The organism is Nocardiopsis sp. KDC1DS13DA1, assembly GCF_055632325.1.
In genome coordinates, this window is sequence record NZ_JBVMUY010000010.1 from 113911 (window position 1) to 171581 (window position 57671).

Annotated in this window: 47 protein-coding genes (2 of these 47 only partly in view); 23 read left to right on the forward strand and 24 right to left on the reverse strand. The window is 72.7% G+C overall.

Annotated elements, in window-relative coordinates; all coding sequences use genetic code 11:
• The 4 genes from ACTVAJ_RS07790 to ACTVAJ_RS07805 all read left to right on the forward strand — a co-directional run.
• Positions 1–1139 carry the 3' portion of an ATP-binding protein gene (locus tag ACTVAJ_RS07790; RefSeq protein WP_470387388.1) on the forward strand. Its footprint begins 940 nt before the window's first position, so 1139 of the gene's 2079 nt are visible here — the last part of the coding sequence; its start codon lies off the left edge, out of view; the stop codon is at positions 1137–1139.
• Positions 1136–2308, forward strand: a complete 1173-nt coding sequence (locus ACTVAJ_RS07795) for an acyl-CoA dehydrogenase family protein (protein ID WP_470387389.1) — start codon at positions 1136–1138, stop codon at positions 2306–2308. The genes ACTVAJ_RS07790 and ACTVAJ_RS07795 overlap by 4 nt, the downstream gene beginning before the upstream one ends.
• Positions 2309–2381: 73 nt before the next feature.
• On the forward strand, positions 2382–2996 hold the full coding sequence (locus tag ACTVAJ_RS07800; RefSeq protein WP_470387390.1) for a TetR/AcrR family transcriptional regulator: 615 nt from the start codon (positions 2382–2384) through the stop codon (positions 2994–2996).
• Positions 2997–3102: 106 nt separating this feature from the next.
• Positions 3103–3678, forward strand: coding sequence for a hypothetical protein (locus ACTVAJ_RS07805; protein WP_470387391.1), 576 nt, complete (start codon positions 3103–3105; stop codon positions 3676–3678).
• 147 nt (positions 3679–3825) lie between these two features.
• Here the strand turns inward: ACTVAJ_RS07805 and ACTVAJ_RS07810 are convergent, their stop codons facing one another.
• Positions 3826–5145 (reverse strand): GH1 family beta-glucosidase, encoded by a 1320-nt coding sequence (locus tag ACTVAJ_RS07810; protein ID WP_470387392.1) that lies wholly within the window; start codon positions 5143–5145, stop codon positions 3826–3828.
• A gap of 29 nt (positions 5146–5174) precedes the next feature.
• Positions 5175–6479 carry an MFS transporter gene (locus tag ACTVAJ_RS07815; protein ID WP_470387393.1) on the reverse strand — a complete coding sequence of 435 codons (1305 nt, stop codon included), beginning with the start codon at positions 6477–6479 and terminating at the stop codon, positions 5175–5177.
• A 330-nt stretch (positions 6480–6809) separates the two neighbouring features.
• Between ACTVAJ_RS07815 and ACTVAJ_RS07820 the strand changes: the two genes are divergently transcribed.
• Positions 6810–7538 (forward strand): VOC family protein, encoded by a 729-nt coding sequence (locus ACTVAJ_RS07820; protein WP_470387394.1) that lies wholly within the window; start codon positions 6810–6812, stop codon positions 7536–7538.
• Between the two features lie 223 nt (positions 7539–7761).
• Positions 7762–9738, forward strand: coding sequence for a WD40 repeat domain-containing serine/threonine protein kinase (locus ACTVAJ_RS07825; protein ID WP_470387395.1), 1977 nt, complete (start codon positions 7762–7764; stop codon positions 9736–9738).
• A gap of 44 nt (positions 9739–9782) precedes the next feature.
• Here the strand turns inward: ACTVAJ_RS07825 and ACTVAJ_RS07830 are convergent, their stop codons facing one another.
• The 10 genes from ACTVAJ_RS07830 to map all read right to left on the reverse strand — a co-directional run bounded on the left by ACTVAJ_RS07830 (position 9783) and on the right by map (position 19370).
• Complete coding sequence (locus ACTVAJ_RS07830; protein WP_470387396.1) at positions 9783–10382, reverse strand: PadR family transcriptional regulator; 600 nt, start codon at positions 10380–10382, stop codon at positions 9783–9785.
• Complete coding sequence (locus tag ACTVAJ_RS07835; RefSeq protein ID WP_470387397.1) at positions 10383–12335, reverse strand: acyl-CoA dehydrogenase family protein; 1953 nt, start codon at positions 12333–12335, stop codon at positions 10383–10385. It abuts the gene before it with no gap.
• A 144-nt stretch (positions 12336–12479) separates the two neighbouring features.
• Positions 12480–12755: a helix-turn-helix domain-containing protein gene (locus ACTVAJ_RS07840; RefSeq protein WP_470387398.1), complete on the reverse strand. Its 276-nt coding sequence runs from the start codon at positions 12753–12755 to the stop codon at positions 12480–12482.
• Positions 12756–13171: 416 nt separating this feature from the next.
• Positions 13172–14161, reverse strand: coding sequence for a S66 peptidase family protein (locus tag ACTVAJ_RS07845; protein WP_470387399.1), 990 nt, complete (start codon positions 14159–14161; stop codon positions 13172–13174).
• 88 nt (positions 14162–14249) lie between these two features.
• Positions 14250–15629, reverse strand: a complete 1380-nt coding sequence (locus tag ACTVAJ_RS07850; RefSeq protein ID WP_470387400.1) for a M20/M25/M40 family metallo-hydrolase — start codon at positions 15627–15629, stop codon at positions 14250–14252.
• Positions 15630–15741: 112 nt separating this feature from the next.
• Positions 15742–16575, reverse strand: a complete 834-nt coding sequence (locus tag ACTVAJ_RS07855) for a M55 family metallopeptidase (RefSeq protein ID WP_470387401.1) — start codon at positions 16573–16575, stop codon at positions 15742–15744.
• Positions 16576–16790: 215 nt separating this feature from the next.
• Positions 16791–17048, reverse strand: a complete 258-nt coding sequence (locus ACTVAJ_RS07860; RefSeq protein WP_470387402.1) for a hypothetical protein — start codon at positions 17046–17048, stop codon at positions 16791–16793.
• A gap of 382 nt (positions 17049–17430) precedes the next feature.
• Positions 17431–17688, reverse strand: coding sequence for a hypothetical protein (locus tag ACTVAJ_RS07865; RefSeq protein ID WP_470387403.1), 258 nt, complete (start codon positions 17686–17688; stop codon positions 17431–17433).
• 299 nt (positions 17689–17987) lie between these two features.
• On the reverse strand, positions 17988–18227 hold the full coding sequence (locus tag ACTVAJ_RS07870) for a hypothetical protein (protein ID WP_470387404.1): 240 nt from the start codon (positions 18225–18227) through the stop codon (positions 17988–17990).
• Positions 18228–18518: 291 nt separating this feature from the next.
• Positions 18519–19370: a type I methionyl aminopeptidase gene (gene map / locus ACTVAJ_RS07875; RefSeq protein WP_470387405.1), complete on the reverse strand. Its 852-nt coding sequence runs from the start codon at positions 19368–19370 to the stop codon at positions 18519–18521.
• A gap of 228 nt (positions 19371–19598) precedes the next feature.
• On the opposite strand from map, the gene ACTVAJ_RS07880 reads away from it, so the two are divergent.
• Both ACTVAJ_RS07880 and npdG read left to right on the forward strand, forming a co-directional pair.
• Positions 19599–19778, forward strand: coding sequence for a hypothetical protein (locus ACTVAJ_RS07880; RefSeq protein ID WP_470387406.1), 180 nt, complete (start codon positions 19599–19601; stop codon positions 19776–19778).
• 141 nt (positions 19779–19919) lie between these two features.
• Positions 19920–20615, forward strand: coding sequence for an NADPH-dependent F420 reductase (npdG, locus tag ACTVAJ_RS07885; protein WP_470387407.1), 696 nt, complete (start codon positions 19920–19922; stop codon positions 20613–20615).
• A 120-nt stretch (positions 20616–20735) separates the two neighbouring features.
• On the opposite strand, the gene ACTVAJ_RS07890 is transcribed toward npdG, so the two are convergent.
• Positions 20736–21776 carry an LLM class F420-dependent oxidoreductase gene (locus tag ACTVAJ_RS07890; protein WP_470387408.1) on the reverse strand — a complete coding sequence of 347 codons (1041 nt, stop codon included), beginning with the start codon at positions 21774–21776 and terminating at the stop codon, positions 20736–20738.
• Between the two features lie 189 nt (positions 21777–21965).
• Complete coding sequence (panB, locus tag ACTVAJ_RS07895; protein ID WP_470387409.1) at positions 21966–22820, reverse strand: 3-methyl-2-oxobutanoate hydroxymethyltransferase; 855 nt, start codon at positions 22818–22820, stop codon at positions 21966–21968.
• Between the two features lie 273 nt (positions 22821–23093).
• On the opposite strand from panB, the gene ACTVAJ_RS07900 reads away from it, so the two are divergent.
• From ACTVAJ_RS07900 to ACTVAJ_RS07915, 4 genes are all read left to right on the forward strand, one after another.
• Positions 23094–24704 (forward strand): MFS transporter, encoded by a 1611-nt coding sequence (locus ACTVAJ_RS07900; RefSeq protein WP_470387410.1) that lies wholly within the window; start codon positions 23094–23096, stop codon positions 24702–24704.
• A gap of 61 nt (positions 24705–24765) precedes the next feature.
• A complete protein-coding gene (locus ACTVAJ_RS07905) occupies positions 24766–25212 on the forward strand; it encodes an RrF2 family transcriptional regulator (protein ID WP_470387411.1) in 447 nt (148 codons plus the stop codon).
• Positions 25213–25330: 118 nt separating this feature from the next.
• Positions 25331–26518, forward strand: a complete 1188-nt coding sequence (locus ACTVAJ_RS07910; protein WP_470387412.1) for a globin domain-containing protein — start codon at positions 25331–25333, stop codon at positions 26516–26518.
• Between the two features lie 92 nt (positions 26519–26610).
• Positions 26611–29568 (forward strand): helix-turn-helix transcriptional regulator, encoded by a 2958-nt coding sequence (locus tag ACTVAJ_RS07915; RefSeq protein WP_470387413.1) that lies wholly within the window; start codon positions 26611–26613, stop codon positions 29566–29568.
• A gap of 34 nt (positions 29569–29602) precedes the next feature.
• Here ACTVAJ_RS07915 and ACTVAJ_RS07920 read toward each other — a convergent pair whose 3' ends face one another.
• Both ACTVAJ_RS07920 and glnA (ACTVAJ_RS07925) read right to left on the reverse strand, forming a co-directional pair.
• Entirely contained in the window at positions 29603–29854 is a 252-nt protein-coding gene (locus tag ACTVAJ_RS07920) for a metal-sensitive transcriptional regulator (protein WP_470387455.1), read from the reverse strand.
• A 162-nt stretch (positions 29855–30016) separates the two neighbouring features.
• Complete coding sequence (gene glnA, locus ACTVAJ_RS07925) at positions 30017–31378, reverse strand: type I glutamate--ammonia ligase (protein WP_470387414.1); 1362 nt, start codon at positions 31376–31378, stop codon at positions 30017–30019.
• Between the two features lie 226 nt (positions 31379–31604).
• On the opposite strand from glnA (ACTVAJ_RS07925), the gene ACTVAJ_RS07930 reads away from it, so the two are divergent.
• From ACTVAJ_RS07930 to ACTVAJ_RS07940, 3 genes are all read left to right on the forward strand, one after another.
• Positions 31605–33392: an NAD+ synthase gene (locus tag ACTVAJ_RS07930; RefSeq protein WP_470387415.1), complete on the forward strand. Its 1788-nt coding sequence runs from the start codon at positions 31605–31607 to the stop codon at positions 33390–33392.
• Between the two features lie 131 nt (positions 33393–33523).
• Positions 33524–34114, forward strand: coding sequence for an RNA polymerase sigma factor (locus ACTVAJ_RS07935; RefSeq protein WP_470387416.1), 591 nt, complete (start codon positions 33524–33526; stop codon positions 34112–34114).
• Positions 34114–35052, forward strand: a complete 939-nt coding sequence (locus tag ACTVAJ_RS07940) for a hypothetical protein (RefSeq protein WP_470387417.1) — start codon at positions 34114–34116, stop codon at positions 35050–35052. The genes ACTVAJ_RS07935 and ACTVAJ_RS07940 overlap by 1 nt, the downstream gene beginning before the upstream one ends.
• A 77-nt stretch (positions 35053–35129) precedes the next feature.
• Here ACTVAJ_RS07940 and ACTVAJ_RS07945 read toward each other — a convergent pair whose 3' ends face one another.
• The 3 genes from ACTVAJ_RS07945 to ACTVAJ_RS07955 form a co-directional block, all read right to left on the reverse strand.
• Positions 35130–38138 carry a helix-turn-helix transcriptional regulator gene (locus ACTVAJ_RS07945; RefSeq protein ID WP_470387418.1) on the reverse strand — a complete coding sequence of 1003 codons (3009 nt, stop codon included), beginning with the start codon at positions 38136–38138 and terminating at the stop codon, positions 35130–35132.
• A 211-nt stretch (positions 38139–38349) separates the two neighbouring features.
• Positions 38350–41415, reverse strand: a complete 3066-nt coding sequence (locus ACTVAJ_RS07950; protein WP_470387419.1) for an ATP-binding protein — start codon at positions 41413–41415, stop codon at positions 38350–38352.
• Between the two features lie 201 nt (positions 41416–41616).
• Positions 41617–41805: a hypothetical protein gene (locus ACTVAJ_RS07955; RefSeq protein ID WP_470387420.1), complete on the reverse strand. Its 189-nt coding sequence runs from the start codon at positions 41803–41805 to the stop codon at positions 41617–41619.
• A gap of 270 nt (positions 41806–42075) precedes the next feature.
• On the opposite strand from ACTVAJ_RS07955, the gene ACTVAJ_RS07960 reads away from it, so the two are divergent.
• The 3 genes from ACTVAJ_RS07960 (at position 42076) to ACTVAJ_RS07970 (ending at position 45420) form a co-directional block, all read left to right on the forward strand.
• Positions 42076–42702: a hypothetical protein gene (locus ACTVAJ_RS07960; protein ID WP_470387421.1), complete on the forward strand. Its 627-nt coding sequence runs from the start codon at positions 42076–42078 to the stop codon at positions 42700–42702.
• A 99-nt stretch (positions 42703–42801) separates the two neighbouring features.
• Positions 42802–43140, forward strand: a complete 339-nt coding sequence (locus ACTVAJ_RS07965) for a hypothetical protein (RefSeq protein WP_470387422.1) — start codon at positions 42802–42804, stop codon at positions 43138–43140.
• Between the two features lie 396 nt (positions 43141–43536).
• Positions 43537–45420, forward strand: a complete 1884-nt coding sequence (locus ACTVAJ_RS07970) for a carbohydrate-binding module family 20 domain-containing protein (protein ID WP_470387423.1) — start codon at positions 43537–43539, stop codon at positions 45418–45420.
• A gap of 85 nt (positions 45421–45505) precedes the next feature.
• On the opposite strand, the gene ACTVAJ_RS07975 is transcribed toward ACTVAJ_RS07970, so the two are convergent.
• Positions 45506–48559: a bifunctional [glutamine synthetase] adenylyltransferase/[glutamine synthetase]-adenylyl-L-tyrosine phosphorylase gene (locus tag ACTVAJ_RS07975; protein ID WP_470387456.1), complete on the reverse strand. Its 3054-nt coding sequence runs from the start codon at positions 48557–48559 to the stop codon at positions 45506–45508.
• Positions 48560–48698: 139 nt separating this feature from the next.
• Entirely contained in the window at positions 48699–50123 is a 1425-nt protein-coding gene (glnA, locus tag ACTVAJ_RS07980; protein ID WP_470387424.1) for a type I glutamate--ammonia ligase, read from the reverse strand.
• A gap of 331 nt (positions 50124–50454) precedes the next feature.
• On the opposite strand from glnA (ACTVAJ_RS07980), the gene ACTVAJ_RS07985 reads away from it, so the two are divergent.
• The 5 genes from ACTVAJ_RS07985 to ACTVAJ_RS08005 all read left to right on the forward strand — a co-directional run bounded on the left by ACTVAJ_RS07985 (position 50455) and on the right by ACTVAJ_RS08005 (position 55240).
• Positions 50455–50931 carry an RDD family protein gene (locus tag ACTVAJ_RS07985; protein ID WP_470387425.1) on the forward strand — a complete coding sequence of 159 codons (477 nt, stop codon included), beginning with the start codon at positions 50455–50457 and terminating at the stop codon, positions 50929–50931.
• Between the two features lie 271 nt (positions 50932–51202).
• Positions 51203–52639, forward strand: coding sequence for an LCP family protein (locus tag ACTVAJ_RS07990; RefSeq protein ID WP_470387426.1), 1437 nt, complete (start codon positions 51203–51205; stop codon positions 52637–52639).
• A gap of 195 nt (positions 52640–52834) precedes the next feature.
• Complete coding sequence (locus ACTVAJ_RS07995; RefSeq protein WP_470387427.1) at positions 52835–54211, forward strand: LCP family protein; 1377 nt, start codon at positions 52835–52837, stop codon at positions 54209–54211.
• A 151-nt stretch (positions 54212–54362) separates the two neighbouring features.
• Positions 54363–55016, forward strand: coding sequence for a DUF2975 domain-containing protein (locus ACTVAJ_RS08000; protein WP_470387428.1), 654 nt, complete (start codon positions 54363–54365; stop codon positions 55014–55016).
• Positions 55016–55240 (forward strand): helix-turn-helix domain-containing protein, encoded by a 225-nt coding sequence (locus ACTVAJ_RS08005; protein WP_470387429.1) that lies wholly within the window; start codon positions 55016–55018, stop codon positions 55238–55240. The genes ACTVAJ_RS08000 and ACTVAJ_RS08005 overlap by 1 nt, the downstream gene beginning before the upstream one ends.
• A gap of 310 nt (positions 55241–55550) precedes the next feature.
• Here ACTVAJ_RS08005 and ACTVAJ_RS08010 read toward each other — a convergent pair whose 3' ends face one another.
• The 3 genes from ACTVAJ_RS08010 to lipB all read right to left on the reverse strand — a co-directional run.
• Positions 55551–56273 carry a DUF4191 domain-containing protein gene (locus ACTVAJ_RS08010; RefSeq protein WP_470387430.1) on the reverse strand — a complete coding sequence of 241 codons (723 nt, stop codon included), beginning with the start codon at positions 56271–56273 and terminating at the stop codon, positions 55551–55553.
• 191 nt (positions 56274–56464) lie between these two features.
• Positions 56465–57442 (reverse strand): lipoyl synthase, encoded by a 978-nt coding sequence (lipA, locus tag ACTVAJ_RS08015; protein ID WP_470387431.1) that lies wholly within the window; start codon positions 57440–57442, stop codon positions 56465–56467.
• A gap of 103 nt (positions 57443–57545) precedes the next feature.
• Positions 57546–57671: the 3' portion of a lipoyl(octanoyl) transferase LipB gene (gene lipB, locus ACTVAJ_RS08020; protein WP_470387432.1), read on the reverse strand. The gene runs 573 nt beyond the window's last position; only the last 126 of its 699 coding nucleotides appear in the window; its start codon lies off the right edge, out of view; it ends in the stop codon at positions 57546–57548.

Consider the following 57671-nt stretch of genomic DNA (forward strand, 5'->3'; position numbering starts at 1 on the left):
GGCTCGACCTGGTCGAGTGGCAGATCCGCGTCGCCGAGGGCGAGGCACTGCCCGACACCGGTCCGCCCGCCCCGCGCGGCCACGCGGTCGAGGCCCGCCTGTACGCCGAGGACCCCCGCCGGGAATGGCGGCCCCGGACCGGTGTCCTGCGCGCCTTCGACGTCCCCGCCGCCACCGCCGCCTTCACCCCGCTCACCGAGCCCGGAGTGCGGCTGGACAGCGGCGTCCGGCCCGGCGACACCGTCGGCACCGACTTCGACCCCCTGCTCGCCAAGGTCATCGCCCTGGGCCGCGACCGCCGCGACGCCCTGCGCCGCCTGTCCTACGCCCTGGCCGCCGCGCGCGTGCACGGCGTGGGCACCAACCGGGACCTGCTCGTCCGCGCCCTGCGCCACCCCGCCTTCACCGACGCCGACCACCCCGACCCCGCCCGGAGGTCCCGCCTCACCACGGGTCACCTCACCGGCGACCGGCTCACCGCGCTCGCGCAGCCGCTCGCCGACCCCGCCACGACCCGCCTCGCCGCCCTGGCCGCCGCCCTGTCCGCGGCCGAGGCCGCCCGCGCCGCCACCCCCGTCCCCGCGGGCGTCCCCGCCAACTGGCGCAACCTCACGTCCCAGCCGCACCGCCGCGCGTACGTCCGCGCCGAAGACGGCGGGGCCCCGGTCACCGCCGCCTACCGGACCGCGCACGGCACCCCCGTCCCCGAGGAGCCGGGGGTCCGCGTCCTGTCCGCCGCCCCCGACCTCGTGGTGCTGGAGGTCGACGGCCTGCGCAGCCCCTTCACCGTCCACCGCGCCGACGGCGACCCCGACGTCCACGTCGACTCGCCCCGGGGATCGGTCACCCTCACCCCCGTCGACCCCCTGCCCGCACCCGAGGCCACCGTCGACCCGGGCGCCCTGCCCGCGCCCATGCCGGGCACGGTCACCGCCGTGGACGTGGCCGTGGGGGAGAAGGTGCGCGCGGGGCAGACCCTGCTGCGCCTGGAAGCCATGAAGATGGAGCACCGCGTCACCGCTCCCGCCGCCGGTGCCGTCCGGGACCTCCCGGTCGCGACGGGACAGCGGGTGCCCGCCGGGGCGCCCCTCGCCGTACTCGACTACGCCGAACAGGACCACGAAGGGACGAACACGTGACCGGGCCCATGACCTTCGACGAACCGTCCGAACGCCGCGAACTGCGCGCCGCGGCGGCCGCCCTCGCCGACAAGTACGGATCCGACTACTACAGATCCAGGGCCAGGGAGGGCGCCTACCTGACCGAGTTGTGGGAGGAGGCCGGGCGCCTCGGCTACCTGGGGGTCAACATCCCGGAGGAGTTCGGCGGAGGGGGCGGCGGCATCGGCGACCTCGCCGCCGTCCTGGAGGAGTTCAGCGCGGCCGGGTGCCCCACCCTGATGATGGTGGTCTCCCCGGCCATCTGCGGCACCGTCCTGTCCCGCTTCGGCACCCCCGACCAGCGCGGGCGCTGGCTGCCCGGCCTGGCCACCGGAGAGGCCATCATGGCCTTCGCCATCACCGAACCCGACGCCGGCTCCAACGCCCACCGCATCACCACCACCGCCCGCCGCGACGGCGACGGCTGGGTGCTCGACGGGCGCAAGACCTACATCTCCGGGGTGGACGTGGCCGACGCGGTGCTGGTCGTCGGCCGGATCGAGGACGAGGCGACGGGGCGCCTGAGCGCGGCGCTGTTCGTCGTGCCCACCGACACCCCCGGGTTCGAGGCGCGCCCGATCGAGATGGACCTGGTCAGCCCCGACCACCAGTTCCAGCTGTTCATGGACGACGTCCGCCTGCCCGGCGACGCCCTGGTCGGCGACCCCGAGGCGGGGCTGCTCCAGCTGTTCGCCGGGCTCAACCCCGAACGGATCATGGCCGCCTCGCTGGCCACCGGAAGCGCCCTGCACGCCCTGGGCAAGGCGGTGGCCTACGCCAGGGAGCGCACGGTGTGGCGGGACACGCCCATCGGTGCCCACCAGGGGCTGGCGCACCCGCTCGCGCAGGTCAAGATCGAGACGGAGCAGGCCCGGTTGATGACCCAGTACGCCGCGCTCCGCTACGATTCCGGCGACGACGCGGGCGCGGGGGAGGCGGCCAACATGGCCAAGTACGCCGCAGCCGAGGCGTGCGTGCGATCGGTCGACCAGGCGGTCCAGACCCTCGGCGGGAACGGCCTGGCCAGCGAGTACGGCCTGGGTGCGGCCGTGGTCGCCGCGCGCCTGGCCCGGATCGCCCCGGTCAGCCGGGAGATGGTGCTCAACTACGTGGCCCAGCAGTCCCTCGGCCTGCCCAAGTCGTACTGAACGGCCGACCGTGCGGGCGCCGCTCCCGAACCGGGTGCGGCGTGCCCGCACACCGCAGTTGAGAGGGCGCGACGTGGACACCGGACCCGACCGGGAGCCGAGACAGGAACGCAGCAGGGCCACCCGCGCCCGGTTGCTGGACGCGGCTGTGCGCTGCCTGGCCGAGCGCGGTGTGGCCGGGGCGACGGTCGGCGCGGTCGCCGAGGCGGCCGGGGTGTCGCGCGGCGCGGCCCAGCACCACTTCCCCACCCGCGACGAGCTGTTCCTCGCCGCGCTGGGACGGATGGTCGACAGCCGGGGCGAGGAACTCCGGCGCGGTGCCACCGCCGTCCCCGAGGGGCCCGGCCGCACCGAGGCGGTCGTCCAGATGGTCGTGGACGCGTTCGGCGGCCAGGACTTCCACGCCGCGCTCCAGCTGTGGGCGGGTGCCGCCAGCGACCCGACCCTGCGTGACCGGATCATCCCGATGGAGGAGCGGGTGGGACGCCAGATCCACCGGGCGGCGGTGGAGCTCCTGGGGGCGGACGAGTCGGTCCCGGGCGTGCGGGAGGCGGTACAGGCGACGCTGGACCTGGCGCGCGGGCTGGGCCTGGCCAACCTGCTCAGCGACGACAGCGCACGTCGGCGGGGGATCGTGCGCCAGTGGGCGCGGATGCTCGACCAGGCGCTGGGGCGGGGGAACGGGTGAGCGTCCGGCTCCGCGCGGTGTGTGCGGCCGCGCGGATGTCTATCATCGGAATCGGTCGGGTTCGGCCCGGCCGAGGAACATACGCGGACGAGACCGGACGGACGGTGTGACGGTGGGTGCGCAAACGGGTCGGGACCTGCCCGGCCTGGCCAGGCAGGCGGTGGACGCGTTCGCGGAGAGCGCCGAGCGGCGCAGGGATCGCGACGCCCTGATGGATGCCGCGTTCGCCGCCCTCTTCGAGCTGTACCGGGCCACCACGGCGGCCGAACGCGGCTCCCCCGCGGGGCGCAACTTCAACTCGAACCTGGCCGAGCTGCTGGTCAGCGGGAACAACCCCGACCGGCTCAGCCTGTACGTGGTGCGTACCCAGACCGCCGCGGAGAACGGGCGGTACGAGGGCTACCGGCCCGCCTGCTGGCGTCGGTCGATGCTCCAGATCCTCGGTGACGAGTTCGTCCCGTGGGACCGCTTCCTGCGCCCGGTGGACCTGGAGGCCGTCCCGCGCATCGACGACGCCCTGGTCGCGGTGGCGGCCGAGGCCAGCAGTCCGGGCAGCGGTGAGGAGGTGCCCGCCTGGGTGCCCGAGTCGCACTGGTGGTGGTGGGAACCGGGCCGCCAGGCCGAGGCGGAGGGCGCCGACCGGGCGGACAGTGGACCGCTCGACGCCGTCGGGAGCGAGTAGGCCGACCGCCTCCCGCGCCACCCGGCGGGACCCGCGCCACCCTCGGCCGGAACCGGTTCCGCGCGGCCCGCGCGGTCGGGTCCTCCGAGGGGGCTCCCGTCCGCGCCGGACCTGGTTCCCACGCGATCAGGCCGCACGGACGCGGTGTCAGCGGCGGTCCGCGATGAGGTCCCGGTACCAGTCGAACGAGTCCTTGGGCAGGCGCCGCTGGGTCGCGTGGTCCACGTGCACCAGACCGAACCGCTGGTGGTAGCCCTCCGCCCACTCGAAGTTGTCGGTCAGCGTCCACACGAAGTACCCGCGCACGTCCGCGCCGCGCTCCCGGGCCCGGTCCACCGCCGCTATGTGGTCGCGCAGGTAGGCGATCCGCCCGGGGTCGTGCACGCGGCCCCCAGGGGTGACCGCGTCCTCCTGCGAGCACCCGTTCTCCGTGACGTACAGCGGCGGCAGCACGTCACCGTACCGCTCGCCGAGCAGGAGGATCATCCGCTCCAGTCCCTCCGGTACCACCGGCCACCCGAACGCCGTGGTCGGCACCCCGGTGACCTCGGCGAGGTCGAACGGCAGCCCCGTCCCCTCGGCCGGCGCGGTGACCAGGGACGGGTTGTAGTAGTTCACGCCCAGACCGTCCGCGCTGCCCGCGATCAGGTCCAGGTCACCGTCGCGCACTCCGGGGACCCCGCCCACCCCGAACGCGGACAGGTCCGGATAGCCGCCGAGGAGGAGGGGATCGGTGAACAGCCGGTTGTGCAGTGCGTCGTAGGCGTCGGCCGCCGCGCGGTCGGCCGGGGAGTCCGAGGCGGGCTCGACGGGGGTGTGGTTGTTGGTGAGCAGCACCTCCAGGCCGCGGTCCCGCAGCTCCCGGGCCGCCAGCCCGTGCGCCAGCAGTTGGTGGTGGGCCACCGCCAGCACGTCCGGAACCTCCAGCACCCGGCCGGGCGCGTGGATGCCGAACGCGTGCCCGTAGGCCATGTGCACGACCGGCTCGTTGAGCGTGATCCAGCGCCGTACCCGGTCACCCAACGCGTCGGCGGTGGCGGCGGCGTACTCGGCGAACGCGTGCGCCGTGTCGCGCGCCGACCAGCCGCCCGCCTCCTCCAGCTCCACCGGCAGGTCCCAGTGGAACAGGGTCGGCACCGGTTCGACCCCCCGCTCCAGCAGTGCGTCCACCAGCCGGTCGTAGAAGGCGGCGCCGTGCTTGTTCACCGTCCCCCGGCCGCGGGGCACCACACGCGGCCAGGAGACCGAGAACCGGTAGGCGTTCACCCCCAGCCGGCCCAGGAGGTCCACGTCCTCGGCCCAGCGGTGGTAGTGGTCGCACGCCCCGGCCGGGCTGTGCCCGTCGCGGACGGCGCCGGGGCGCCGGTGGAAGTCGTCCCAGACCGACGGGGTGCGCCCGTCCTCGGTCAGGGCACCCTCGACCTGGAGCGCCGAGGAGGCGACACCCCACAGGAACGGTGACGGCACGGTGGTTTCCTTCCTCGTCGGGCGCGGCCTCACGCCACGCCCCGGATCTTCCAGACGAACGCGGCGCCCAGCAGGGTGAGCACGCCGCACACGGTGTAGAGCACCGGGTAGCCGCCCAGGTGGACGACGATCGGGCCGGCCAGCGCGGGGCCGATCACCTGGGGCCCGGCGCTGGCGATGTTGACGATGCCCAGGTCCTTGGCCCGCCCGTCGGCGCTCGGCAGGACCTGGGTGACCAGGGCGTTGTCCACGGCCAGGAACACCCCGAACCCCACCCCCAGCACCACCGCGCTCAACAGGCTCACCGGCCACGTGGGGAACGCGGCGAGCAGGAACGCGGGCAGGGCCATCACGCCGCCGGACAGCGCGACCATGCCCCGGCGGCGGCCGGTGCGGTCCGAGACCAGCCCCGCCAGCACGGTCGTGGCCACGACCGCCACCGTGTAGACGACGATGAGGAGCAGCAGTCCGTCCGTCGCCGAGGCGCCCGGGAAGAGCTCCTCGTAGCCGACCCCGTCGCGCAGGAAGTACAGCAGGTAGAGCGTGAACATGGCGTTGCCGGTCTGCATGAGGAACCGGGTCAGCCAGGCCCAGCCGAAGTCGGGGTGGCGGCGGGGTGAGATCCACAGGCTCCGGACGAGGTCACCCCAGGGCGGGCGCGCGGACCGGGGGAGCGGGGGATCGGGTGCCAGGAGGGCGAACGGCAGGGCGAAGGCCAGCAGGAGGGCACCGATCAGCGTGTACCCGGGTGCGGTTCCGCTGACCACCGTGGTCACCAGCAGCACCGAGACCACCACCCCGGCCGTCTGGGGGATACCGATCCACCCCGACACCGCGCCCCGCTGGCGCACCGGCACGTGGTCGGGGACGGCGGCGAGCAGGGTCGCGTTCAGGCAGGCCAGCGCGGCCTGGACGAACGACCAGCCGACGAGCACGCCCGTCGCGCTCTCCTGCCGTCCGAGCACGGCCAGCCCGGCCGCGCCGAGTACCGCGCCCGCGACGACCCACGGCCGACGCCGCCCGAACCGTCCGGTGGTGCGGTCCGACAGCGCCCCGGCCAGCGGGGTCGCGGCCATGGCGATCGCCGCGCCGACCCCGGTCACCCAGGCGAGCGCGGTCTCCTTGGCGTCGGGGGCGATGAGGGCGATCTGCTCGGGGAGCAGGACCTGGAGCGGGCCGAAGAAGCCCATCCACATGCCCAGGTTGGCCAGGCAGATACCGGCCACCCAGGGGGCGCGCACCGGTCGCGTGGGCTCGGCCAGCGCGGCGGGGGCGGGGGAGCCGCCGGGGGGCGTGGGGTCGGAGGAGGGGGATCGCGCGGGGGGTGTGCGCACGGACGACCTACCTAACATGAATTTCCCTCATGTTATGTGGGTCACATGCCCGGACGGAAGCCCCGGAGCGCGCGGACGTCACGGGCGTCGGCGGCGGGGTGCCGCCCGTGCGTCGGCTCGACTGGAGCGGTGGTGGGAGAACTGGGTAGTCAATATTGACTAGTGGCTGGGTCGGATTCTGGTCTCAACCAGTAGTCAAGTTTGATCAATCGACGGAGGGGCATGGCCGTGAGCGGTGGTGCGGCGGGACGCGATGGTGCGACGACCGGGAGGAGTTCCGGGGGGTCCGGCACCGCGACGGGGGACGCGCCCGTCCCTCCGCCGGCGGGCGTGCGGCCCAACGAGACGGTCGTTCCGGTGCTGCACTGCGCCGACCCGGAGGCGACGATCGGGTTCTTCCGCGCGCTCGGCTTCGAGGTCACCCACGACCAGCGCAGGCCCTACCACTACCTGGCCCTCCGCTGGAGCGGGTTCGACCTGCACTACGGCCGCCCGCCCGAGGGGCTGGACCCGTCGACGGAACACACCGGCGGGTGCCTGGTCGTGGTCGACGACGTCGCCGCCTACCACGCCGCCATCACCCGGGGCATGCGTCGGACCTACGGCAGGGTCCTCGGCCGCGGCCTGCCCCGGGCCACCCGCCACCGGCCGGGAGCGAGCCGCTTCACCCTCATGGATCCCTCGGGCAACGCGATCATCTTCATCCAGTGCGACGAGCCGGAGGAGCTGGAGTACGGCGGCTCCAGGGAGCTGCCGGCGTTCGCGCGCGCCCTGGACGGCGCCCGGATCCTGCGCGACTTCAAGACCGACGACCTGGCGGCGTCCCGGCAGCTCAGGTCCGCGCTGCGCAGGCACGCGGACCAGGCCACGGACGTCGAACGCGCCACGGCGCTGGCGATGCTGGTCGAGCTGTCCACCGCTCTGGGCGAACACGCGGACGCGGCGGACTGGCGCGACCGGCTGCGGGGGATCCACCTGACCGGGGAGGAGCGGAGCGCGGTCGAGGCGGAGCTGCGCAACGCCGCGGACCTGGGCCGCTGGCTGGGTGAGGACGCCTAGACACGGGGGGCCGCCGGGCGGGCGGACATCGCCGCCGGGGAGGCGGCCCGGTCCCGGTCCGGACCGGGATCCGTCGGCTCCGGGGTTGCTGGCATAATCCTCGGGCGACACGGATCGCCACCCCTCCCCTTGGTAGAAAGCCGACACCGTGGACCCCCTGCACCCCACAGACCCTCCTCACATCGGCCCCTACCGTCTCACCGCCCGCCTGGGAGCCGGTGGGATGGGCCAGGTCTACCTCGCCCACACCGTTTCCGGACGGCAGGTGGTCATCAAGGTCATCCGTTCCGAACTCGCCCGGGACCCGGAGTTCCGTTCCCGCTTCGCCCGCGAGGCCGACGCGGCGCGACGGGTCGGCGGTTTCCACACCGCCCAGGTGGTGGACGCCGCCCCCGACGCCGAGGCGCCCTGGATCGCCACCGCCCACATTCCGGGCCCCACCCTGGAGCGGGCCGTACGTGAGTCCGGTCCCATCCGGCCCCCGGTCCTCCACGTTCTGGCGGTCGGGCTCGCCGAGGGGCTCGCCGCGGTGCACTCCAGTGATCTGGTCCACCGCGACCTCAAACCGGGCAACATCATCCTGGCCCACGACGGACCCCGCATCATCGACTTCGGCATCGCCCGTCCGCTGGACGTCAACAGCATGACCACGCACGGCGCGGTGTTCGGCACGCTGCCGTACATGTCCCCGGAGCAGACCGACGGGTCCAGGGTGGGCCCGGCCTCGGACGTGTTCTCGCTGGGGACCGTACTCGCCTACGCCGCCACGGGCGTCAACCCGTTCGTCGGGGCCACGGTGGCCGAGACCCTGCGCCGTCTGATCAGCCCCGCCCCCGACCCGGGGGAGATCGATCCGCGGGTGCGGGCGCTGATCCGCGACTGCTGGAACCACGATCCCGTGCGGCGCCCCACTCCGGCCCAGATCCTCACCCGCTTCGAGGAACACGACCTCCGTGGCTCCTGGCCGCACCCGTCGCCGCCGTCCCACCCCGGGCCCACGGTCCGGCTCCCACCGGAGTCGGCGGCGTCGCCTCCCGGACCCGCCCCACACCCCCCGCCCGCGACGGTGGTCCGGCCCCCGGCGGAGCCGGTGGCGCCGGGAAACCGCGGGTCCGCCCGGCACTCCACACGCACGTGGCTGCTCGGTGCGGGCGCCGCGGTGACCGTCGTCGTACTGTTCCTGTGGGTCGGCGTCCAACTGGTCACGAACGCGTCCGGGTCGGACCGGGCGGCCGGGTCCGCGGGGAACGGCTCCGGCGACTCCGGGGGCGGCGGTCTCCTCGACTCCGGTACGAGCGGGACCAGCCCGGACATGGCCTTCGAGCACGGCGGGGAGGATGCCGTGCGGTCGGTGGTGTTCAGCCCCGACGGCACCATGCTCGCCACCGGGACCGGCAACGCCGCGGGAACCGGGAACGCCACCCGGCTGTGGGACGTCGCATCCGGCGAGCGGCTCGACTTCTCCCGGGCCGAGGACTGGATCGGATCGACGGACATCACCGTCGCGGGTGACGACGAGGACGACCCCTTCACCTTCCTGGCCGAGGACGGGTCCTTCCGGCTGTGGTACGCCGACAGCGGAGAGGAGGTCGTCCCCCTCGTGGGTGGGAACTTCGCCTGGCCGACGGCGTACAGCCCGGACGGCGCCACCGCCGCCGTCTCCGTCGGCGCGGCCGGGTTGTGGGACACCGGAACCGGGGACCGGATACGTCTGGTCGACGACTCCGGCGCCGGTGCCTACGAACTGGAGTTCAGCCCCGACGGCCGGACCCTGGCCGTCGGCCACGACGACGGCACCGCGCACCTGAGGGACGTCGGATCCGGGGACGAGATCGCCGAACTCACCGGGCACGAGTACCACGTTCACACGATGGCGTTCAGCCCCGACGGCACCATGCTGGCCACCGGCGGTGGCGACAGCACCGTCCGGCTGTGGGATCCCGGGAGCGGGCGCGAGATCACCACCCTCCCCGACCACGAGGGCACGGTCTACGAGGTGACCTTCAGCCCCGACGGCACCACCCTGGCCGTCAGCGACGACACCACGACCGTGCTCTGGGACGTCGGGACCGGGGAGGAGGTCGCCAGATTCCCCATGACTCCGTTCCTCCTGGGGCTCTCGATGACGCGCTTCAGCCCCGACGGCACCACCCTGGCCATCGCCAGCGGTACCAACGTGTACCTGTGGCCACTCGACTGAGCCCCCGCCGAACCCTCGCGTCTCCCGCCTCCACGGAACACCGCCTACGCGTCCTCGGCCAGCAGCCCGTCGAAGGGGGCACCCTCCTCACCGGCGAAGGTGTGGGCGCCGCCCTCGATCCGACCGATCAACGCGCGGGTCCACGCGGCGTTGGACTGCGCCGTGTGCGTCCACAGGTCCATGATCTCCTCGATGTGCCCGGTCGCCCCCGGACCCCCGGCGGGCGCCCGGTGCTGCGCGACGTGCTCGCGCCAGGACTCCAGCGCCCCGACCCGCCTGCGCAGCAGCTCCACCACCTCCGCGCGCGGCAGGTCGACCATGAGGCCGAGCGCCGCCGAGAGCACGTCGAAGCGCTCGTCGTGGGCGGACAGCGCCGCGCGCAGCAGGGAGAGGTACGCCTCCTCACCCTCCTGCGTGATCTCGTACTCCGTGCGGGGCGGCCCGCCGGCCGTGGAGGGGGCGACCTCGTGCGCGACCAGCAGACCCTGCCGGGCCGCCTGCTTCAGCGCGTGGTAGATCGACCCCGGCTTGGCCGTGGACCACTCGTGCGCGCCCCAGTGCTCCAGGTCGGCGCGCACCTGGTAACCGTGGGCGCGGCCGTGCAGGCGGACCGCGCCCAGCACCAGCAGCCTGACCGCCGACATCTACTCGCCCTGGCGCGCGTGCTCCGCGCCGAGGGCGATCGGCGCGCCCAGCCACTCGTCACGCAGTCCGAAGGCGTCCACCAGGGTGACCGCGTAGGGGCGCAGCCCCCGGCACAGGTCGTTCACCGCCTGGCTGACCGCCTTGGCCCGCGCGGTGGACAGGCGCTCGTGCTCCAGGAACCAGGCGCGCTCCTCCTCCACGACCGACAGGACGTACAGGTCGCACACCCGGTTGAGCAGCTTGGCGGTCGCCTGGTCCCCGCAGCGGTCGATCCCCGCCACGAACGCCTCCAGCACCACCCGGTCCATGTGCGCCCGGCCCGCCGCCAGGACGTGGTCCTGGGCGCGGTTGAACACCTCGAAGGCGTCGCTGCCGTCCCGGCGGGCCCGGCGCAGCCGTCGCGCCAGCCCCTCGACCACGTGCTTCTCGCGGTCCTCCAGCAGCTCCAGCTGCCAGCCCCGGTTGTACAGGTCGGCCTCCTCGCCGCGCCCGGGGGCGGCCGCGATCAGCCGGTCGATCAGCGGCCTGGCCGCCGTGCGCTCGATGACGCCCTCGAACACCCGGCCCGCCATGAAGCGCACCAGCTCCAGCTGGTCCAGGTCGCCGAAGGACTCCCGGAAGTCGGTCAGCAGACCCTTGGTGAGCTGCTGGAGCAGGACCGTGTTGTCGCCCTCGAACGTGGTGAAGATGTCGGAGTCGGCCTTGAGCTGGGGGATGCGGTTCTCCGCCAGGTACCCGGCGCCGCCGCACGCCTCCCGACAGGTCTGGATCGTCCGGGTCGCGTGCCAGGTGGCCACCGCCTTGAGCCCGGCGGCCCGCGACTCCAGTTCGCGCTGGGCGCGTTCGTCGCGCTCGGGGGAGCGGGACAGTTCGTGCAGGCGGGAGACCAGCTCCTCCTGGGCGAAGTGCAGGGCGTAGGTCCGCGCCAGCGCGGGCAGGAGTTTGCGCTGGTGGGCGAGGTAGTCCAGGATGCGGACCTCGCGCTCGGGCCGGCCGTCGCCCGCGGGCCGGGTGAACTGGCGCCGGACGTCGGCGTAGCGCGTGGCGATGGCCAGGGCCGCCTTGGTGGCCGTGCCCGAGCCCCCGGCCACGCTGATCCGGCCCCGGATGAGCGTGCCGAGCATGGTGAAGAAGCGGCGGTTCTCGTTGTCGATGGGGCTGGAGTAGGTGCCGTCGGCGGCGACGTCGCCGTAGCGGTTGAGCAGGTTCGTACGCGGGACCCGCACGTGGTCGAACCACAGGCGGCCGTTGTCCACCCCGTTGAGCCCGGCCTTGGCGCCGCAGTCCTCGATGCGCACACCGGGGGCGGGCGAGCCGTTCCCGTCCCGGACCGGCACCATCAGGGCGTGTACGCCGTGGTCGGCGCCGTCCGTGTGCAGCTGGGCGAAGACCACGGCCATGCGGCCGTCGCGGGCGGCGTTGCCGATGTAGTCCTTGCGCGCCGACTCGTCGGGCGTGTGGACCACGAACTCCTCGGTGGCGGGGTCGTAGACGGCCGTGGTGCGCAGGTGCTGGACGTCGGAGCCGTGGCCGGTCTCGGTCATGGCGAAGCAGCCGGGCAGGTCGACGGACATGACGTCGGGCAGGTACGCGGCGTGGTGGCGTTCGGTGCCCAGTGCGCGGATCGCCCCGCCGAACAGCCCCCACTGCACCCCCACCTTCACCATGAGGGACATGTCGGCGACGAGCATCTCGAAGGCGACGACGGAGGCGCCGATGTCGTCGCCGCCGCCGACCGACTCGGGGAAGCCGTAGGCGGGGATCTCGGTCTTGGCCAGAGCCCTGAGCTGGGTGAGGACGCGGGCCCGGTGGTCCTCCACCGACAGCCCGTGGACGGGGGCGAACTCCTCCCCCCGGAGGAGGTCGCGGGCCCGTTCGCGGACGCTCGCCCAGCGTCCGTCCACGAGGCCGCGCAGTTCGGCCTCGTCCACGCGTAGTGCCCGGTCGGTCATGGTCTCCCCCTGGTGGTGCTCGACGGCGCGGCCACTCCCGTGCCTACCATCGCCGGGCCCGGGCGTGTCGGGAACACGCCCGGGACGCGGGTGTGGTGGCCCCCACGGTACGGCTGGCCGGGCCGGGCCGTGGGCCGGGGCCGGTCAGACGGCCGCGGCCGCCTCCGTGCCGGGGACGGCCGCGTGGACCCGGCGCAGGAGGTCGTCCAGGGACACGTCGAGCGCGGTGGCCACGGCGGCCACGGTGAAGAAGGCGGGGGTGGGGATGCGGCCGCCCTCGATCTTGCGCAGGGTCTCGACCGAGATCCCGGCCTGGCGCGCGACGTCGACCATCGTCCGGTCGGCGCGGGCGCTGCGCAGGAGGGACCCGAGCAGGCGGCCCCGCTCGATCTGGTCGGCGGTCAGCGGTTCACGAACCATGCCGAGAGTGTAGCCCGCGCCACCGGGTCGGTAGGGTAATGCCGGTATAACTATTGGAGTCGGGGGTGGGGTCCCTCATGCTCGCACTGGAGGCCCCGCGGAGATCGCCCGGGTGCGCGGGCCGGACACGTCCTGCCGCGGCGGTCCTCACCGCCCCGCGGCCGGCCCCTCTCCGGGGGCGGTGCGTCCCGGGGGCGGGTGAAGCCCGCGACGCGAGGAAGGAAGGCCGCGGGAAGGCCGAACTCCGACGAGGTGAGGCCCTCCACCACCTGCCGGTCGGGCTCCCCGTACACCCCGAACGCCCGCACCGTGCAGTGCTCCGTGACGCCGCGGATGTGGGAGGCCGACGGCGGCAGGCGCACGGGGCGCCCCGGGATCCACGACGGGCCGGAACACGTCCCGGGGCTCGGCGCGCCTCACTCCAGGCCGGGGACGGTCAGCTCCAGACTGCCGTTCCCGGTGTCCAGACACGCGGGCACCCCCAGCGGAACGGTCAGCTGTGCCGCGCAGTGCCCGAAGTCCAGCCCCCACAGCACCGGGACGCCCAGCGGTGCCAGACGGTCGCACATCAGGTCGGCGATCACCCCCAGGTCCGGCGGGCAGTCCGTCCACGTCCCCAGCGCCACCCCGGCGATCCCGTCCGTCCAGCCGGTCCGCAGCAGGTGGGTGAGCATCCGGTCGATGCGCGCCACGTCCTCCCCGACGTCCTCCAACAGCAGGATGCCCCCGTCGGCCGACAGCCTGCTGTGCGGGGTGGCCAGCCCGTCGTTGAGCAGGCTCAGGTTCCCGCCGAAGGTCACACCCCGGGCCCGTCCCGGCACCAGGGCCCGCACCCCCGGGGAGGTCAGCACCGTCCGCTGCTCCGGGGCGAACAGGGTGGTGCGCAGCTCGTGCTGGGCGACCTGGTCGCCGACGAAGTACCGCGTTCCCACCACGGGCCCGTGCACCGTCGCCACGCCCAGCTCGACGGCGAAGGCCTCGTGCAGCGCGGTGATGTCGCTGAACCCCACCAGGGCCTTCGGTCGGGCGCGGCGCATCGCGTCGAAGTCGAGCAGGTCCAGGGTCCGGTGCGCCCCGTCGCCTCCGCGCACGCAGAACACCGCGGCCACGTCCGGGTCGCACCACGCCTCCTGGAGGTCGGCGGCCCGTGCGGCGTCCGTTCCGGCGAGGTAGGGCAGCAGGGGATGGCGTTCGCGGACGTGTGGAGCGAACTCCACCCGCAGCCCCCACGAGGTCAGTACCCGCGCCGCTGCCGTCAGCCGGGCCGGCGGAACCGGACTGCACGGCGCCACCAGGCGGACCCGGTCCCCCGCGCTCAGCCGAGGCGGTCGGACCAGCGCCCCCACACCCCGCGCACTCCGTGCCGCGTCGGCCGCGGTCTCCCGGTCACCGCGCACCTGTGTCATCGTGCCCCCACCCGCTCGCCGTCCGTCGCCGCGCCCGCTCCGGCGCACACCGTCCACACCGTGTCCCGTCCCACCCGGCCCGTACCGCTCAGGAGCGGAGGAAGGTGTCCAGGACACCCACCCCGAACCGCAGTGCCTCCAGGGGGACTCTCTCGTCCACCCCGTGCAACAGGCCCGGGTAGTCCATACCCTCCGGCAGCAGCATCGGTGAGAAGCCGTAGCAGTCGATCCCCAGCCGGGCGAACACCTTGGCGTCCGTGCCGCCGGACATGCAGACGGGAACCACGCGCGCGTCGGGGTCGTGGGCCACCAGCGCGGACCGCATCGCCGCGAACGCCTCCGACCCCAGGGGAGCGGCCACCGGAGGGGAGGCGTGGTCGTACTCCCAGTCCACGCGGTCGCCGGTGAGCGCGTCCATCGTTGTGGCGAACTCCTCCTCGGCCCCGGGCAGGACCCTGCCGTCCACCCCGCCGAGTGCCTCGCCCGGCACCACGTTGACCTTGTCACCGGCCGCCAGCGTCGTGGGCGCCGCCGAGTTGCGCACCGTCGGCGCCACGAGCGGGGCGGCCGTGCCCAGTCGGGCGACCAGGGCGTCGACCGCCTCGTCGGTCTCGGTGTCCCCGGGCGTGCGCCCGACCTCCAGCGCGTCGGCGATCGCGTCGATCGCGGCACCGGCCACCGGGGTCAGACGGAGGGGCCAGCGGTGTGCGTCGATCCGGGCGACCGCGGCGGCCAGGGCGCCGACGGCGTTGTCCGCCGGCGGCCGGGAGCCGTGTCCGGCGGTTCCGCGGGCGCGCAGTGTGAGCCAGGCGCTCCCGCGTTCGGCCGCGGCGACCGGGTAGAGCCGTACCGGCCGGCCGGTGGCGCTGCGCGCGTGGACCGTGTGGCCGCCGCGCTCACCGATCCCGACCCGGCAGCCCTCGAACAGGTGCGTGTGCTCCCGGACCAGCCAGTCGGCGCCGAACGCGGCGCTGTCCTCCTCGTCGGCGACCAGTGCGAGCACGATGTCGCGCCTGGGGCGCAGGCCGTTGCGTGCCCAGTGGCGCACGACGGCGGTGACCATGGCGACGGTGTTCTTCATGTCCACCGTTCCGCGTCCCCACAGCGACGGGGCCCCGGTGACCGGGCAGTCGGCGACCTCACCCGCGAAGGGCGGGACCGACCAGTCCCCGGCGCGGGCGGGGACGACGTCCAGGTGGGCGTGGACCAGCAGGGCGGGTGCGTCGGGGTCGGTGCCGGGGAGGCGGACGACGACGTTGGAGCGCCGGTGCGCGGGTTCCAGGAGCTGCGGGGTCAGCCCGGCGTCGGTGAGCGCCTCGGCGGCGAACTCGGCGGCGGCCCGCTCGTCACCCTCACCCCGGCCGTGGTTGGTGGTGTCCCTGCGGACGAGCTCACGGGCCAGACGGACGGCGTCGTCCCCGGCCGCTGCCAGGCCGCGTGTCGGATCGGTCGGGGAAGGTTCGCCCACGGCCGTGGCCTCGCTCTCGACTGTGATACCTGGGGCACGGGGAACTGGTGTGGCTGTGGTGACTCATGCCACGGAATCACCGTACACAGGAGGGGAGCCGGTCAGTGCTCGTCTACCCGTAGTCGGCCTCCACGGCGCGGGCGATGAGCGTGGTGACCGCCTTGAAACAGCGGATCATGTCGTAGGCGCTCGGCGAGGTGTAGCGGATCCGGCGCACCCCGGTACGCGTCACACCCGGTACCACGGCCGCCGCCTGGGCCAGGTGCGCGGCGTCGACCTCGACCTCGACCGTGTGTGTCCGGGGCTGCGCGGGGTCCAGCCGTCCGGCGAGCGTCATGGCGGCCCGCGCTCCGGAACGGATGTCCCGACCGGTGCGGGCCGGGGGAGAGCACCGGGCGGCGTAGCGGCTCACGTGCTCCTTGACCGCGACCGTCCGGGCGAACGGCGCGTAGGTCGCCGCGTCCTCGCACGCGCGGTCGTCCCCGGTGACGAGGACGACCGGGACGCCGTACTCGGCGGCCACGGCCGCGTTGAGCCGTCCCTCGCTGGCGGGTTCCCCGTCCAGCCAGACACCGGTGAGGGACCCCGGGAGATAGGTGTGCGCGAGCACCCCCTCGTCCCCGGCGCCGCAGTGGTAGCCGAGGAAGACCACGCCGTCGCAGTCGCCGTGCTGGATCCCCTCGACCATCGACAGGTCCTTGTGGCGCCCGGTGATCATGGTGGCGCGTTCGTCCAGGTGTTCCAGGAGGAGGTTGCGCATGGTGGCGTGCGCCTCGTTGACCAGCACCTCGCTGGCCCCGCCCGCGAACAGGCCCCCGACGGCGGCGTTGACGTCACCGGTGAACATCGCCCGGCAGCGCTGCCACTGCTCGGTGCCGGGTTCGACGTCGGCGGGCCAGGTGACGCCGGTGGCGCCCTCCATGTCGGCGGAGACGAGGATCCTCATGCGCCGACCCTAACCCTCCGGCTCCGGCCGATCCAGGCAGGGACGGGGCGGGAACGGGGAGGGGCGGGGGAGCCGGACGCCGTGCGCACGGGAACGCCCCCCACCCCCGGAGAGCCGGGAGTGGGGGGCGTGACCTGGGGTGTCGGGGATCTCGGGACTCCCCGACACCCGGAGCGCGATCCGGACGCCGTGCGTCCGGCGTTCGCTCGACCGATCTAGGGGCGCCAGGGGCCGCGGTGGAAGTCGCGGTCGCAGTCGAGGCCGCGCTTGAAGCCGCCGCCCCACGGGCCGTGGTGGATTCCGTCGTTGGTCGCCGCGGCGCAGATGTGCTGCGATCCGGCGCCGCCCGGGCCGGCGAAGGTGGCGTCGGCCTCCCAGAGGCTGTCGGCCAGGGCCGTCGCGGGCAGGCCGAACGCCAGGGTAGGCGCGGCGACCGCGGTGAGCAGGACTCGCGAGATGGTCTTCATCGTCATGGGATCTCCCCCCTGTGTGTGAACCGATGCGTTCGCTCCGGTTCTCCTCCGCTCGTGTTGAGCGGCACGTCTACAAGTATGCGCAGATAGTGGTCGGATATGCACAGTTTGTAACCGGATTGACGAAGTGTGTGGCGAGAAGGGCTGATTTATTCCTGATCTGTCGCCCGGGTGGCAGGATGCGGGCACTGTTCCGCGCCGGAGGGCGGAGGCGGGAGCGGGAGATGGGGGTGATGTTCGGGTTCGGGGGGTCTGAGGCTCCGGGGGTGGAGGGCGGCACGAAAAAGTGCCGGGGAGGCTTGCTCCCCGGCACCCGGCTCACGATCCGGGCGTCGTGCGCCCGGCGTTCGCCTTCGGACCTATCCAGCGGATCCTTGCGGCCCTAGCGAACCCAGGGGCCGCGGTGGAAGTCGCGGTCGCAGTCGAGGCCGCGGTTGAAGCCGCCGCCCCACGGGCCGTGGTGGTGGCCGTGGTTGGTCGCGGCGGAGCAGACGCTCTGCGACCCGGCGCCGTACGGGCCGGCGAAGGTCGCGTTGGCCTCGAAGAAGCTGTCCGCGAGAGCCGTCGCGGGCAGGCCGAACGCCAGCGTCGGGGCCGCGACCGCGGTGAGCAGGACTCGCGAGATGGTCTTCATCGTCATGGGATCTCCCCCCTGTGTGTCGACCGGTGCAATCGCCTCGGTCTCTTCCACTCGTTCGAGCGGCACATGGACAAGTATGCGCATCTGGTAACCGGATATGCACAGTTTGTAACCGGATTGACGAAGTACCGGGGGATACGGGGGTATTCGCCCGCTGAAGTGTCGGTGGGGTGACAGCTCGGCACCCGATTCCGGGGGTGGGGGCCGGGGTGGGGGCGCACACGCGAGGCGCCGGGGAGCGGTGCTCCCCGGCGCCGGGCTCGCGATCCGGATGGCGTCCGGTGCTCGCCGCTGTCCGACTACCAGATCCAGGGCCCTCGGTGGTCGTCGCAGCCACGGTTGCCGAAGCCGCCGAAGCCGAAGCCGAAGCCGCCACCGTCGAACGCCGCGGAGCAGACGCTCGTCGAGCTGGCGCCGTGCGGGCCGGCGACGGTCTGGTCGGCCTCGTAGAAGCTGTTGGCGAAGGCGGTGGCCGGGAGGCCAAACGCCAGGGTAGGCGCGGCGACGGCGGTGATCAGGATTCGCGAGATGCTCTTCATCTGGGATCTCCTCCCCCGTGTGTGGACCGGTGCGTTCGCTCCGGTCGCTTCCGCCCGTGTTCGAGCGGCACGCTTACGAGGATGCGCAGATCGTGTGCTGATATGCGATGTTTGTAACCGGATTGACCAAGTATGCGGTGATATGCGTGGATTTTGGGGCTGAACTGTCGGTGGAGTGACAGCTCGACGCCCGTTGTCCGGTGCGCGGAACGGTCTGCCGCACCCCGGACACGACGGTGCCCCGGAGGCCCGTGGCCTCCGGGGCACGCGTACCGACGCGTCCGGACGTGTCTAGGGGAGGGTGAGGATCTCCGCCCCGGAGTCGGTGACCACGAGAGTGTGCTCGAACTGGGCCGTCCACGAGCGGTCGGCCGTCACGGCGGTCCACCCGTCGTCCCACATGTCGTAGTCCACCCCGCCGAGCGTGATCATCGGCTCGATGGTGAACGTCATCCCCGGCACCATGACCGTGTCCGCGCGCGGGTCGTCGTAGTGCGGGATCACCAGGCCCGAGTGGAACTCCGGCCCCACCCCGTGACCGGTGAAGTCGCGGACCACGCCGTAACCGAAGCGTCTGGCGTAGGACTCGATGACCCGGCCGATGACGTTGATCTGTCGGCCCGGGCGGCACGCCCTGATCGCCCGCATCGTCGCCTCGCGGGTCCGCTCGACCAGCAGGCGGTTCTCCTCGGCCACGTCTCCCGCCAGGAACGTGGCGTTGGTGTCACCGTGTACGCCGCCCTTGTACGCGGTGATGTCGATGTTGACGATGTCGCCGTCGGAGACCACGGTGTCGTCGGGGATGCCGTGGCAGATCACCTCGTTGAGCGAGGAGCACAGCGACTTCGGGTAGCCCTTGTAACCGAGCGTGCTCGGGTAGGCGCCGTGGTCGAGCAGGAACTCGTGGCCGATCCGGTCCAGTTCGTCCGTGCTCACCCCCGGCTCCACGTGCTTGCCGACCTCCTGGAGCGCCTGGGCGGCGATCCGTCCGGCCTCGCGCATCCGCTCGATGGTCTCGGGGGTCTGCACGTCACCGAGGACGCCCTCCACCGGGTGCTTCCGTCCGACGTACTCCGGCCGGACGATGTGGGAGGGAACCGAACGTTGTGGCGAGATGCGCCCAGGAACCAGCGGAGTTGTCATGGACACAGATTGTAGTTCGTCCCTACCACCGCCCGGTTGGGGAGCGGTCGCACCGTACCGGCGGCCACCCGCGCCGCGGCGGGGATTCCCGTCGCCCGGTTCCGGGAACGGTTGCGGGGGATGACATGTCACGCGGGGCCGGTGGTGGTCGCGGTGTGACCGGACCGGCACCCGCAGCGACGGCGGGTGCGGGTGCATTTGGTCCGAACGATCGGGAGGCGGGCGACGATGGGTGAGATACACGGCGGCGACTGGTGGTACTGCCTGAAGCACATGCGCGTCGAACAGGGCGCGGGCTGTCCCAACCGGGAGCGTATGGGGCCCTACGAGGACGAGGCCACCGCGGCTCGGGCGCTCTCCATCGCGGCCGAGCGCAACGAGGAGTGGGAGGCGGAGGACGAACGCTGAAGAGCCGGGGTCCCACCTCCCCGGCCCGCCCTCCTCTGGCAGGATCGGCGCTTGCCCCCTCCGAAGGGGGAGGCGCCGTCGCGGTGCGCACCGCGACGTCCGTAGCGCCGTCACCGACCGCCTCGTCCGGGAGGAAGCCTGATGACCGAACCGACCACGCCCGAGGGCGTCGACATCGCGGGTAGGAGGATCGCCGTCCTCGGGGGGACGGGCGACCAGGGCCGGGGGCTGGCGCGCCGGTTCGCCCTGGCCGGGCACAGCGTCCTCATCGGTTCCCGCAGTGCCGAGCGCGCCGCGGCCGCCGCCGCCGAACTGGTCGCGGCCGAGAAGGCCGAGATCGACGTCCGGGGCCTGTCCAACGCCGAGGCGGCCGCCGCCGGTGACATCGTCATCGTCGCCGTGCCCTGGGACGGACACCGCGATCTGCTCGTGGGCCTGGCCGACACCCTGGCGGGCAAGATCGTCGTGGACTGCGTGAACCCGCTCGGGTTCGACAAACGCGGCCCCTTCGCCCTCGACGTCCCCGAGGGCAGCGCCGCCCAGCAGGCCGCCGAGGTGCTGCCGGACAGCCGCGTGACCGCCGCCTTCCACCATGTCTCCGCCGTGGTCCTGCTCGACCCGGACGTGGACACGGTCGACCTCGACGTCCTGGTGCTGGGCGAGGACCGGGCGGCCACCGACGAGGTGCGCGCCCTGGCCGAGCGCATTCCCGGGGTGCGCGGGGTGTTCGGCGGCAGGCTCCGCAACGCCCACCAGGTCGAGGCGCTCACCGCGAACCTCATCGCGGTCAACCGCCGCTACAAGACCCACGCGGGGATCCGGATCACGGGGCTGTGAGGGACGCCCCGTTCGGGGCGGTGGCCGGTCCGCCCGGACCGGCCACCCACCGCGGGCCGGGGCCGTCGGCCGGGACCGGGACGCGTACGGTCGGGAGCCCGGGGGACGGGGCCCGGCAGGTCAGGACACCCAGCCCCTGAGTTTCTCGACGAGCGCGACCGGGTCCCCGCCCACCGGGGTGACGTTGAGCCGGGTCACACCCGCCGCCCGGAACGCCTCCACGCGCTCGCGCACGTAGGACTCCGGGCCGACCAGGTTGGTCAGTTCGACGAACTCGTCGGGCACCGCCGCCGCGGCCTCGTCCTTGCGGCCCTCCAGGTACAGGTCCTGGATGGTCTCCGCGGCCTCCTCGTAGCCGTACCGGCGGGCCAGGGTGTTGTAGAAGTTCCTGCCCTTGGCGCCCATCCCGCCCACGTACAGCGCGATCATCGGGCGGACCAGGTCGAGCAGCCGCTTGGTGTCCTCACCCTCGCCGACGGCCAGCAGGCCGCCGGCGGAGATCTCCAGCTCGCCCAGGGCGGGGTCGCGCCGGGCCCTCCCCTTGGCGAGGGCCTCACCCCAGACGGAGGCGGCCTTCTCCGGGACGAACAGGTGGGGGAGCCACCCGTCGGCGATCTCCGCGGTCATCTGGACGTTCTTCTCGCCCAGCGCGGCGACGTAGACGGGGATGTCGGGGCGTACGGGGTGGTTGATGATCTTGAGCGGCTTGCCCAGCCCGGTGCCCTGGTCCGCGGGCAGCGGGAGCTGGAAGACCGCACCGTCGTGGGTGAGGCGCTCCTCCCGGGCCCAGATCCTCCGACAGATCTCGATCGTCTCGCGGGTGCGCGCCAGGGGCTTGGTGTAGGGGACGCCGTGCCAGCCCTCGATCACCTGCGGGCCGCTGGCTCCCAGGCCCAGGATCGCGCGTCCGCCGGAGAGGTCGTCCAGTCCGGCGGCCGTCATGGCCACCAGACTCGGGGTCCGGGTGTACAGGGGCAGGATGGCGGAGCCGATCGACACCGTCTCGGTGCGGGCGGCGATGTAGCCCATCAGGGTGGGGCTGTCGAACCCGTAGGCCTCGGCCACCCACACGGTGTCCAGACCGACCTTCTCCAGTTCGACCACCTGCTCCACCGCGGCCTTGGGTTCTCCCGCGTACTGGAGCGGCATCGAGATGCGCATCTGTCCTCCCCGGCGGGCCGGTCCCGGCCCGTGTCGGTGCTGGGTACGCAGCGACTGTACTACCGAATGCCGTTCGGAAAGTAGCCTGCCGCACACTCCGGGGCGGAGCGGCCCGCCCCGGACGCGGCACCGCCGGCCGGGGCGGGCGCCCCGACCGGCGGCGTCGGACCGGGTCGGACCCGGTTCCGGTCAGCTCGCGTAGGAGTGGCGCTCCTCGGGGAAGGCGCCGCCGACGACCTCGTCCGCGAAGTCGGACGCGGCCTCGCGCAGGGTCTCGGCGAGGTTGGCGTAGGTCTTGACGAACTTGGCCACCTTGGGGCTGAGCCCGGCCATGTCCTGCCACACCAGCACCTGGGCGTCCGTGGACGCACCCGCGCCGATACCGATGGTCGGGATGCTCAGCTGCTCGGTGACCTGGGCGGCCAGGTCGGCGGGGACGCACTCCAGCACGACGGAGAACGCGCCCGCGCGCTCCAGCTCCTTGGCGTCCTTGAGCAGCCCGGCGGCGGCCTCCCCGCGTCCCTGGACCCGGTAACCGCCGAGGGTGTTCACCGACTGCGGGGTCAGGCCGATGTGGCCCATCACCGGGATTCCGGCGGACACGAGGAGTTCCACCTGGTGGGCCACCGTGTGGCCGCCCTCCAGCTTCACCGCCTGGGCGTGGCCCTCCTTCATGAAGCGGGTCGCCGCCTCCAGGGCCTGCTGGGGTGAGGCCTGGTAGGCGCCGAAGGGCAGGTCGCCCACCACCATGGCCCGCCGGGTGGAGCGGGACACGGCCGCGGTCAGCGGCACCAGTTCGTCCATGGTCACCGGCAGCGTGGTGTCGTAGCCGTAGACGACGTTGGCGGCGGAGTCGCCGACGAGCAGGACGGGGATCCCCGCCTCGTCGAAGATCCGGGAGGTGAGGGCGTCGTAGGCGGTCAGCATCGGCCAGCGCTCGCCGCGCTCCTTGGCCGCTGCCAGGTCGCGGACGGTGACGCGTCGGCTGGTGACCCCGCCGTACAGGCTCTTCCCGTCGGAGGGGGTCTTGGTCGAGGTGGTCATGAGTGTCTTCCTCCGTTGTCTCGAAGCACCGTGTGGTGTCCCCGGACGTGTGGATGAGATCGTCCCGCGCGTGCGCGCGAGGAGGCCCCTCGGGGCCGGTCGGTCCCGGGCGGGACCGTGCGTGTGCGGGACGGGGAGCCGTACCGCCGTGTTCCGGAGGTCGGCCGGTACCGCACGCCAGCATCATCGCATGCCGCTGTTGCGCCGCATTCCTCGGGATACAACCGGTTGGCGTCGTGGGATCATTCCCTGGAACCCTGGTACGGAGGTGGGATGTTGGACTCGCGGACGGCGTACCGGCGCAGGTGGGGCGCGCTCGCCGTGCTCGTCATCTGCCTGTTGGTGATCGTTGCCGACAACACGATCCTCAACGTCGCACTGCGCACGCTGTCGGACCCCGAGGCCGGGGTGGGCGCGAGCCAGGCCGAGCTGGCGTGGGCGATCAACTCCTACACGCTGGTGTTCGCCGGCCTGCTGTTCACCTTCGGTGTGCTGGGGGACCGGTGGGGACGGCGCCGCCTGCTGGTGTTCGGACTGGTGGTGTTCGGTGCCTCCTCGGCCGCCTCGGCCTACTCGGGCTCTCCCGAACAGCTCATCCTCGCCCGCGCGGCCATGGGGCTCGGCGCGTCCATGGTGATGCCCCAGACGCTGTCGATCATCACCAACGTGTTCCCGCCCGAGCAACGCGGCCGCGCGATCGGGATCTGGGCGGGGTCGGTGGGTCTGGCCCTGGCGATCGGACCGACGGCGGGCGGCCTGCTGCTCGTGAACTTCTGGTGGGGGTCGGTCTTCCTCATCAACGTGCCGTTCGTCCTGCTGGGGCTCGCCCTGGTGTTCTTCCTCATCCCGGAGTCGCGGGACCCCGACCCCGGGCGGCCGGACGTGCTGGGCGTGCTGCTGTCCGTGCCGGGACTGGTCCTGCTCATCTACGGCATCATCGCCGCGGGGGAGCGGGCGTCGCTGGCGGACTGGGACGTGTACGGCTCGCTCGTCGCGGGCGCGGCCCTGGTCGCGGTCTTCCTCCTGCACGAGTCGCGCACCCCCGACCCGTCGCTGGACGTCCGCTTCTTCCGGGAGCCCCGGTTCAGCGTCGCCATCGCCGTCATCGCGGTGCTGTTCTTCAGCATGGCCGGGATCATCTTCTTCCTGAGCTTCTACTGGCAGAGCGTGCGCGAGTTCACGCCGTTCGTCGCCGGGATGCTGGTGCTGCCCTCGGCCGCGGCGCAGATGATCATGGCGCCGCTCAGCCCCACGCTCGTGCGCCGGGTGGGGCCGCGCAGGGTCGCGGCCGTGGGCGTCCTGGTGGCCTGCGGAAGCTTCCTGTTCTTCAGCCGGCTCGACCAGGACACCCCGGTCCCGCTCATCCTGGTGGTCTTCTTCCTCCAGGCCGCGGCGATGGCGAGTGTGCTGACCCCCGCCACGGACGCGATCATGTCCGCGGTTCCGCCGGAGCGGGCCGGTGCCGCCTCGGCGGTGCAGAACACGGTCCGCCAGATCGCCACCGCCCTGGGGGTGGCGGTGCTGGGCGCGGTGATCTCCACCCGCTACCGCGCGCAGGTCGGCCCGGCTCTGGACGCGTTCGCCGAGGGGGAGGGAGCCTCGCGGGTGGGCTCCGAGGAGCTGCTCGCGGCGGGTGAGTCGATCGAGGGCACCCTCGCGGTGGCCCGGCGTGTCGGAGAGGACGGCCGCGGACTCGTGGCCCCGGCGAAGGAGGCGTTCATGTCGGGGCTGCACCTGGCCGCCCTCATCTCCCTGGCGATCGGCCTGCTCGGCCTGGTGGTCGTGCTCATCTGGATGCCGCGCGAGGCGGGGCGGCACGGGTCCGCCCCCGGCCGTGAGGCCGTGGCGGGCGGCGGTGGCCGGGACGGGGAGGCCGCGGGCTGATCCCGGAGCGGGTCGGGACCGGACGGAGCCGGCCGGGGCCGGGCACGGCTACCGTGGGGGCATGCGACTGACCGCCTTCACCGACGTCTCCCTGCGGCTGGTCATGCGGCTCGCGGTGGCGGGGGAGGGCGAGCTCCTCACCACGCGGACCGCCGCGGGCATGCTCGCCGTGCCCTACACCCACATGGCCAAGGCCGTGGCCCGCCTGTCCGAGATGGGGCTGGTGGAGGCGCGCCGGGGGCGGGGCGGCGGCCTGCTGCTGACCGACCGGGGGCGCCGTGCGTCGGTGGGGGCGATCGTCCGGGAGCTGGAGGGGGACGGGGACCTCGCGGGCTGTGAGGACGACCCGCCGTGCCCGCTGCGGGCGGCGTGCCGCCTGCGCGTCGCGCTGAGCCGGGCGCGTGAGGCCTTCTACGCCTCCCTGGACGCGGTGACCGTGGAGTCCCTGGTGACGCAGCCGACCCACGACGTACTGACGCTGTTGCGGGAGCCGGAAAAGCCGCTCTGAACTGCTGATACGTCCTTTGGTGCACCCCGGTGGGGGGTGCTCCCCCGACGGGTTTAATATGCATTTCAGATACCAATTATCTGTCCCGGGGCACCCTTCCCCGGGTGAGGGAGGAAGCATGCTCTCCACCGAGTCGGCGGCGACGGTGCGGGCCACGATCCCGGCCGTGGCCGGGGCGCTGGACGCCATCACCGCCCGCTTCTACGAGACGATGCTCAGCGAGCGGTCCGAACTCCTCGACGGTCTGTTCAACCGGGGCAACCAGGCCTCCGGCGAACAGCGCCGTGCACTGGCCGGCTCCGTGGCCGCCTTCGCCACCGCGCTGCTGGAGAACCCGGACGAGCGGCCGGACGCCCTGCTCTCCCGCATCGCGCACAAGCACGTCTCCCTCGGCGTCACCGAGGACCAGTACGTGATCGTGCACAAGTACCTCTTCGCCGCCATCGCCGAGGTCCTCGGTGAGGCCGCCACCCCCGACGTGGTCGCCGCCTGGGACGAGGTCTACTGGCTGATGGCGGGAGCCCTCATCGCCCTGGAGGCCCGCCTGTACGCACAGGGCGGCCACACCGGAGGGGACGTCTGGCGTTCCTGGCGCGTGGTCGAGCGCCGCGAACAGACCCCCGACACGGTCTCCCTCACCCTCGAACCCGAGGGCGACGAACCCGCCCCGGAGTTCCGCCCCGGCCAGTACGTGAGCGTGCGGGTGCGGATGCCCGACGGCGTCCGCCAGGCGCGCCAGTACTCCCTGACCGGGGCGGACGGGCGCCGCCGCCGCGTCACCGTCAGGCGGCTGCGCGCGGTGGACGGCCCCGACGGGGAGGTCTCCACGTTCCTGCACGACACCGTCCGCGTCGGAGACGCGCTGGAGGTGTCCGCCCCCGCCGGAGACGTCACACTCGGCGCCGGGGACCGGCCGGTCGTGCTGGCCTCCGCCGGGATCGGCTGCACCCCCATGCTGGCGATGCTGCACCACCTCGCGGAACGGGGCGGTGAGCGCCGACTGCTCGTCCTGCACGCCGACCGCTCGCCGGGGGACCACGCGCACCGCGAGGAGACGGAGGGCCTCCTCGCCCGCATCCCCGGCGCGGAGCACCACGTGTGGTACGAGACCGGCGGGCAGGGAGAGGCGCACCAGGGGCGCATGGACCTGGACGGGATCGCCCTTCCCGAGGGCTGTGAGGTCTACCTGTGCGGTCCGCTGCCGTTCATGCGGGACGTGCGCGCGCGGATGCTCGCGGCCGGTGTCCCGGCCCGGGACGTCCACTACGAGGTGTTCGGCCCCGACCTGTGGCTGGGTACCGACTGACGGCCGAGTCCTCCCGGAGGCGGCCGGACACCGGTTCGCCTCCGGGCAGAACGCCGTACCACCGGTCGGGCACACCCGACATACTGGACGGCATGCTGGAGCACGACCCGACCTCCCCCCTCGTGGGACGCGACGACCACCTCGCCCGGCTCGCGCGCGACGCGCACCGCGCACGCGAGGACGGCGCCCGCGCCGTGCTGCTTTACGGCGACGCCGGGGCCGGCAAGACCCGGCTCATCGACGAGTACCTGCGCGATGCCCCGCTGGCCCGCACCGCCGTGGGCGGATGCCTCGAACTGGGCACGGACGGCGTCCCGTTCGCCCCGTTCACGACGCTGATCCGCCACCTCGCCCGCGAGGAGGGCGCCCCGCCCTCCGCCGCGCACACCCGCGAGCTGTCCCGGTTGGTCCCCGAACTGGGCGCCCGCCCCGATCCCGCCGACGAGAGCCGCGCCCGCCTCTTCGAGTCCGTGCTCACCTTCCTGGAGGAGCGGGCCGAACCGGGCGGCCTCACCGTGGTCGTCGAGGACCTGCACTGGTCCGACGCCTCCACCCGGGACCTGCTCGTCTTCCTCCTGCGCAACCTGGGAGCGGTCCCCCTCCAGCTGCTGGTGAGCGTGCGCACCGACGACCTGCACCGCACCCACCCCCTGCGCCGTCTGCTCCCCGAACTCCAGCGCCTGCCCCGGGTCGGGCGGCTCGACGTCGGCCCCCTCACCCGCGACGAGGTCGCCGCCCAGGCGGCCGGTCTGCGCGGCCACGCGCTCGCCCCCGGCGACGTCGACCTGCTCTACGAACGCAGCGGCGGCAACCCGCTCTTCGTCGAGTCCCTCCTGGCCAATCCCGACCCGGTCGGGGGCGGTCTCCCGGACGGGCCCCGGGACCTGCTCCTGGCCAGGGTCGAGGCGCTGCCCGACGCCACGCGCCGCCTGCTCGGCCTGGCCGCCGCGGCGGGCGAACACGTCGACCACGCGCTCCTGGCCGCGGTGGCGCGGCGCGCGGGCACCGGCGAGGAGGAGCTGGAGAAGGCCCTGCGGCACGCCGTCGACGCCCAAGTGCTCCGCGCCACCGGGACCGGGTACGCGTTCCGGCACGCCCTGCTCGCCGAGGCCGTCCACACCGACCTGATGCCCGGCGAGCGCGTCCGCGCCCACCGCCGCTACGCCGAGGCGCTCGAACGGAGCGTCCCGGGCCTCTCCGCGGCGGAACGGGCGATCCAGCTCGCCCACCACGCCCACGAGGCGCGCGACCAGCCGCTGGCGCTCACCTCGGCCTGGCGGGCCGCCGACCACGCGGCCGACGCCGCCGCCTACCCCGAACACCTGGCGCTGCTCGAACGCGTCCTGGAGCTGTGGGACCGGGTCCCCGACGCCGCCGAGCGCGTCGGCCAGCCGCGGGGCGAGGTCCTGCGACGGGCCGCCGAGGTGTCCCTCGTCGCCGGTTCGCTGCGCCGCGCCGTCGCCCACGCCACCGACGGCCTGCGCGAACTCGGGGTCGAGGGCTACCACGACCCGCAAGGGTCGCGTCCGGCCGATGGGGAACTCATCGGCGGGCTCCGGCACGCCCGTGCCAAGGCCCTGAAGGAACTGGGCCGGGACGGCGCACTGGAGGACCTGGCCGACGCGTTCATCGTCCTGCCGGAGGGGCACCCGGAACGCGGCGCGGTCGGGGCCACCCTCGCCGCCACGCTGATGATGCGCGGCCACCCCGACCAGGCCAGGATCACCGCGACCCGGGTACTCAACGCGGCACGCGAGCTGGGGGACCGGCGCAGTGAGGCGGACGCGCTGATCACCCTGGGCTGTCTCGCGGACGTCGGTGACGGCGAGACCGGCCTGCATCTGCTGGACGAGGGTGTCGCGCTCGCCCGCGAGCACGGGTTCGTCATGGTCGAGCTGCGCGGACTGGTCAACCGCGGCGGTGTCCTCAAACACCTGGGGCGGATGGAGGACGCCCTGGCCAACGCTGCGGAGGGGCTGCGGCGCTGCGCCGAGGCCGGGTTGACGCGTACGCAGAGCGGGCCGTTCCTCGCCGCGATGGCGGTGCTCCGCCTGGCCCAGGGGCGGCTGGACGAGGTGGAGCCGTTCCTCGAACGGATCACCGGTGACTCCCTCATCCAGGCCAGGGCGCTGACCGTGGTGATGGAGCTCGCCCTCGTCCGGTGGGACGTGGACCGACTGCGCTCGGCCATGGCCGAGTTCCGACGGCTGCTGCCCGAGGAGAGCAGTTCGCCCACCGAGTACCTGCCGATCCACTTCTCCCTGATGCGGCTCGCCCTCCACGAGGGCCGACCCGCGGAGGCGTTCCACCTCGCGCGGAGGCTCCTGCTGGATCGGATGATGGGCGACCCGTGGCGTTTGCCCGACGATCTGTACGCGGCCTTCCTCCCCGACGTCGCGGAGATCTCGGTCGCTCTCGCCGAGGATCCGGACCTGCGGGAGGAGGTGCGGGACCTCACCGCGGAGCTGCGGCGGGCCCTGGACACGTTTCGGGGGCAGAGCGGTCACCCCGGTCGCCGACTGGCCGCAGGGTACCTGGCGGGGCTGGTCGAGGAGGCCCCCGAGGAGGCCCTGGCATCCTGCGAGGAGGCGCTCGGCCTGGCCCGGGCCCAGGGGCGGACGGTGCTCCACACCGAGCTCCTGCTGGTGGCGGCGAGGGCCGCTCTGCGCGCCGGTGATCGCGACCGGGCCGCCGCCCACCTCGCCGGTGCGGACGAGACGGCGGCGCGGCACGGCCTCACCCTCCTCGGCCGTCAGGCCGCCCGGCTGCGGATGCGTCACGGGCTGGCGGACGGGGCGCCGCGAGCTCTGGAGGCCGCTGAGGGGGCCACCGCGGCACCCTCGGCGCAGACCCCGCCCGCCGGACTCACCCGGCGTGAGGCCGAGGTGCTCGCGGAGGTCGCCAAGGGCCGCACCAACCGGGAGATCGGCGCGGCCCTGCACATCTCCGCCAAGACGGTGAGTGTGCACCTGACCAACCTCATGGCCAAGCTCGGGGTGTCCAACCGCAACGCGGCCGCCGTGCGCGCCCGCGACCTCGGTGTCGGCTGACCAGCGGACACCGGCCGGCGATCGTTCCCGCCGGTCAGGCCAGGGCCAGGAAGAGCTTCTCCAGCTCCTCCTCGGTCATGGGCGGCTCCTCACCGCGCTCACGTGCGGTGTTGCAGTGGCGCATGCCCGTGGCCACGATCTTGAAGCCGGCCCGGTCCAGCGCCTTGGACACCGCGGCGAGCTGCTGGAGGACGTCCACGCAGTCCTCGCCCTCCTCGATCATCGAGATCACACCGCTCAGCTGCCCCTGCGCGCGGCGCAGTCGGATGAGGGCGTCCCTGAGCATCTCCGGTCTGAGTTCCACCTGTGACCACCTCCGTCGGCCACAACATACCCCTACCCGTACCTGTTTCCGGTCAGGGGCCCGCGAGGAGGAGCGTGTCGTTGCCCGGACACGACGGGGCCCGCGGTCCGTCGGACCGCGGGCCCCGCCACCGGGTCCGTGCGCTCAGAGCGTCGGCAGGTACCGCTGGAGCTCGTAGGGCGTCACCTGGCGGCGGTAGGAGTTCCACTCCGCCTTCTTGTTGCGCAGGAAGAAGTCGAAGACGTGCTCGCCCAGCGTCTCGGCGACCAGCTCGCTGTTCTCCATGATGCGCAGGGCCTCGTCCAGGCTCTGCGGCAGCGGGCGGATGCCCAGGGCGCGGCGCTCGGCGTCGGTCAGCGCCCACACGTCGTCCTCGGCGCCGGGGGGAAGCTCGTAGCCCTCCTCGATCCCCTTCAGACCGGCGGCCAGGATCACCGCGTAGGCCAGGTACGGGTTGCAGGCGGTGTCCATGGAGCGGATCTCGATCCGGCTGGAGTTGGACTTGCCCGGCTTGTACATCGGCACGCGCACCAGGGCGGACCGGTTGTTGTGGCCCCAGCAGATGTAGGCGGGCGCCTCACCGCCCGCGCCGGCGGAGGCGGCCGGGTCGTCCCACAGGCGCTTGTAGGAGTTCACCCACTGGTTGGTCACGGCGGTGATCTCGTCCGCGTGCCGCAGCAGGCCCGCGATGAAGCCGCGCCCCACCTTGGAGAGCTGGTACTCCGAGCCCGGCTCGTAGAAGGCGTTGCGGTCGCCCTCGAACAGGGACAGGTGCGTGTGCATGCCCGAGCCCGGGTACTCGGTGAACGGCTTGGGCATGAAGGTGGCGTACACGTCCTGCTCCATCGCCACCTCCTTCATCACGAGCCGGAAGGTCATGATGTTGTCGGCGGTGGTCAGCGCGTCGGCGTAGCGCAGGTCGATCTCCTGCTGGCCCGGGCCGCCCTCGTGGTGGCTGAACTCCACGGAGATGCCCATGGCCTCCAGCATGTTGATGGCGTTGCGCCGGAAGTCGTGCGCGCTGTTGTGCGGCGTGTGGTCGAAGTAGCCGCCCGAGTCGTTCGGCTCGGGGAACTCCCCGTGCTCGGGGAACTTCTTCAGCAGGTAGAACTCGATCTCGGGGTGGGTGTAGAAGGTGAACCCCAGGTCCGAGGCCTTGCCGAGCTGCCGCTTGAGCACGTGGCGCGGATCCGCCGAGGACGGCGACCCGTCCGGCATGAGGATGTCGCAGTACATGCGGGCGGTGCCGTGCGGCTCGTTGCGCCAGGGCAGGACCTGGAAGGTCGAGGGATCGGGCTGGGCGAGCATGTCCGCCTCGTACACGCGGGCGAAGCCCTCGATCGCCGATCCGTCGAAGCCGATGCCCTCGGTGAAGGCCGCCTCCAGTTCGGCGGGTGCCACGGCCACGGACTTGAGGTACCCGAGCACGTCGGTGAACCACAGCCTCACGAACCGGATGTCGCGCTCCTCCAACGTGCGGAGCACGAATTCCTGCTGTCGATTCACGATCAACCTTCCTCGATGCCGGTCAGTCCCGCTTCCGGTCCGCCGACGGCGGAGCCAAGCCGGACACAGTGTCCCAGACCCAGTCTGCCGTGCGCATATTTCCGGGGTATTTCCGCACGCGGCGCCGGGGTCGTGCCCTCCGACCCCCACATCCGCATTATGACCGGTCCGACCCCCGGGGAACCGTCCTCCACAGGCGTAACACGAGACGGCTACCCTCGAAGACGTGGCACAGCTGAGAATCGCACTCGCCCAGGTCAATCCCACGGTCGGTGACCTGGCGGGGAACCGCCGCCTGGTCGTGTCGGCCGCCCGGCGGGCCGCCGACGAGGGCGCCCACCTGGTGGCCCTGCCCGAGATGGTCGTCACCGGCTACCCGGTCGAGGACCTGGCACTGCGCAACTCCTTCGTGTCCGCCTCCGTCCGCGCCACCCGGGAACTCGCCGCCGACCTGGACCGCGCCGGCCTGGGCGACCTCCCGGTGGTGGTGGGCCACCTCTCCCGCAGGGAGGGCCCCTCACCCACCGGGTTCGCGCCGCACGGCGGACTGCCCGCCGGCGCCCCCCAGAACGCCGTCGCCGTCCTGCACGGGGGCCGGGCCGTGCTCACCTCCGCCAAGCACCACCTGCCCAACTACGGCGTCTTCGACGAGTTCCGCAACTTCGTGCCCGGAGACACCCTCCCCGTCCTGCGCGTCCACGGGGTCGACGTGGCCCTGGTCGTGTGCGAGGACCTGTGGCGGGAGGGCGGACCGGTCACGGCCGCCCGTGCCGCCCGGGCCGACCTCGTGGTCTCCCTCAACGGCTCCCCCTACGAACGGCACAAGGACGACCTGCGTCTGGAACTGTGCCAGCGCCGGGCACGGGAGACCGGTGCCGCGCTGGCCTACGTCAACATGGTCGGCGGCCAGGACGACCTCGTCTTCGAGGGCGACTCCCTGGTCGTGGACGCCGAGGGGGAACTCCTCGCGCGTGCCCCCCAGTTCGACGAGACCCTCCTGGTCGCCGACCTCGACCTGCCCGACCGGACCGCCCCCGGTGTGCCCGACGGCACCGAGGTCGACGGTCTGCGCGTGGTCCGCCGCACCCTCTCCGACGCGCCGGTCACGCCCTACCCGCCCCGGGAGAACACCGTCACCCCCCGGCCCGACCCGCTCTCGGACACCGGCGAGGTGTACCGCGCGCTGGTCGTGGGACTGCGCGACTACGTCGCCAAGAACGGGTTCGCCTCCGCCCTGGTCGCGGTCTCCGGCGGTATCGACTCCGCCCTCGTCGCGACCATCGCGGTCGACGCCCTGGGCGCCGACCGCGTCCACGGGCTCCTCCTGCCCAGCGAGCACTCCAGCGGGCACTCCGTCAGCGACGCCGAGGAGCTCGCCGGTCGGCAGGGGTTCGCCACCCGGACCGTGCCCATCGCGCCCGTGGTCACCGCCTTCGAGCGGGCGTCGGCGGACGCCGGCGCGCCGCTGGGCGGACTGGCCGCCGAGAACCTCCAGGCGCGCGTGCGCGGCACCCTGTTGATGAGCCTGTCCAACCAGGAGGGCCATCTGGTCCTGGCCACCAGCAACAAGAGCGAGTCCGCCACCGGCTACTCCACCCTCTACGGCGACTCCGTGGGCGGGTTCGCCCCGATCAAGGACTGCTGGAAGACGCTCGTGTGGGACCTCGCGCGCTGGCGCAACGCCGACGCCGGGCGCCGCGGCCAGGTCCCGCCGATCCCGGAGAACTCCATCACCAAGCCGCCCAGCGCGGAACTGCGCCCCGACCAGCTCGACAGCGACTCCCTGCCCGACTACGCGGTTCTGGACGCGGTTCTGGACGCCTACGTCGGCACCGACAAGGGGGAGGCCGAGCTGGTCTTCGCCGGGTACGACCCCGACCTGGTCCGCCGGGTCATCCGGCTCGTCGACCGTGCCGAGTACAAGCGCCGCCAGTCCGCGCCCGGGACCAAGATCAGTTCGCGCAACCTCAGCCGCGACCGCCGCCTGCCCATCACCAACCGCTGGACCGTCTGAGCCGTGGGTCCGCGGCCCCTGCGCCGCCTGCGCTGATTTCTCCGTTTCCCTCCCGTTGCCCGTAACGCCGCGCCGGGTCCGGACATGTGTGGGGTGAAGGACGCACCACCACCAACGAAAGAGGGGTCGCGTTGCCCCGACAGCACCCGGCGCGGTCCGGACACGAGGCCGTCAGACGGTTCGAGGAACTCTACGACGCCACGTTCGGTGACGTGCTCGGCTACCTGCTCCGCCGTACGGAGGACCCGGACCACGCCGCGGACCTCGTCGCCGACGTCTTCACCGCGGTGTGGGCGCGCATCGCCGACGTCCCACCGGGCGACCAGGCCCGGCCGTGGGTCTTCGGTGTGGCGCGCCACGTGCTCGCCAACCACCGGCGCGGCACCCGTCGGCGCAACGCGCTGGCCGCCCGGCTCAGAGTCCACCTGCGCGATGCGAACGTGCGGCCGCCCGAGGACCGCGACCAGGATCTCGGTGAGATCGGCAGGGTGTTCCGCTCCCTGCCGGAACGGGACCGGGAGATCCTCTCCCTGGCGGGATGGGAGCACCTGGACGCCGCCCAGATCGCGGTGGCCCTGGGATGCACACGGGGTACCGCCCGCGTGCGTCTGCACCGGGCGCGCGGCCGGTTCGCCCGTGCCCTGCGCAAGGCCGGGGTGGAACTCGGGGACCTCGACGCGGTGTCCCCTCCGCGAACCGTCACAGCGAAAGGAGCGGTGTGATGACCGACGACCGGATCGACCGAGCCGTGGCCAGGCTCCGCCCCCAGGTGGACGCGTCGTTCGACCCCGCGGCACCCGCCGCGCGGGAGTTGCGCTCGATGATCACCACCCACACACAGGAGGCCTCCGTGCCCGTGTCCCCACGAACCAGGCGACTGCTCATCGCCGCCCCGATCACCGCCGCCCTCGCGGCGGGCGCCGTCGCCACCACCGTCCTGCTCGCCCCCGCCGAGGACGGAACCGGGATCGGCCCGGCACCCGCGGAGGCGGCCGTCCTGGACATCAGCGTGACCGACGGGCTCGTCGTCGCCGAGGTCCTGGACCCGACCGCCGACGCCGAACGCTACGCCGCCGAGTTCGCCGAACACGGCCTCGACGTCGACCTGCGCTTCGTTCCCGCCTCACCCACCGTGGTGGGCAACCTGGTCTACCTCGACTCCGACGTCACCGGCGAGGGAACGGACGACCGCGACGTCGAGGTCGTCGAGTCCCCGGAGCAGTGCACCCCCCAGGGCGGGGGCTGCCCGGTCGGCGTGAGTATCCCGGAGGGCTACTCCGACCCGGTCGAGCTGGTCTTCGGCCGTGAACCCGAATCCGGGGAGCGGTACGACGCCACCAACTCGGCGACCGCCCCGGGCGAGGCCCTGGAGGGCGTCGACCTCACCGGCATGACCGTCGGGGACCTGCGCCGCGTCCTGGCCGACCGTGACCAGGAGGTCGCGGAGTACCGGCAGACCGTGTCCGTGCAGCCCTCGCCGTCCGAGGACGGCGACCCGGGGGTCGCCGACGCTGACGGTGGTCCGGTCCCGGCCGGGGAGAGCGGGGCCGGGCGGACCGACGTGGTCGACGGCGGCGAGGTCGGCGACGACTGGCTGGTCGAGGCCGTCATCCTCTGGGCGCCCGGTCAGGTCGCGGTGAACACCGTCGAGTCGGGCTGATCCGATCCGAACGGGGGCGGGTGCGCGCGCACGCACCCGCCCCCCCGTGCGTCGCCCCGTGGCCGACGACGGGCCGTTCAGACCAGGCCGAGCTCGCGGGCGCGCGCCCCGGCCGCGGCCCGGTTGGCCACCCCCAGCTTGCCCAGGATGTTGGACACGTGGACGCTCGCGGTCTTGGGGGTGATGAACAGCGCCTTCGCGATCTGCGCGTTGGTGCTCCCCACCGCCAGCATCCGGGCCACCTCCGTCTCCCGTGCGGTCAGCCCGGCCGGAGCGGCGGGCGGCGCCCCGCCCTCCGACAGGGACGCGCCCACCCTGCGCACCAGGTCGGCGGCGGCGCGTGCGAGCGGCCGGGCTCCGCACTCGACGGCCACGGCGTGCGCCTCGCGCACCCGCTCCACGGCCCAGGCGCGGTCACCGGCCCGGACGGCCGCCTCGGCCGCGTTCACCCGGGCCCGGGCCAGGTACAGCCGCATCTGGGTGCCCTCCCAGGCCGTCACGGCGGCCCGCCACGCCGCCAGCGCCTCCAGCGGGCCGGCCCCGTCGATCACCGCGAAGCGGGCCGTGCACGAGGCGGCGTAGGCCTCCTGTGCCGGACCGGTGACCGACATGGCGGCCGCGACCTCGCCCGCCAGCGCGCGCACCCGCCCGGCCCGTTCGGCGGTCTCCGGGGACCACCCCGGACCCAGTCCGAGCTGCGCGGCCTCGGCCATCACCTCCACCAACGGCCACGAGTACCCCGGGCCGGCCGCCAGGGCCACCTTCCCCAGCACCCGTTCGGAGAGTTCGAGGGCCTGGTCCACCGCCCCCTCCACCAGGTCCGTCTCCAGGTGGGCCAACGCCGACAGCTGGATCACGTTCATCCGCTGGGTGGCCAGGACGCGGTTCCGGTCCTGCGGCCTGGCCGCCTCCCGGGCCGCGGCCACGTCCCCCATGGCGGCGGCCGTCCTGGCCTCCACGGGCTGGATGTACCAGAGGTACTTGGCGGAGAGGTGGCCGTAGCGGGTGGTGCCGACGATCTCGCGGGCCCGGGCCAGATCACCGAGCTCGAAGTGGATCTCGGCCCGGTTCTGGTTGTTGAACGCGCTGTGCACCGACGCCCACCCGAGCGCGGCGTGCCGGGCGAGCGACTCCTCCAGCACCGCCAGGCCCTCGCGGTGCCGACCGAGCTCACGCAGGAAGTGGCCGAGGTTGCCCGTACCGCGGGCCTCCAGGGAGGGGTCGGCGACGGCCGCGGCCCGGCGGATGCCCTCCTCTATCATCGGCTGTCCCCGCTCGGCGTCCCCGTGGGACATCAGGAGCCCGCCCAGGGTGATCCGGGCGTCGATGGCGGCGCACGTGCCTTCGGACGACCCCGGGCGATCGGCGATCCGCAGGGCCGACCTGGCCAGTTCCTCCGCGGTCAGTCCGGCGTCGGCCAGGTCGGACAGCTGGCGCTGGTCCGGACCCGGTTCGAGGTCGACCCGGTAGAGCAGACTCTCCCGGGCCAGGATCGACAGGAGAAGTCCGTACCCCGGCATGTGCGGAGGGTGCAGTTCCAGTGCGCGGGCCAGGTCGAGAATGCCGCCGCCGTCGGAGTCGTGGGCACGCGACTGGCCGCGTCGGCGCAGGAGCACGGCCCGGACCATACGGGTGTGGTCGTCGTCATCGTGCGGCAGGACGGCCAGCGCCTCGTCGGTCAGTTCCCGGGCCCGGGCGTGGCGGTCCGCGCCCAGGGCGGCCCCCGCGGCCAGGCTCACGACCTCGGCCCAGGTGTGGCCCTGGACCCGCTCCTGGGCGTCCGGTACGCGTGCCCACAGGCTCAGGACGCGCTCCAGCATGGACAGCTCCTCGCTGTCGGCGAGGGCCTCCCCGGCCCGGACCGCCGCCCACCACGCCGCCTGGAGCGCACGCGGCAGCTCCTGGGCGGCCATGAAGTGGTGGGCCTGTTCGGCGGCGCGGCGGTCGGCGGGGACCGACTCGGGGTGGGCGTCGATGAGCTGGGCGAAGCGCAGGTGGAGCCGGGCGTGCGGGCCGGGCAGCAGTTCGCCGTGGACGGCGTCGCGCAGCAGGGCGTGCCGGAACCGGTAGCCGGTCCCGTGCACCCGGAGCAGGTTGGCGTCGACCAGCGCGTGCAGCGCGGTCTCCAGTTCGCGTTCGGACAGCTCGGCGGCGTGGTGGAGCATCTCGTGCCCGACGTCGCCGGAGACCGCGCCCACCGACGCGACCCGCAGAACCGACAGGGCGGTGTCGTCGAGCCGGTACAGCGGTTCCAGGAGCAGGTCGCGGAAGTGGTCCGGGACGCCGAGCCGGTCACCGGGGGAGCGGCCGTCCGCGCTGGCCAGGCTCTCGACGAAGAGCGGGAAGCCGTCGGTGCGGCGGTAGAGGTCGTCGAGTTCGCCCGGGGTGAGCTCCGCGCCGCGGATTCCCGCGGCCTGGCGGCCGACCTCGTCCCGGTTCAGCGGTTCCAGTTGGAGCCGGTGCACACCGGGAACCCGTTCGAGCTCGGGCAGGAGCCGCCGCAGCGGGTGCGTGCGGTGCAGGTCGTCGGACCGGTAGGTGACGACCAGCTGGATTCCGGGCTGGTCCAGGTTGCGGACCAGGAAGACGAGCAGGTCGCGGGTGGCGCCGTCGGACCAGTGCAGGTCCTCCAGGACCACGGTGACGCCGCCGTCCTGCGCCGCCCGGGTCAGCAGCCGCAGGATCTGCTCGAAGAGGATGCCCCGGTTCTCCCGCCGCTCCGCCGGGACCTCGCCCAGCTCCGGCAGCAGCCGCGAGAACTCGCCGACCCCGCCGGGGGCGGCCGCCTCGAACACCGCGCGTCCGCGTTCGCGGAGGAACTGGCGCAGCACCGCCGTGAACGGCGCGTAGGCCAGACCGTCGACGCCCAGTTGGAGGCAGCCGCCGACCAGGACCGTTCCCCCCGGACGGGTGGCGACGAACTCGCTGACCAGGCGGCTCTTGCCCACTCCGGCGTCACCACCGATCAGGACCACGCCAGGCGCCTCCTCGTGGGCTCGCCTGGCGTGCTCTCGGAGGAAGCGGAGGTGGTCCTCCCGGCCGACGAACGTGGCGCTGGTCTCTACGAGAAGGGGCATAGCACTCATTATGCCGTCGGACTCCCTGTTGGTCGGAGTTGTCCACAGGCCCGATCCCGCTGTCCTTCCAGCGCACGAGAGTCGCTCACGGGGGGACATCCGGGTCGGGCCCCGTTCCGGGCATCCCCGGTGACGGTGACCGCCGGTGCCTGGTTCCCCGGGGCCGCGTCAGCCCCGCCGCCACGGCACCCGCACGGCCCCGACCGCCGCGCGAACGGGATCAGACCAGGCCGAGTTCGCGGGCGCGCGCCCCGGCGGCGGTGCGGTTGGCCGCGCCGAGCTTGGCGAGGATGTTGGACACGTGCACACTCGCGGTCTTGGGTGTGATGGACAGCTCACGCGCGATCTCGGCGTTGGTGCCGCCCACGGCGAGCAGCCCGAGCACCTCGGTCTCCCGGGCGGTGAGTCCGGCCGGGGCGGTGGGTGGTGCCGCGTACCCGTCCAGCGGAGCCCCGGTCCGGTGCGCGAGTCCGACGGCGGACCGTGCCAGCGGCTCCGCGCCGCACTCGACGGCCGCCGAGTGCGCCTGTCCCACCCAGGTACGGGCGGTGGACCCGTCGCCAGCCGCCAGGGCGGCCCGCGCCGCCTCCAGCCGGGACCCGGCCAGGTGGAGCACCAAGGGTGTGCGCTCCCACCCGGCGACCGCCTCGCCCCACGACTCCAGGACCCGCCCGGGGGTCCCGGACGCCTCGGCCAACCGGGCGCGGACGGTCGACCGGGCGGCGTTCTGCACCGGCCCGTACACGGGCATGCCGGCCACCACGTCCTCCAGGCGGGCCCGGACGGGGTGGTCCGCGTCGCCGCCGCGTCGCCGGGCCGCCTCCGCCATGAGATCCAGCACCGTCCACCCGTAGCCGGGTGAGTAGGCCAGCGGCAACCGGTCGAGGACCTGGGCGGAGTAGTCCAGCGCGGTCGCGTCGTCGCCCTCGGCCAGGAGCAGGTCGAGCCAGGCGGTGACCGACTGCTGGGCCTGGTCCAGGCGTTCCATGCTCAGTACCGCAGCCCGGTCCACCCGGCCGATGCCCGACCGGGCCGCCGCCAGGTCGTCGTGCGCCGATCCGGAGCGTGCGGAGGCGAGGTCGCCCTGGGCGATCGCCGCGCGGTTCCGGGGCACCAGGAGGAACACCCGGTGCATGGGTGAGGCGCTGCGGTGCAGGGCCTCGTCCACGATGAGGCGGGTGCTGTCGAGGTGCCCGAGCTCGAAGTGGATCTCGGCGCGGTTCTGGTGTATGAAGCTGCTGTGCACACCGCTGCGCCCCCAGGCACGGTGCTCGCTGAGCAGCCCGTCCAGGAGTTCGAGCCCCTCCCGGTGCTCTCCCTGCTCCCGGAGGAAGTGGGCGAGGTTGTTGACGCCGCGCGCCTCCATGGCGGTGTCGCCGATCTCCCGGGAGACCCGGATGGACCGTTCGATGACCGCCCGTCCCTCCCGCACGTCGTCCCGGCTCATCCGGACGGAACCCAGGGTCACCAGCGCACCCGCTTCGGCGGAGCGGTCGCCGGTCCGCTCGGCCACGTCGAGCGCCCGTTGGGCCAGCTCCGCGGAGGAGACCCCCAGATGCAGCTGCTCCTGCGGCCGGAACATGGTCTCCCGGGCCAGGATGGACAGCATCACGCCGTACCCGGGCATGTGCGGCGGGTGGATGCGCAGGGCCTCCGCGAGGTCCTCGACCGCCCCCCGGTCCACGCAGTGGGTCCGGGCCTGGCCGCGGCAGCGGAGCAGGACCGCGCGGACCATCCGGATGTGGTCGTCGTCCGATCCGGGCAGGGCGGCCAGGGCCTCCTCGCACAGCTCCCACGCCCGGCGCGGCCGACCGGCGGCCAGCGCGGTCAGGGCCGCGGACGAGAGGACCTCCTCCCGGCAGCGGCCCCCGGCGCGCCGGGCCGCGTCGGGAACCTGGTCCCACAGGCCCAGGACACGTTCCAGCATCGTGAGCTGTTCCGCGTGGGCGAGGGACTCCCCGGCCCGTTCGGCGGCCGACCACGCGGCCTGGAGTGCCCGGGGCAGGTCGTGCGCGGCCTGGTAGTGGTGGGCCTGTTCGGCGGCGCGGCGGTCGGCGGGGACCGACTCGGGGTGGGCGTCGATGAGCTGGGCGAAGCGCAGGTGGAGCCGTGCGCGCTGGCCGGGCAGCAGACCGTCGTGCACCGCCTCCCGCAGGAGGGCGTGCCGGAACCGGTAGCCGGTCCCGTGCACCCGGAGCAGGTTGGCGTCGACCAGACTGTGCAGGGCGTCCTCGACCTCGGTCTCCGCGAGGCCGCAGGCGCGGACCAGGGTAGGGTGGCCGATCTCCCCGGAGACCGCGCCGACCGAGGCCACGCGCAGCACCGCGACCGCCGTCCCGTCCAGTCCGTGCAGGGCGGCCAGCAGGAGTTCACGGAAGTGGTCGGGCACGGTGTCGGAGCCGCCGAACGCGGGCTCCGCGCCGGAGGCGGCCAGCGCCTCGACGAAGAGCGGGATGCCGTCGCTGCGTTCGTACAGGTGGTCCAGGCGTGTGGAGGTCAGCGCGGTCCCGGTGATGGCGGTCACCTGCGCGGCCACCTCATCCCTGGTGAGCGGGGCCAGCTCCAGGCGGGTGACCTCGGGCAGCCGTTCCAGCTCCGGTAGGAGTCGGCGCAGGGGGTGCGTGCGGTGCAGGTCGTCCGACCGGTAGGTGGCGATGATCTGTACGCCCGGGAGGTCGAGGTTGCGGACGAGGTACACCAGAAGGTCCCGGGTGGCGCCGTCGGCCCAGTGCAGGTCCTCCAGCACCAGTGTGGTCCCGCGTTCCCCGGCGACCCGTTGGACCAGGCGCAGCACCTGCTCGAAGAGGATGCCGCGCGCCTCCTGCCGACCCTCCGGCGGATCGCCGAGCTCGGGCAGGAGCCGGGACAGCTCACCGGCACCGCCCGGGAACGACTCCTCGACGATGGTCCGGCCGTGTTCGCGGAGGAACTGGCGCAGAAGCGCGGTGAAGGGCGCGTAGGCGAGGCCGTCCACGCCCAGTTGGAGGCAGCCGCCGACGAAGACGCTTGCGGAGGGGCGGTTGCGCGCGAACTCGGCGACCAGACGTGTCTTGCCCACCCCGGCGTCCCCGCCGACGAGCACGGTTCCCGACGACTCCGACCACGACCGCTCGGCGTGTTCCGCCAGGAACCGGAGCTGCCGGTCCCTTCCGATGACGACGGGACTGGTTCCGGCCTGGTTGGACATGTCGCCCATTATGCCCAGCAGGGGGTGAACGTCCTGCCCGGCCTCTCCCGCCGTGCCCGTACCGGAGCCGGACACGGTGTCGCCCCCGAACGCGGACACGGTGTTCTCCTTCCCGCCCGGACACGGTGGTCGGTTCGTCGGGTGCTCAGTGCACGCGGGGACACCGCGTTTGGCGCGGGGTCCCCGCCCCCGAAACGGGGCCGCGCGGATCGGCGTGCCCGGTACCGGGGACGGGCCAGGCACACCGGTTGCCCGCCGGGCCGCGGGCTCCGGCCGTTGTCCGTCCCGGCCGGTCGGAGCTCACGCCGCCCGGCCGAAGCGGCCCCGACGCCTCCCCCCGTTCGCGGGACGTGCCCGGTCACGTTCCTCCCGGCGTCTGGCCCGTTCCTCGGCACGGGCCTGACGGGCGGCGCGCAGGTGTTCGACCTCGCGCAGCCGTTCCTTGGTCATGGCCTGTGCGTGCGCGGTCATGAGTTCGTTGTGGAACACGGTGGTCCTCCCCGTCGCGGCGGAACCCCGTGTCCCGCCGTCCGCAACCAACGATCGTTCTAAGACCCGGCCGTGCGCATGGGGAGGAATCCCAGTCTTGGCCGCCTCATCGGGGACGGACCGCTCAGCGGTGCCTAAGACCCCGGCCGGAACGGCTAAGAACGAGGACGGCGACACAGGTCGCCGTACGGGTGTGTCACCCCCTGCGCCCGACGGGTGGCTCGTAGTTGTCTTGTGCCGACGGGGAGTGTGAGACCGAGGGGAGAGGCCATGAGGCGGGCCGCGTGGGGAATCCGGTGGGCCACGGTGGTCGCGGTGTCGGCGGTCACGGGAGCGGCGGGGGCGGCGGGGGCGGTGCCGGGGCGGGCCGAAGGGGAGGCCGCGGGTGCGGGGGGCGAGCCCGCCGCGGCCTCCCCTTCGGCGACGGTCGGCCTGGTGCTGGCCGCCGAGGACCGCACCCCCGTGCCGGGGGAGGAGGCGGTGTTCCGCGCGACCGTGGCCAACGGCGGGGAAACCCCCGTGGAGGGCGCCCTGCTCGCCCAACACGTGCCTGAGGAGCTGGCGATCGTGGAGACGGGCGGCGGGTTTCTCGAAGGGGGCGTCGTGAACTGGCGGGTCGACGTGCCCCGCGGGGAGGAGGCCGGGTTCACGCTGCGGGTCCGGGTGCCCGCGGGGGCCGTCGCGGGGGACCGCCTGAGGAGTACGGCGTGCCTGCTGGTCGACCGCGACGCCGACCCGACGTCGTGCGCGAGCGACACACTGGTGGTGGGCGAGCCGACCGTGATGTCCAGAGTGGACGCGTTCGTGGGCGCCGGTTCCGTGCGGGTGGCCGGGGCGGTGCTCGGCCTGGCGCTGGTCTGGCTGCTCTGGCGTGCGCGCGGGGCGTCGAGCCCCTGAGGGGAGGGGCGCGCGGTGCCTGCGGACATCCGGAGTATCGTTACGTCGGTGTGTCATGAAAAAGCACGTGAAAACTACACGTCGTAGTAGTCTGGCGCCATGGACATCTTCTACTCCGCGCTCGTCTTCCTGCACATGATCGGCCTGGCCGGCATCGTGGCGGGCTTCCTCATGCAGGTGATCACCGGCAACGCCAAGTCGGCGAAGGTGCTGCTGCACAGCTCCCTCCTCCAGCTCGTCACCGGACTGGCCCTCGTCGGTGTGGCCGAGATGGCCGGCGACCCGGAGATGAACCACGTCAAGGTGGGCGTCAAGCTGGTGGTCGCCCTGACCGTGGTGGTTCTGGGGGTCCTCAACCTCCGCAAGCCCTCGAACCGGCTGGCCACCGCCGCCGGTGTCCTCGCGGTCGTCAACATCGGCGTCGCGGTGTTCTGGTAGGAGGCCCGGGGCGACCTCCGCGGTCGCCGGTCCGCGCGACCGCCGGTGGCGGCGGGGTCCCGCACCCCGCCGCCACCGGCTTTTCTTGTGCTTTTCAGGTTTCTTGCGTTGTTTTTCTGTCTTCTTGCGGTCTTTTCTCGTTGGTTGACTCGCAGGTCAAGGGCGCCTCACCCGCAGCGAACTCGTCGCACCCCGCCTGTCATTCGCCGCGTTCTTGCAGTTGAAAGCCGGATTTATCGCTCTGTGTGATGATGGAAACGCGGCGGGAACCCCCCGTTCACAAGCGCCCGAGGGTCTGTTACGTTCATCACCTCCACGCAAACTCTTGCAGATAGTGCAAGAGTGCGACGACAGGGCAGCGCCGCCCTGTCGTGGAATCCCCCCCAAGGAGCGCGCATGAGCCCGAAACGACACCGACTCGGCGGGGCCCTGGCGGCCCTCGTCCTCGCCGGAGGACTGGCCGCACCCCCGCTGTCGACGGCACCCGCCCTCGCGTCGACGCCCGCGCCGGCCCGGACCGACGCGCCCATGGAGGCGACCGCCGCGGCCCAGGCCAACGGTGAGACGATCGTCCACCTCTTCGAGTGGACCTGGGACTCCGTCGCCGCCGAGTGCGAGGACTTCCTCGGCCCCCACGGCTACGGCGGGGTTCAGGTCTCCCCGCCCCAGGAGCACGTGGTCATCCCCTCGGCGGAGGGGGCCGAGTACCCCTGGTGGCAGGACTACCAGCCGGTCTCCTACCGGATCGACAACACTCGGCGCGGCACCGCCGAGGAGTTCCAGACGATGGTCGACACCTGCCGCGACAACGGGGTCAGGATCTACGTCGACGCCGTCGTCAACCACATGACGGGCCCCGGCTCCGGCGCCGGAAGCGCGGGCACCGACTGGGAGTACTACGACTACCCCGACCTCTTCGGCGACGGGTCCGCCGCCTACGGGTACGGCGACTTCGAACCCTGCTACGACACCATCTCCGACTGGGGCGACAAGTGGGAGGTGCAGAACTGCCAGCTCCTGGAGCTGTCCGACCTCGACACGGCCGACCCCGGGGTCCGCGGGAACATCCGGCGGTACCTCAACGGCCTGGTGGACATGGGCGTGGCGGGCTTTCGTGTGGACGCCGCCAAGCACGTCCCCGAGGCCCACGTCCAGGACATCTTCGCCAACCTGAACGACGTGCCCGGGTTCGGGGGGAAGCCGGACGTCTACTACGAGGTCTACGGCGACGCGACGATCCCCTACACCCAGTACACCTTCGACGGCGGCCGCGCCACCAACTTCGACTACCAGCGCGACATCTCCGCCAAGTTCGCCGACGGCACCATCTCCGGCCTGGCGAGCCTGCCCGACTACGGCGGCCTCTCCGACGACCAGGCCACGGTGTTCGTCGACAACCACGACACCCAGCGCTCGGCGCCCACCCTCACCCACAAGGACGGCGACCGCTACTACCTGGCCACCGCGTTCATGCTGGCCCACCCCTACGGGCACCCGAAGGTGATGTCGAGCTACGACTTCCACGACGAGGCCCAGGGGCCGCCCAGCGTCGGAGAGGTCGAGGGCAACCCGGCGGGCTGGATCACCGAGGACGCCGACTGCTCCAGCTCCGACTGGATCTGCGAGCACCGGGACCCCGCCGTCGCCGGGATGGTCGCCTTCCGCAACGCCACGGGTGACACCGCCGTCGTCCAGCGGGCCACCGACGGAGACTCCCGTCTGGCCTTCGACCGCGGCTCACGCGGGTTCGCCGCCTTCAACGCCGACGGGGGAACCTGGAACCTGACCACGGACACCGGCCTGCCCGACGGCACCTACGAGAACGCGGCGGGCGACGGCGCGTTCACCGTCTCCGACGGCCGGGTCACCGTGTCCGTCCCCGGGAACGGCGCCGTCGCGCTGCACGTCGGCGGTGTGTGCGACGACCCCGAGCAGTGCGGCGGCGACGGCGGAGGTGACGGCGGCGACTGCACCACCGTCGCGGCCGAGTTCCACCTCCGGGCCCAGACCTACTTCGGGCAGGAGGTGTACCTGGTGGGCTCCATCCCCGAACTGGGCTCCTGGGACCCCGCGGGCGGCGTGCGGCTGAGCACCGACGCGTCCGCCTACCCCTGGTGGAACGGCGCCACCGGTCTGCCGGTCGGCACCGAGTTCGAGTACAAGTACGTGAAGATCGACGGTGCGGGGAACGTCGAGTGGGAGACCGGCGGCAACCGCCTCGCCACCGGTGACGACAGCGCAGGCGGCTGCACGCAGGTCTTCACCGAGTACTGGCGCTGACCGCTCGCGGCCGCGCCGCGGTCACCGTCCCCGCCTCGACCGGCACCCCCGCGCCCTCGCGCGGGGGTGCCCCGTTCCACGGCCCTCAGTCGTCGTAGAAGACCCGCTCCATCACCGACCGCGCCCTCCGGGTGGTGCGCAGGTAGGTCTCCGTCAGCTGCTCCGCCGGCCCCTCCGACGCCTCCTCGCCGTCCTCCGTCTCCTCCCCGCTGCGGAACCCCATCGCCTCCGCCAGGGCCGCCCGCACCCGCAGGTCGGTCGGCAGCGAGTCACCGCCGCGCCCGCGCACCAGCATGACCATGCCGCGCACCCGCGACGCCAGCCGCCATGCCCGCTCCAGCTCGGCCCCGTCGTCGGCCGCCAGGAAACCGTGCGCCACGGCCACCTCCAGCGCCCTCAGCGTCCCCGTGGTCCGCAGGTCCGGGAACTCGTGGGCGTGGCGCAGCTGCACGAGCTGGGCCACCCACTCCACGTCCGACAGCCCGCCCCTGCCCAGCTTCGTGTGCAGGGTCGGGTCGGCGCCACGCGGCAGCCGCTCGGCCTCCATCCGCGCCTTGAGCTTGCGGATCTCCAGGACCGCGGCGGGGTCGATGCCGCCCTGCGGGTAACGTACGGGGTCGATCAGCGCCGTGAACGCCGCGCGCAGCTCCGGGTCGCCCGCGATCGGCCGCGCCCGCAGCAGCGCCTGGCTCTCCCACACCTGGGACCAGCGCCCGTAGTACGCGGCGTAGGACTCCAGCGTGCGCACCACCGGCCCGCTCCGGCCCTCCGGACGCAGGTCGGTGTCGACCTTCAGCGGCGGCTCGGCGGCGGGCATCTCCAGCAGACGGGCCAACTCGCGAACGATCGCCAGCGCCTGGCGCGTCGCCGCCCCCGTGTCCACCCCGGACAGGGGGTCGTGCACGTACATCACGTCGGCGTCGCTGGCATAGGTCAGCTCACCACCGCCGAACCGGCCCATCGCGACCACGCACACCCGCGTGAGCGGCTCGTCCCCGGACGCGGCGACCACCCGGTTGCACGCCACCTTCAACGCCGCCTCGACGGTGACGGCCGCGATGTCGGTCAGGGCCGCGCCGACCTCCTCCACCGACGACACCTCCAACAGGTCCGCGGCGGCCGTCCGCAGCAGCTCGCGGCGGCGCAGCGCGCGCACCGCCGACACCGACTCCTCGGACCAGTCGTAGCGCCGCAGCGCGGCCTGGGCCTCCCCGGCCAGCACCTTCGGCTCACGGCGCACCAGGTCGGCGTCGTCGGCCAGCGACGCGACCGCGTCGGGGGCACGGAGCAGCAGGTCGGTGACGTAGCGGCTGGTGCCCAGCAGCCGGGCCATCCGCTCGGCCACCCGCACGTCGTCGCGCAGCAGCCGCAGGTACCACGGGGTCGTGCCCAGCGCGTCGCTGACCTGGCGGAAGCCCAGCAGCCCCGCGTCAGGGTCCGGAGCGTCGGAGAACCATCCGAGCATCACCGGCAGCAGTGTCCGCTGGATCGCCGCCCGCCGCGACACCCCCGAGGTCAGCGACTCCAGGTGCCGCAGTGCCCCGCCCGGGTCGGCGAACCCCAGAGCCTCCAGCCGCGCCCGCGCCTGGTCCGGCGAGAGCCGTGCCTCCTCCTCCGGCAGCCGCGCCACGGCGTTGAGCAGCGGACGGTAGAACAGCTTCTCGTGCAGCCGCCGCACCTCGGCCGACACCCTGCGCCGCGCCTCGGTCAGCTCCCGCACCGAATCCGCCGTGTACCCCAGCGCCCGCCCGAGCCGCCGCAGCTGCCCCGGTCCGTCGGGGCTGGTCGGGTCGGGCATCATGTGCGTGCGACGCAGCCGCTCCAGCTGCAGCAGGTGCTCCACACCGCGCAGGAACCGGTAGGCGTCGGTCAGGCCCGCCGCGTCCCTGCGGCCCACGTACCCGTGCTCGGACAGGGCGGCGAGCGCGTCCAGGGTGTTCCCCGAACGCAGCCGCTCGTCCGTGCGTCCGTGCACCAGTTGGAGCAGCTGGACCGAGAACTCGATGTCGCGCAGTCCGCCCGGTCCCAGTTTGAGCTCCCGCTCGGCCTGGCCGACCGGGATGTGCGCCACCACCCGGCGGCGCATCGCCTGCACGTCCTCCACGAAGTCCGGACGGCCCGCCGCCTCCCAGACCATCGGCGATATCGCCGTCTGGTAGGCCGCGCCCAGCCCGGCGTCGCCCGCGATCGGCCGGGCCTTCAGCAGCGCCTGGAACTCCCATGTCTTGGCCCAGCGCTCGTAGTAGGCCAGATGGCTGGCCAGCGGGCGGACCAGGGGCCCGTTCCTCCCCTCCGGCCGCAGCGCCGGGTCCACCTCCCACAGCGCGCCCTCGGCGTCGGTCTCCGACGGGATGCGCATCATGGCGGTGGCCAGGCGGGTGGCCGAACGCATCGCGGCCTGCTCGTCCACGGGCTCGTCGCCCTCGGCGACCTCGGCGGGCTCGGCCACGAACACCACGTCGACGTCGCTGACGTAGTTCAGCTCGCGGCCGCCGCACTTGCCCATCCCGATCACGGCCAGGCGGCACCGGGCGGCGTCCTCGGGGTGCTCGGCGCGCGCCACGGCCAGCGCCGCGTCGAGGACGGCGGCGGCCAGGTCGGCCAACTCGGCGGCGACCTCCTCGACACCGCACACCCCGGTCAGGTCCCGCCCGGCCAGGCGCAGGACCCGCCTGCGGTAGGCGACGCGCAGGGTGTGTCGCAGGCTGTCGGGGGACCCCCCGTCGAACACGGCCGCGGTCGGCGCGGCCGAGTCGGGGTCGGCGCCCACGGTGTGCAGCAGTCCCCGGCGCAGCTCCTCGGGGTCGGGGGAGCGGGCGGCGTCCGCGCCGCGCAGCTCCCGCCAGTCGCCCGGATGGCGGACCAGGTGGTCGGTGAGCGCGGTGCTGGTGCCCAGGACCGCGCACAACCGGGACCGGAGGTCGGAGTCCTCGCGCAGGACCGCCAGGACCTCGTCCGGGTGCTGGTCGGCCTCCAGGACCCGGATCAGGCCGAGCAGCGCCTGGTCGGGATCCGGCGCCTCCGCGAGGGAGTCGATGACGTCGGTGTCGGCCCGGGGGTCGAGGCCGGCCTCCTCGACCAGTCGCAGGGCCCGGGTGCTGTCACTGAAGCCGCGCCTGGCCAGCGCGCCTGCTGTCATGTTGGTCTTTCCGTCCCTTGCCACGCGTCAACGGTAGCCGGGCAGGCCCCGGAACCGGGTCGGGGCCGGTATCCGAGCGGATACCGGCCCCGAGGACGGGGTGAGCGGGGGGCGTCACCCCTGGGAGCTTCCCGACGACCTAGATGTCGTAGTAGAGCTCGAACTCACGCGGGTGCGGGCGCAGCCGCAGGGAGTCGATCTCCTCCGTGCGCTTGAAGTCGATGTAGGTCTCCAGCAGGTCCTTGGTGAAGACACCGCCCTCGAGCAGGAACTCGTGGTCGGCCTCCAGGGCCTCCAGGGCCTCGTCCAGCGACGCGGGCACGGTCTTGATGGCCTGCGCCTCGGCCGGGGGCAGCTCGTAGAGGTCCTTGTCGACCGGCTCCGGCGGCTCGATCTTGTTCTTGATGCCGTCGATGCCCGCCATGAGCATCGCCGAGAAGGCCAGGTACGGGTTGGCCGACGGGTCCGGCACGCGGAACTCGATGCGCTTGGCCTTCGGGTTCGACCCGGTGAGCGGAAGGCGGATGCAGGCCGAGCGGTTGCGCTGGCTGTACACCAGGTTGATCGGGGCCTCGTAGCCCGGAACCAGGCGGTGGTAGGAGTTCACCGTCGGGTTGGTGAAGGCGAGCAGGGCCGAGGCGTGCTTGAGCAGACCGCCGATGTAGTAGCGGGCCATGTCGGAGAGCTGGCCGTAGCCGGACTCGTCGAAGAACAGCGGCGCGCCGTCCTTCCACAGGCTCTGGTGGCAGTGCATGCCGGAGCCGTTGTCACCGAACAGCGGCTTGGGCATGAACGTGGCCGTCTTGCCCGCCTCGTTGGCGACGTTCTTGACGATGTACTTGTACAGCTGCACGCGGTCGGCCTGCTGGAGCAGCGTGCCGAACTTGATGCCGATCTCGGCCTGGCCGGCGGTGCCGACCTCGTGGTGCTGGAGCTCGACCTCCAGACCGGAGTCGATCAGGGCACGGACCATGTCGGAGCGCAGGTCGCTGTAGTGGTCGACCGGCTCGACCGGGAAGTAGCCGCCCTTGTAGCGCGGACGGTAGCCGCGGTTGCCGCCCTCGATGGAGGAGCCGGTGTTCCAGGCGCCCTCGATGGAGTCGATCTCGTAGAAGCCGGTGTTGGCCCGGGTCTCGAACTTGACGTCGTCGAAGACGTAGAACTCGGCCTCGGGACCGAAGAAGGCGGTGTCGGCGACACCCGAGCCGCGGAGGTAGGCCTCGGCCTTGCGGGCGACGTTGCGCGGGTCCCGGCTGTAGGACTCCAGCGTGAGCGGGTCGTGCACGAAGAACGTCATGTTCAGCGTCTTGTGCTTGCGGAACGGGTCCAGCACACCGGTGCTCAGGTCGGGGAGCAGCAGCATGTCGGACTCGTGGATGGCCTGGAAGCCGCGGATCGAGGAACCGTCGAACATCTGGCCATCGGTGAACGTCGACTCGTCGACGTTCTCGGTCGGGAGGGTGACGTGGTTCACGCCTCCGAACAGGTCCGTGAACCGGACGTCGAGGAACTTGACGTCCTCGTCTCGGATATAGGCGAGCACCTCGTCGACGCTGCTGAACAAAACGAACCTCCGTGCAGGTGGCTGAGGCGACCGGCTCCGATCCGCTCCGTCGCGGACGCCTCGGAGCACACGCCGCCTCCCGGCTTCGTCATCGAAGCTAGGAGCGGGTGGTTTCCACGCCATGTCTCGATTGTTTCCTGCATGTTACGGAGCCCGTCGTTTTCGCAGACCAACCCGCGTTAACAGGTGATTCCACCACGCAAGGGGAGGAAACAGGGCGTCTTTCGGGGTTCCACCGTGACCGGAACCACTCCGGCGCGTGCGTCGGCCGCGCCCCCTCCGGCGCCGGGACGGGCGCGGACGCGTGCGCCCTGGCGATACCGTGAAGGGTATGAGCGACGAGAGGCGCAGCGGCGCGGCCGCGCCCGAGGACGGCTTCCGCTACCGGGGCAACCGCCTGGGCCTGCCGGAGAGCGGCCCCGGCTCGGTGCCCGGTGTCGGCCGCCGCCTCGCCGGACTGGCACTGGACTGGACCCTGGCGATGCTGCTGGCCCTGGCCGCCTACGGTACGGGGCTGATCGGTTCCGGGGGCGTCGCGCAGGCGGAGGTCGGACCGCTGATCAGCAACACGGCCCTGGTCGTGTACGCCGCGCTCAGCATCGTGCTGCTCACGCTGTTCGGCACCACCGTCGGCCGCCGCCTGGTCGGGGTGGGGATCACCGCGACCGGTGAGCGCTCCTGGCCGTGGTTCGTGTCCATGACCGTCCGCACCCTGCTGCTGTGCCTGGTCATCCCCGCCGTCATCTACGACCGCGACACCCGGGGGCTGCACGACCGCGCCGCGGGGACGGTCGCCACCCGTTTTTGAGGATCCTGTTAAGGCTTCCTTCATCCCGGGGGGCCGCCCGCGCCCGGTTCCTCCGCGCCCGTCCCCCGCTCACCTGGCCCTCCCGCCCGGGCTCCGCCGTGTGCGCCCCACCCGTGGCCTCCAGCGGCCCGTGGCCTCGAACGGAGCCGGACACATCCCTTCTTAGCTGCTGTTAACATCCGTTCATTACTCTCCCTGGGAACATTCTTGACCCCGGGGCTCCATCGCCCCGCCCCTCGACGGGTCGCAACGCACCATCCCGAAGGTTCGTATGGCTGGAAGACGCTCCGCCCCCCGCTCCTCGCGCACGTCCGACCGTGGGCGGCTGTCCACCGGGCAATGGGTGGCGTGCGTGGCCACCGTGTTGGCCATCGTCGCCAGCCTCGGCGGATACGGCTGGTACCAGGGCATCGTCGGCAACATCACCACCCACCGGGTGGACACCGAGGACTGGGACCGGCCGGTGAACGTCGAGGGCGTGATGAACCTGCTCATCATCGGTTCCGACATCCGGTCCGGGGAGAACGCCAACTACGGTGAGGCCGAGGGCGAGCGCCCCGACACGATGCTCATCGCCAGCATCAACGTCGACCACGGCACGGCGACCCTGGTGAACCTGCCCCGCGACCTGGTCGTGGACCTTCCCGGCTGTGAGCCGGCCGAGGGCTACGAGGGGATGAGCCCCCAGACGGGCATGCTCAACTCGGCGATGACCTTCGGCGGCATCGGCTGCCAGTGGAACACGGTCGAGCAGGTGACCGGCGTGCACCTGGACCACTTCGTCATGATGGACTTCACCGGTTTCAAGGACATGGTGGACGCCATCGGCGGTGTGGAGATGTGCATCCCCGAGCCGATCAGCGACCCCAGGGCGCACCTCGAACTCGACGCCGGACTGCAGACGCTCGACGGCGAGAGCTCGCTCGGCTTCGTCCGTTCCCGCTACGGGCAGGGCGACGGCAGCGACCTGTCGCGGATCGGACGCCAGCAGCAGTTCATGGGCGCGATGCTGCGCGGCGTCCTCAGCAGCGAGGTGATGACCAGCCCGGTCACGGTCACCAACTTCCTCGGCGCGGTCACCGACTCCATCGCGACCGACGAGGACCTGAACGTCGACACCATGACCTCCATCGCCATCTCGATGCGCGAGGTCGACCTGGGCAACGTCCAGTTCCTGACCGTCCCCAACGGCCAGAACCCCAACGACACCAACCGGCTCATCATGCGCGAGCCCGACGCCTCCGAACTCTTCGAGGCGATCAGCTCCGGCGCCGACCTGACGGGCGGGGACGCGGGGGACGAGGAGGACTCCGGCGACTCCGACGGGGGCGAGGGCGCTCCCGACCCCTCCGAGATCACGGTCGACATCCGCAACAACACCGGGATCACCGGTCTGGCGAGTGAGGCACAGGCACAGCTGGAGGCGGAGGGGTTCGAGGTCACCAACACCGGCAACCCCGAGGTGCGCTTCCCCGGTGCCACCACCGTCTACCACGCGCCCGGCCAGGAGGCGGCGGCCTCCGTCCTGGCCGACGCCCTGGAGCAGGCCGTGACCGAGGAGGCCGAGGGGCTGGGTGCCGACCTCGAACTGGTCCTGGGCGCGGACTGGGTCGGTGTCGCGGGCGGCGGCTCGACCGAGCCCGAGACCTCGGTCGCGGAGGACCTGGGCGGTATCACCGCGGAGGCGGCGGAGGACAGCCCCTGCTGAGCGGCGTCACGGGGGCGCGGCCGGTCGATGGTCTCGCGTAGGTTACGGCGTTCGGGTACGATCCGGATCGTCGTGTCCGTTTCCTCACTTTCCGAGGACCGTGCCCCCGTCGGACACCCCCCTTCCCGTCCCATACCGGATCGGTGCCCCGTGGCTGCCAGGAAGACGCCCTCCCGCCCCGTCCCCCGATCGCTCATGAGCGCCGGACAGTGGTTGGCCTGTGCTCTGACGGGCGTGCTCATCGCAGCGAGTCTGGCCGTCTACGGGGCCTACGCCTCCGCGTTCGACATCCGGACCGAGGAGATCGACACCGACACGTGGGGCGACCGCCCCGACCGTGTCGAGGGCGTCCACAACATCCTGCTCCTGGGAGTGGACACCGAGTCGGGAGGGGACCGCCCCGACGTCCTGGTCATCGTCAACGTCAACGTCGACGCGGGCGCCGTGACGATGGTGAACGTGCCACGCGACCTCATCGTGGAGATCCCGGCCTGTGATCCGGCCGGCGACTCCCCGGGGTGGTCCGGCGGCCGGGACCAGATCAACCACTCGATGATGTACGGCGGGTTGAACTGCCTGGGCAACACGATGGAGAACACCACCGGTATCCACCTGGACCACATGGTGCAGGTGGACTTCGCCGGGTTCGAGGACATCGTGAACACCGTCGGTGGTGTGCAGATGTGCATCCCCGAGCCGATCAACGACCCCAAGGCCCACCTCCAGCTGGAGGCCGGCCGGCAGCGGCTCGACGGGACCGAGGCCCTGGGTCTGGCGCGGTCCAGGGCCAGTACCGAGAACGAGAGCGACCTGGAGCGCATCCAGAGCCAGCAGCGGCTGGTCGGCGCGCTGGTGCGGGAGGTGACCAGCGGCGAGTTCCTCTCCAGCCCGACCTCGGTCTACTCCCTCCTCGACTCGGTCACCGACAACCTGGTCACCGACGACACACTCACCATGGACAGGATGGCCGAACTGGTCATCGCCATGCGCGACGTGGACCTGGACCGGATGAACATGGTGATGGTGCCGGTCGTGGACTCGCGGGAGTTCACGTACAAGGTGGAGGTCCGGGAGCCCCAGGCGGGCGAGCTGTTCGCGGCCGTCGCCGCGGGGGAGTCCCTGGCCGGGCAGGACGGGGGAGAGGACGACGGCGGCGACGGTGCCGCCGAGGAGGACGTCGAGCCCTCGGACGTCTCCGTCCGGCTGCTCAACGGCACCGCGACCGACGGTCTGGCCGGTGCGGTCCGCCCGTTGCTGGAGGCCGAGGGCTTCACGGTCACCGGGATCGGCAACCCCGAACAGCGGCCCTCGGAGGTGACCACCGTCTACCACGGCCCGGGCCGGGCGGCGCGGGCCCGGGTGCTGGCCGGGGCGCTGGACACCGCCCGGGTGGAGGAGGCCGCCGACCTCGGCGACGACCTGGAGCTGGTGATGGGCGCCACCGACTGGGCGGGTCTGGCCACCGGAGGCTCCGGCGCGGACGGCGCGGACGGCGCGGACCCCGCAGAAGGCGCTGACCCGCTCGACGGGCTGGACAGCCGTTCCGCGGCCGACGAGGTCTCCTGCGACTGACCCCGCCCCGATCCGACCGTTGAGGGCCCCGTACGAGCGTGTACGGGGCCCTCAACGTCTCCGGGGACGGTACGGGCCGCCGTCCGGACGGATGACAGACAGGGACTTATCGTTTATCGTTATTATCGAAAAACGATAAGGAGGATTGCCCATGCGTACCCGTTCCGGTCCCCTGTGGTCCGCGGCGGACAGTGCCGTCCTACGCGTCACCCTCGTCGTGGGGCTCGGGATCACCGCTCTCGGCTGTGTCTTGGCCCTCGCCTGGACCACCCCTCTCCTGCCCGCGGACGCGGCGGGACCGCTGAACACGATCACCCTCCCCCTGCCCGGGGGCGTCACCACCGCCGACGGGGTCGCCGTCGACGCGTCCGAGGGCGTCACCGCCGACACCACCGGGACGGTGGAGCTGACCTTCCACGACCCCACCGTCCCCGAACGGCTCCTCCTGGTGCTCCCGGCGCTCCTGGGCCTGACCGCCGCCTTCGTGGTCATCCTCATGCTGCTGGGCGTCGTCACGAGTCTGCGCCGCGGTGACCCCTTCGTCCCCGCCAACGCGCGCCGGCTCCACACCGTGGCGCTGGTGGTCGTCACCGCGTCCGTGCTCGTCCCCGTGGCCGGGGCCGTCCGCGACCTCGTGCTCCAGTCACGGGCCCTCGGAGCGGCCGAGACGGTCCTTCCGGTCTCCGTGGCCGGGGGTGAGGGCATCTCCCTGCCCCTGATCGGCGCGGGCTGCGTCATCGCCGCCCTGGCGGAGGTGTTCCGCCGCGGCACCGGGCTGCGCGACGACGTCGAGGGTCTGGTCTGATGCCACCCGAGGAGGCCACCGGCATCCGGGTGCACCTGGACGAGCTGCTCGCCGAGCGCGGCATGACCCTCACCGAGCTCGCCGCCCGGGTCGGCGTCACGGTCGTCAACCTGTCGGTCCTCAAGAACGGCAGAGCCAGGGCCATCCGCTTCTCCACCCTGGCCGCACTGTGCCGTGAGCTGGACTGCCAGCCGGGCGACCTCATCGGATACGACAAGGACTGACCGTACGCGCGAGGGGCCGCCCCGAACTGAAGTGGTCCCCGGAAGTTGGACTGGCTGATTGAAGGCTAGGCCGCCAGGGCCTGGGTCCGGTACTCGACCGGGCCCAGGCCCTTCAGCGTCGTGGAGACCCGGGTGGCGGTAGCGTCCCTGCCATGGCCTGCCTCGAACAGGGCTACGGCTACCTGACGTTGCTGCTCAGACAGCGAGCTCGTGGGGTAGACAGGTCTGCTCCCCGGTAGATGGAACTGGATTTCCCAGTCCAACTTCCGGGGAGCAGTTCAAAGCGCAGCTGAGGCCCCCAGGACACCGCCTAGCCCATCTTGCCCCGCATGCCCTTGGGCAGCTTCGCGCCCTTGGGCATCGGCCCCTTGGGCATCTGCATGGCGGGCGGGAGCGCCTTGAGCCGGTAGTTCAGCTCGGCGACGTCCGGCTTGTCCAGGAGCTTGGGCAGCTTGACCAGCGTGCGCTGGAGCTTGTCGATGGGCACCTGGTCGTCGCCGTTGCCGACCTTGTAGTCGTAGATGTGGATGTCGTGCGCCACGCGTGCGACGCGCTTCTTCTCACCGGCGATGAGCGGCCGGAGGCGGCCCGGGTCGCCCTCGCCGACCAGGATCACGCCGGGGCGCCCCACCACGCGGTGAACGACGTCCATCTGCTTGTTGGCGGCCACGCCGGGTTCGACCACCCAGTTGCCGCGCATGTTCTCCAGGATCGCCATCCCGGCGCCGAGCTGGCCGTCCAGCATCTTGAACTGGACGCGCTGGGCCGACCGGGTGAAGATGATGAAGCCGACCAGGAAGGCCACCGGGACGCCGGTGAGCGTCCACACGAGCCAGGATCCGGTCAGGGCGCCGACCACCACGGCCGCGGCGAGGATGACGACCGCGACGGCAACGGCGATCGGGATACTGCGCGGGCTCTGCTGGTGGACGACCTTGGCGACCATGCCGATCTGCTTGAGTCGGCCCGGCTGCTTGTCGGTCCGGCCCTTGGCGGGGGTCGTCTTCTCGGAACCCTTGGGCTTCTTCGCCATCGTGCTCTCAGGCAGCGGGCGCCGATCCAGTCGGCGGGGGACGGCCTCCCCGAGCTGCCTTGCCTCCTCTTCGCGGTCGACCTACGTGCGGCGCCATCCGGCGCCGCCAGCGGGGCGCCTCTCCCCACCAGGATAGGCGGGCGGCCCCACAACTGCGGAACGGTGACCCGAGGGCCACCGTTCCAGCTTGGTTACGACTGGGATGTCATGTCCTGACGCGTCACGTTCGCCCCGGAAGCGGCCTCGGCGTCCCGCTTCTCCCGGGCCTGCTTGTACAGGCGTCCCGCGCGGTAGGAGGAACGCACGAGCGGTCCGGACATGACCCCGGCGAAGCCGATCTCCTCGGCCTCCTCGCCCAGTTCGGCGAACTCCTGCGGCTTCACCCAGCGGTCGATCGGGTGGTGCAGCTTGGAGGGGCGCAGGTACTGGGTGATGGTCAGCAGGTCGCACCCGGCCTCGTGCAGGTCGCGCATGGCCTCGCTGATCTCCTCACGGGTCTCGCCCATGCCCAGGATCAGGTTGGACTTGGTGACCAGGCCGTCCTCGCGGGCGCGGGTGATGACCTCCAGGGAGCGCTCATAGCGGAAGCCCGGTCGGATGCGCTTGAAGATCCGCGGCACGGTCTCCACGTTGTGCGCCAGCACCTCGGGCCGCGCCCCGAAGACCTCGGCCAGCTGGTCGGGGTCGGCGTTGAAGTCCGGGATGAGCAGCTCGACGCCGGTGCCGGGGTTGAGCTCGTGGATCTTGCGGACCGTCTCCGCGTAGAGCCACGCACCGCCGTCCTCCAGGTCGTCGCGGGCCACACCCGTGACGGTGGCGTAGCGCAGTTCCATGGTCCGCACCGAGTTGGCGACCTTGGTCGGCTCCATGCGGTCCAACGCGGTGGGCTTGCCCGTGGCGATCTGGCAGAAGTCGCAACGGCGGGTGCACTGGTCGCCGCCGATGAGGAAGGTGGCCTCCCGGTCCTCCCAGCACTCGTAGATGTTGGGGCACCCGGCCTCCTGGCAGACCGTGTGCAGGCCCTCCTTCTTGACCAGGGAGTGGAGCTCGGTGTACTCGGGCCCCATGTGCGCCTTGATCTTGATCCACGGCGGCTTCTTCTCGATGGGGGTCTCGCTGTTGCGCGCCTCCACGCGCAGCAGCTTGCGGCCCTCAGGAGCGACGGTCAACGTGAACCCGTTCCCTTCTGTGCCCCGTGACGGGGACGACTCCGCCCCTCGTGGGGGCACTGGGTCCCGGTGGGGGACCGGTGGCTGGTGTGGGTGGTCATCCTCAGGCGGTGGCTCCGGCGAGCAGCGCGGCGCCGTCGGTGTGGCTGTACCCGTCCGCACCGAGGACGTCCGCCAGGTGCCGTTCCATGTGCGGCCGCACCTCGCCGACGGTCACGTCACGCCCGAC

Excerpts from the sequence above, each read along its gene's own strand:
- ACTVAJ_RS07945 (WP_470387418.1), bottom strand. The coding sequence starts at position 38,138 with ATGAGTGCTATGCCCCTTCTCGTAGAGACCAGCGCCACGTTCGTCGGC.
- ACTVAJ_RS07865 (WP_470387403.1), bottom strand. The coding sequence starts at position 17,688 with ATGACGATGAAGACCATCTCGCGAGTCCTGCTCACCGCGGTCGCGGCC.
- ACTVAJ_RS07990 (WP_470387426.1), top strand. The coding sequence starts at position 51,203 with ATGGCTGGAAGACGCTCCGCCCCCCGCTCCTCGCGCACGTCCGACCGT.
- ACTVAJ_RS08005 (WP_470387429.1), top strand. The coding sequence starts at position 55,016 with ATGCCACCCGAGGAGGCCACCGGCATCCGGGTGCACCTGGACGAGCTG.
- ACTVAJ_RS07915 (WP_470387413.1), top strand. The coding sequence starts at position 26,611 with ATGCTGGAGCACGACCCGACCTCCCCCCTCGTGGGACGCGACGACCAC.
- ACTVAJ_RS07920 (WP_470387455.1), bottom strand. The coding sequence starts at position 29,854 with ATGCTCAGGGACGCCCTCATCCGACTGCGCCGCGCGCAGGGGCAGCTG.
- ACTVAJ_RS07890 (WP_470387408.1), bottom strand. The coding sequence starts at position 21,776 with ATGCGCATCTCGATGCCGCTCCAGTACGCGGGAGAACCCAAGGCCGCG.
- ACTVAJ_RS07905 (WP_470387411.1), top strand. The coding sequence starts at position 24,766 with ATGCGACTGACCGCCTTCACCGACGTCTCCCTGCGGCTGGTCATGCGG.
- ACTVAJ_RS07960 (WP_470387421.1), top strand. The coding sequence starts at position 42,076 with ATGAGGCGGGCCGCGTGGGGAATCCGGTGGGCCACGGTGGTCGCGGTG.
- ACTVAJ_RS07830 (WP_470387396.1), bottom strand. The coding sequence starts at position 10,382 with ATGTCGGCGGTCAGGCTGCTGGTGCTGGGCGCGGTCCGCCTGCACGGC.
- map (WP_470387405.1), bottom strand. The coding sequence starts at position 19,370 with ATGACAACTCCGCTGGTTCCTGGGCGCATCTCGCCACAACGTTCGGTT.
- ACTVAJ_RS07840 (WP_470387398.1), bottom strand. The coding sequence starts at position 12,755 with ATGGTTCGTGAACCGCTGACCGCCGACCAGATCGAGCGGGGCCGCCTG.
- ACTVAJ_RS08000 (WP_470387428.1), top strand. The coding sequence starts at position 54,363 with ATGCGTACCCGTTCCGGTCCCCTGTGGTCCGCGGCGGACAGTGCCGTC.
- ACTVAJ_RS07910 (WP_470387412.1), top strand. The coding sequence starts at position 25,331 with ATGCTCTCCACCGAGTCGGCGGCGACGGTGCGGGCCACGATCCCGGCC.
- ACTVAJ_RS07835 (WP_470387397.1), bottom strand. The coding sequence starts at position 12,335 with ATGACCGACCGGGCACTACGCGTGGACGAGGCCGAACTGCGCGGCCTC.
- ACTVAJ_RS07870 (WP_470387404.1), bottom strand. The coding sequence starts at position 18,227 with ATGAAGAGCATCTCGCGAATCCTGATCACCGCCGTCGCCGCGCCTACC.
- panB (WP_470387409.1), bottom strand. The coding sequence starts at position 22,820 with ATGACCACCTCGACCAAGACCCCCTCCGACGGGAAGAGCCTGTACGGC.
- ACTVAJ_RS07970 (WP_470387423.1), top strand. The coding sequence starts at position 43,537 with ATGAGCCCGAAACGACACCGACTCGGCGGGGCCCTGGCGGCCCTCGTC.
- ACTVAJ_RS07880 (WP_470387406.1), top strand. The coding sequence starts at position 19,599 with ATGGGTGAGATACACGGCGGCGACTGGTGGTACTGCCTGAAGCACATG.
- ACTVAJ_RS07900 (WP_470387410.1), top strand. The coding sequence starts at position 23,094 with ATGTTGGACTCGCGGACGGCGTACCGGCGCAGGTGGGGCGCGCTCGCC.
- ACTVAJ_RS07940 (WP_470387417.1), top strand. The coding sequence starts at position 34,114 with ATGACCGACGACCGGATCGACCGAGCCGTGGCCAGGCTCCGCCCCCAG.
- ACTVAJ_RS07845 (WP_470387399.1), bottom strand. The coding sequence starts at position 14,161 with ATGACACAGGTGCGCGGTGACCGGGAGACCGCGGCCGACGCGGCACGG.
- ACTVAJ_RS07860 (WP_470387402.1), bottom strand. The coding sequence starts at position 17,048 with ATGACGATGAAGACCATCTCGCGAGTCCTGCTCACCGCGGTCGCCGCG.
- ACTVAJ_RS08010 (WP_470387430.1), bottom strand. The coding sequence starts at position 56,273 with ATGGCGAAGAAGCCCAAGGGTTCCGAGAAGACGACCCCCGCCAAGGGC.
- ACTVAJ_RS07965 (WP_470387422.1), top strand. The coding sequence starts at position 42,802 with ATGGACATCTTCTACTCCGCGCTCGTCTTCCTGCACATGATCGGCCTG.
- ACTVAJ_RS07825 (WP_470387395.1), top strand. The coding sequence starts at position 7,762 with ATGGGCCAGGTCTACCTCGCCCACACCGTTTCCGGACGGCAGGTGGTC.
- ACTVAJ_RS07985 (WP_470387425.1), top strand. The coding sequence starts at position 50,455 with ATGAGCGACGAGAGGCGCAGCGGCGCGGCCGCGCCCGAGGACGGCTTC.
- ACTVAJ_RS07995 (WP_470387427.1), top strand. The coding sequence starts at position 52,835 with ATGAGCGCCGGACAGTGGTTGGCCTGTGCTCTGACGGGCGTGCTCATC.
- ACTVAJ_RS07975 (WP_470387456.1), bottom strand. The coding sequence starts at position 48,559 with ATGACAGCAGGCGCGCTGGCCAGGCGCGGCTTCAGTGACAGCACCCGG.
- npdG (WP_470387407.1), top strand. The coding sequence starts at position 19,920 with ATGACCGAACCGACCACGCCCGAGGGCGTCGACATCGCGGGTAGGAGG.
- ACTVAJ_RS07855 (WP_470387401.1), bottom strand. The coding sequence starts at position 16,575 with ATGAGGATCCTCGTCTCCGCCGACATGGAGGGCGCCACCGGCGTCACC.